The organism is Bacillus niameyensis (genome assembly GCF_001375535.1).
In the GTDB taxonomy this organism is placed as follows: domain Bacteria; phylum Bacillota; class Bacilli; order Bacillales; family Bacillaceae_C; genus Lederbergia; species Lederbergia niameyensis.
In genome coordinates this window covers 2,841,916-2,897,898 of the sequence record NZ_LN831197.1, presented here as the reverse complement: position 1 = coordinate 2,897,898, position 55,983 = coordinate 2,841,916, and the positions used below count along the sequence as shown (strand labels likewise).

The window sequence follows — 55,983 nt, the reverse complement described above, 5'->3', positions numbered from 1 at the left end:
TATTCGATACGGTTCGTCGCTATTTAGAATATAAAGGGTATGAAGTCCAATTTATTTCTAATTTTACAGATGTTGATGATAAGTTGATTAAAACAGCTAAAGAGTTAGAAACGGATGTTCCAACCGTAGCGGAAAGATTTATTGATGCTTATTTTGAAGATGTAGCTGCACTAGGTTGCAAGAAGGCCAATGTGCATCCGAGAGTAACCGAAAATATGAAGGAGATCATCGATTTTATCGCAATATTAATCGATAAAGGCTATGCATACGAATCTGAAGGCGATGTTTATTATAAGACTCGAAATTTCAATGGATACGGCAAACTATCCCATCAATCGATCGATGATTTAAAGGTAGGGGCACGTATTGAGATTGGGGAGAAAAAGGAGGATGCTCTAGATTTTGCTCTTTGGAAGTCAGCAAAAGAGGGAGAAATTTCATGGAAAAGTCCATGGGGAAAAGGAAGACCAGGATGGCACATTGAATGCTCGGCGATGGCCCGTAAATATTTAGGTGATACAATTGATATTCATGCGGGAGGACAGGATTTGGCTTTCCCTCATCATGAAAATGAAATTGCTCAATCAGAGGCGCTTACTGGTAAAACATTTGCCCGTTATTGGATGCATAATGGATATATCAATATTAATAATGAAAAGATGTCTAAGTCTCTTGGAAATTTTGTTTTAGTACATGATATTATTAAAAAAGTTGACCCAGATATATTGCGATTTTTCATGCTATCTGTTCATTATCGCAATCCTATTAATTTCAATGATGAATTGCTTACTAATGCCGGGGTTGGACTTGAAAGACTTAAGACATCTTATCAAAATTTAGAATATCGTCTTGGAGTTAGCGCAAATTTAGCTGAGAACGATGAAGAATGGTTACAAAAGATTGCTGGGTTAATCACAGAATTTGAGGAAGAAATGGATGATGATTTTAATACAGCAGACGGTATTACTGTTTTATTCGAATTGGCAAGGCAGGCTAATTATTATTTAATGGAAAAGAATACTTCTTCTAAAGTTATCGAAGCTTTCATGAAAGCTTTTGATGAACTTTTCACGGTACTTGGTTTGCCGTTGAAAGATAAGGAGTTATTAGACGAGGAAATAGAGAACTTAATTGAGCAACGATTAGAAGCAAGGAAAAACCGCGATTTCCAATTGGCGGATGAAATTCGGGATCAATTGAAAGAAAGGAATATCCTTTTGGAAGATACTCCCCAAGGAACTAGATGGAGGCGGGGCTAGTGATGACAGAACCCCAAAAAGGCACAGTAGACTTTCGCCAAATTAATAGCTTGGCCCTAGCTTATATGGGTGATGCCGTTTATGACGTACGCGTCAGGCATCATCTTCTGCAAAGCGGGAAAACAAAGCCCCATAAACTCCATGTGGAAGCTACGCGATATGTCTCCGCAAAGGCTCAATCCACTATTTTACGAAAAATGGTCGAAGAAGGTTTCTTAACAGACGAGGAAATGGCAGTCATGCGCCGTGGAAGAAATGCTAAATCAAAAACTGTTCCTAAAAATACAGATGTTCAAACATATCGTCACAGTACCGCCTTTGAAGCCGTTATTGGTTGGGTTTACTTGGCTAATGACTTAGAGCGTTTAAATGAAATTATTGATGAGGCCATACGCAAGGTCGAAGATGGAGGAGAGGTCAAAGTATGAGTCAGGAATGGATTGCAGGAAGAAACTCCATTATTGAAACATTAAAGTCAGAGCGTGATATTCATAAAATTTGGATTGCAGAAAGTTCACAACGAGGACCGATGCAAACGATCGTAAAGCTTGCTAAAGAACGTAATATTCTTATTCAATACGTTCCACGAAAAAAGATTGACCAAATTACAAATGAAAATCATCAGGGGGTCGTTGCTCAAGTAGCAGCATACCAATATGCAGAACTTGAGGACCTCTTTAAAAGAGCCGAAGAAAAAGGAGAAGATCCATTTTTCCTCATTTTAGATGAATTAGAGGATCCTCATAATCTAGGATCGATATTAAGAACGGCGGATGCGTGCGGAGTCCATGGGATTATTATCCCGAAAAGAAGATCTGTTGGATTAACAGCAACTGTTGCTAAACTATCAACAGGAGCTATCGAATATATACCTGTTGCGAGAGTGACTAATATCGCAATGACAATCGATGAATTAAAGGAGCGGGGGATCTGGGTATTCGGTACAGATGCAAGGGAAAGCCAAGACTATCGAAAAATGGACGCCTCTATGCCTCTAGCCCTTGTAATTGGAAGTGAAGGAAAAGGAATGGGAAGACTTGTCCGGGAAAAATGTGATTTTCTAATTCGTTTGCCTATGGTTGGACATGTAACTTCGCTTAATGCCTCTGTTGCAGCTGCCTTAATGATGTATGAGGTTCATCGAAAGCGATACTCAATAGAGGATTAAACGATGGATATCCTACTTGTAGACGGCTACAATGTCATCGGTGCATGGCCGGAATTAATAGAATTAAAAAGAACGGATCTTGCTGCGGCACGGGATCGGCTTATTGAAGTTATGGCGGATTATCAGGGATATACGGGCTATAAAGTAATAGTTGTGTTTGATGCTTACGAAGTGAAAGGGATTGAAAAGAAATATCGAAAGCATAAAGTAGATGTAATCTATACAAAGACAGAAGAAACAGCCGATGAAAGAATTGAAAAACTAGCCCGTGAGCTTGGAAACATTCGAACTCAAATTTATGTAGCAACCTCTGATTATACAGAACAATGGGCGATCTTTGGTCAAGGTGCTCTTAGAATTTCCGCGCGCGAACTATTAATAGAAGTACAGTCAATTGATCGAAAAATAAGCGGAAGATTAAAGACGGAAAGGGAAATGGTACCAACTTCCAAGATCCCTTTAAGCAATGAGGTTGCTGCAGTTTTTGAAAAATGGCGTCGCGGGAAAAAATGAAAGGGTTGACGTTTGAAAATTCTGGTATGTATAATAATTCTATCTATGTACTTCAAGGGTGGGGAACAGCGTGACCTCAAATATCAGACTAGACGGCATCAATTTTGATTTACTGGAAGATGAAGAATTAATTGAGCTCATTCAAGAAGGGGAAAGTGAAGCCCTCGATTATCTTATTAACAAGTATCGTAATTTTGTTAGAGCTAAGGCGCGTTCATATTTTCTTATTGGTGCGGATCGGGAGGATATTGTTCAGGAGGGCATGATTGGGCTTTATAAAGCCATCCGTGATTTTAAGGAAGACAAGCTTGCTTCCTTTAAGGCATTTGCAGAACTTTGTATTACACGACAAATGATCACTGCAATCAAAACGGCAACCCGCCAAAAACATATCCCTCTTAATTCCTATGTATCTTTGGACAAGCCTATTTACGACGAGGAATCTGATCGCACACTGATGGATGTTATCTCGGGGGCCAAAATGCTTGACCCTGAGGAACTATTAATTAATCGTGAAGAGATTAGTAATATTGAAGAGAAGGTCATGGAATTATTAAGTGATCTCGAGCGAAAGGTGTTAGCACTTTACCTAGACGGACGCTCGTATCAGGAGATTTCAGATGAATTGGATCGTCATGTAAAATCAATTGATAACGCTTTACAAAGAGTGAAAAGGAAGCTAGAACGATATCTGGAACTGCAGGGGTTTAGCATTTGAAAGTACGAGCCGTATTGACAGATACTGACTTACGTGATATTTTTTATAAGATATATTAAACTTTGAAAGCAGGTGATGCACGATGAAGAAAAAAGTCGCATTAGCCTGCACAATATGTGGAACACGTAACTATTCTACTAATAAAAATATGGTGACGGTTCCAGATCGCCTCGAATTAAAAAAATTCTGCAAAAATTGTAATACCCAAACTATTCATAGAGAGACAAAATAGTTTTATTCCCATATATGCTAATATTTGGAGGTACAATCATGTCAAGCGTAATGCAATTCTTTCGTAACGTCAGTTCGGAGATGAGAAAGGTCAGCTGGCCGAAACGAAAAGAACTAACTAATTATACAATTACGGTTATTGCTACTGTCGTTTTACTTGCGCTTTTTTTTGGTGGAGTTGATTATATCCTGTCATTTTTCATGCGTTTTATTATCGGAAAATAAATTTCCTTATATCCTTGAATAGTTGTATAACATGAACATTCTCATGCTATAATGAGAGATATATAAATTCACTTAAGCCCGGTCTCCGGGTTTTTTGATTTGTAAAAAGGAAATGGATATGTCTATAAACCAATCACTTAAGATTTTATAGGGAGGGAAGGACAAGCGTCCTAACAAATGGAAAAGAACTGGTATGTCGTCCATACTTATTCCGGTTACGAGAATAAAGTGAAGACGAATCTTGAAAAACGCGTAGAAACAATGGGCATGCAAGATAAAATTTTCCGGGTTATAGTCCCTGAAGATGAAGAAACAGATATTAAAAACGGGAAAAAGAAAGTAGTTAAGAAAAAGGTATTTCCTGGATATGTACTAGTCGAAATTATTATGACGGATGATTCTTGGTATGTCGTTCGTAATACTCCTGGAGTTACTGGATTTGTTGGTTCATCAGGTTCCGGATCAAAACCAACTCCATTGTTGCCAGAGGAAATCGGCTTCATACTTAAACGCATGGGAATGGATGAGAAGGTAATTGATGTTCATTTTGAGTCAGGTGAAACAGTTACTGTAAAAGAAGGTCCATTTGCGAACTTTACAGGGAAAATTGAAGATATTGATCAAGCTAAAGGGAAAGCGAGAGTTATGGTTAATATGTTCGGAAGAGAAACACCGGTTGAGTTAGATTTTACACAAATCGATAAATTAAGTTAAGAACAACTTGAAATCCTTTGCGAAAAGTGATAATATTCTTTAGGTCGATGTATGTCCTTTAATGAATGGATTGAATCGACGCATATTTAGATGAGTGGGAGGGTATTAAAGCCCTATTACCACATCACGGACTTTAAGGAGGTGCGTCTCGTGGCTAAAAAAGTAATCAAACTTGTAAAATTACAAATTCCTGCAGGTAAAGCAAACCCAGCTCCACCAGTTGGACCGGCACTCGGGCAAGCAGGTGTAAATATCATGGGATTTTGTAAGGAATTTAACGCTCGTACTCAAGATCAAGCAGGTCTTATAATTCCTGTTGAAATCACAGTGTTCGAGGATCGTTCCTTTACATTTATCACAAAAACTCCACCCGCTGCAGTATTACTTAAAAAAGCAGCTGGTATCGATTCTGGTTCAGGTGAACCGAATAAAAAGACAGTTGCAACTGTAAAACGTGATAAAGTACGTGAAATTGCTGAAACAAAAATGCCAGACTTGAATGCTGCTAGCGTTGAAGCGGCTATGTTAATGGTTGAAGGTACTGCACGTAGCATGGGTATTAAAATCGAAGACTAATTTTCGACTTTAAAAAGTTGTATTTGCAGGGAGGCTATACAATATAGCCTTCCTTTATTGCTGGATGTTAGGAACGGAAAAGGTGTTTACGCCTTTTCCGAAGGATAGAAGGGTAATTTCGACTAGATATTAGTGAGTTACAAAATTACAGGTTTTCTCTAGTAATTAGTTAACATCGGTTCGCCTTGTTAGGCTAATCATGTTTTCTTTATCTTGGAGGGATTCCTGAAGTTTGAATTCCCTAAATGATCGCTTGTGCCCTTCTTTTCGTGGGAGGTCATTCCGCTAAAACCACATGACAGGAGGAAATTGAATTGGCTAAAAAAGGCAAGAAATACGCAGAAGCTTTTAATCAAATTGATCGTTCAAAAGCATTCTCAATTGCAGAAGCTGTTGAACTTGTTAAAAAAATTGACTACACCAAATTCGACGGAACCGTTGATGTTGCATTCCGTTTAGGTATTGATGTTAAAAAGGCGGATCAACAAATTCGCGGTGCAGTTGTTCTACCTAATGGGACTGGTAAGACTCAACGTGTCCTAGTATTTGCAAAAGGTGAAAAGGCAAAAGAGGCAGAAGCTGCTGGTGCGGATTATGTCGGTGATACAGAATATATTAATAAAATTAACCAAGGATGGCTTGATTTCGATGTTGTCGTTGCAACACCTGATATGATGGGTGAAGTTGGTAAACTTGGTCGTACACTTGGACCTAAAGGTTTAATGCCAAATCCAAAAACAGGAACAGTTACATTCGATGTTGAAAAAGCTATCAATGAAATTAAAGCTGGTAAAGTAGAGTACCGTGCTGATAAAGCAGGTATTATCCACGTTCCTATCGGTAAAGTATCTTTTGCTGAAGATAAGTTAGTGGAAAACTATAACACGATTTTGGAAACTTTAGTTAAAGCAAAACCTGCTTCTTCAAAAGGTAAATATATGAAGAGTGTAACGGTTTCTTCAACTATGGGACCAGGTGTTAAAGTGGAAACAACTGGCATTCTATAAGAAACATTGACATGCAGATGGCAATAGAATATAATACTATCTGTTTGATAATAAAATAAACGTTTGTGCCGTAGACAGCAGGTGCTAATCAATAAGTATTAGCTTAATTTCCCGCCGAGGTCATTGCGATATAATCAATCCTAAATTACGATTGAACGCAAGAACCTCTATGTCTGAAATATAGAGGTTCTTTTGCTTTTTATAAGCGAAATACCCCGTACAGAAACCTGTCGATAAACAAATTGGTATAAATGTCAGCTTGAATCCGGGAGGTGTAAGGATGAGCACAGTAATTGAGAATAAGAAACAACTTGTTGATGAAATTACAGAGAAATTCACATCAAGCGTTTCTACAGTAGTAGTAGATTATCGCGGTCTTACTGTTGCGCAAGTGACAGAACTACGTAAACAACTACGCGAAGCTGGTATTGAATTTAAAGTATATAAAAATACAATGTCACGCCGTGCGGTTGAAGCAGCTGAACTAACAGGTCTTAATGATGCCTTAACTGGTCCAAATGCAATTGCGTTTAGTAAAGATGATGTAGTAGCTCCTGCTAAAATCCTCAACGATTTTGCGAAAAAGAATGAGGCGCTTGAAATTAAAGCTGGTGTGATTGAGGGAAATGTTGCAACTGTTGAAGAAATTAAAGCTCTTGCAGAACTTCCATCAAGAGAAGGCTTGCTTTCTATGTTGCTTAGCGTTCTTCAAGCTCCAATTCGTAACTTGGCTCTTGCAACTAAAGCAGTTGCTGAACAAAAAGAAGAACAAGGTGCGTAAAAAGCTGAATCGCTTTGGTCAATTGCGTACAAACTCAGTGGTTTTCAACTAAGATAAAGAAAACGCGAGGAGCCTTTTCGGCGAATCGTGTTGACTTAACACTTGAATTTAAAAAACAATAAATAAATATGATGGAGGAAATCATAATGACTAAAGAACAAATCATTGAAGCTGTCAAAGAAATGACAGTTCTTGAATTAAACGATCTTGTTAAAGCAATCGAAGAAGAATTTGGCGTAACTGCTGCTGCTCCTGTAGCAATGGTTGGCGGAGCTGCTGGTGGCGAAGCTGCTGCAGAACAAACAGAATTTGATGTTGTTCTTGCTAATGCAGGCGGACAAAAAATTAAAGTTATCAAAGTTGTTCGTGAAATCACAGGCCTTGGCTTGAAAGAAGCGAAAGAACTTGTTGACAATGCTCCAAAATCAGTTAAAGAAGGTGCTTCTAAAGAAGAAGCTGAAGAAATTAAAGCTAAACTTGAAGAAGTTGGAGCTGCTGTTGAAGTTAAGTAAGAAAAGTTTAAATAAAAAGCTCGCTAGCTAGACGGCGGGCTTTTTTGGCTACTTTTTTGGACTTAGTATTAGCGTCCAGCGATTAGTAAACTTTCAACTTCTTCTTACAGAAAAAGGCTCGCTCCTCGATTTTTATTCAACTTTTCTCTAAAAATGTAAGATATGCTAGGTGCTAGAAGGAGGTCAACGGAATTGACAGACCATTATTTTTCACGCCAGCCTGAAGTAGCTAGTGCTCCAAAGCACTGGAATACGGAATTGCGTGGTATTCAATTGCGATTTAAAACAGATCAAGGTGTCTTCTCAAAAAAAGAAGTTGACTTTGGTTCTCGTCTTTTAATTGAAACATTTGAAGCTATGACTATTAGTGGCCCGTTGCTTGATGTGGGGTGTGGATATGGACCGATTGGCCTTGTCTTGGCAAAGCTGTTCCCTGACCGTCTTATTCATATGATCGATATTAACGAGCGTGCAGTTGAACTTGCGAAAGTCAACGCTGAGAGTAATCATATAAGTAATGTTGATATCTACGAAAGTGATCGTTTTGAAAATGTCAAAGAATCGCATTTTGCAGCAATTTTAACTAACCCTCCCATTCGAGCGGGTAAGAAAGTTGTTCATCAAATTTTTGAAAATAGCTTTCGGTATTTGGGACATGGCGGGGAGTTATGGGTCGTTATTCAAAAAAAACAGGGAGCGCCTTCCGCTAAAGCGAAGTTGGAAGAACTTTTTGCTCAGGTTGATGTTGTAGCACATAAGAAAGGGTATTATATTTTGCGAGCAATAAAAGATTGACCCTAACTAGCTGTTGTGGTATAGTTATATAATGCAATTATAATGTTTTCTAATAATTTACCAAAAATCATTTAAATTGTATGGCGATTGGTAAAAATGGAAAAGATTATACAATATAGTTCGTTATTTAAAAAAATGTGGTTTTCAAAGAAAAACCCTTTTTCTTTTTTGTCTTATGATAGTCGTTGTTTTTAGAAACACGTGCAAGTATTTGATTAAAACGCATTATTTTGAGGGGTGAATCAGTTGACAGGTCAACTTGTTCAGTACGGGAGGCATCGCCATCGCAGAAGTTTTGCTCGTATTAGCGAAGTATTAGAATTGCCGAACCTTATTGAAATCCAAACTTCTTCCTACCAATGGTTTCTTGATGAGGGCTTAAAGGAAATGTTTCAAGACATCTCACCAATTGAGGATTTTGCCGGTAATCTATCATTAGAATTTATTGATTACAGTCTCGGTGAGCCTAAGTATTCTGTTGAAGAATCAAAAGAACGAGATGCTACTTATTCAGCTCCTCTACGTGTCAAACTTCGTCTAGTGAATAAAGAAACAGGCGAAGTGAAAGACCAAGATGTATTTATGGGTGATTTTCCGTTAATGACTGAAATGGGGACATTTATTATCAATGGTGCTGAACGTGTCATCGTTTCGCAGCTTGTACGTTCTCCAAGTGTGTACTATAACGGGAAAATTGATAAGAATGGGAAAAAGGGCTTTACCGCTACTGTTATTCCCAATCGTGGAGCATGGCTAGAGTATGAAACAGATGCAAAAGATGTAGTTTATGTGCGCATTGATCGCACAAGAAAATTACCAGTAACAGTATTACTTCGTGCACTCGGTTTTGGTTCTGATCAAGAAATCATCGAGTTGATTGGTGATAATGAATACCTTCGAAATACACTTGAAAAGGATAATACAGAAAGCATTGAAAAAGCACTGCTCGAAATTTATGAGCGCCTCCGTCCTGGTGAACCACCAACAGTGGAGAATGCTAAAAATTTGCTTATCTCAAGATTCTTTGATCCAAAACGCTACGATCTTGCGAATGTAGGTCGTTATAAATTAAATAAAAAACTCCATATTAAAAATCGCTTGTTCGGTCAACGTCTTGCGGAAACACTTGCTGATCCAGATACAGGTGAAATTATTGCGGAAAAGGGAACGGTTCTTGATCGTCGTACCTTGGACAAAATACTTCATCAGTTAGAAAACGGTGCAGGATTTAAGACGTTTAATCAGCATAGTGGTGTTATAGATGAAGATATCGTAGTTCAATCTATTAAAATTTTCGCACCGAATGATGATGAAGATAAGGAGATAAACGTCATTGGTAATGCGTATGTCGAAGAAGAAGTAAAACATATTACTCCTGCGGATATTATCGCATCGATTAGTTATTTCTTCGGCTTACTTTATGATGTTGGCGGTACGGATGACATTGACCACTTAGGTAATCGACGTCTCCGTTCTGTTGGGGAATTGCTCCAGAATCAGTTTAGGATTGGGTTATCTCGGATGGAACGTGTCGTGAAAGAAAGAATGTCCATTCAGGATATTAACACAATTACGCCTCAACAGCTTATTAATATTCGTCCTGTAATTGCATCTATTAAAGAGTTTTTTGGTAGTTCACAGTTGTCACAATTCATGGATCAGACAAACCCGCTTGCGGAGTTAACACATAAAAGACGTCTGTCTGCATTGGGACCAGGTGGACTAACACGTGAGCGTGCAGGAATGGAAGTTCGCGATGTTCACTATTCCCACTATGGACGCATGTGCCCAATTGAAACGCCAGAAGGACCAAACATTGGCTTGATTAACTCGTTATCAACCTTCGCTAAGGTGAATCGATTTGGATTTATTGAAACACCATACCGTCGAGTTGATCCGGAAACAGGGCTTGTAACTTCACGGATTGATTATTTAACAGCTGATGAAGAGGATAACTATGTTGTCGCACAGGCAAATGCTCCACTTACAGAAGAAGGCGGATTTGTAAATGATGAAGTTATCGCACGTTTCCGTGGTGAGAACACGGTCGTAAGAAAAGAACGTATTGATTACATGGATGTATCACCTAAACAAGTCGTTTCTGCTGCTACAGCCTGTATTCCGTTCCTTGAAAATGATGACTCCAACCGTGCTTTGATGGGGGCAAACATGCAACGACAAGCAGTGCCACTTATGAATCCTGAGGCTCCTTTTGTTGGGACTGGGATGGAATATGTCTCCGCAAAAGATTCAGGCGCTGCAGTTATTTGTAAGCATGATGGCATTGTTGAACATGTTGAAGCCCGTGAAGTATGGGTACGTAATATAGCTGAAGTAGATGGCCAAGAAGTAAAAGGTGATTTGCGAAAATATCGGATGCAGAAATTTATTCGATCCAATCAAGGAACTTGTTACAACCAGCGTCCAATTGTAAGTGTTGGAGATAGGGTAACTAAAGGCGAAATTCTAGGTGACGGTCCTTCTATGGAACTCGGAGAATTAGCTTTAGGTCGAAATGTTCTTGTTGGGTTTATGACCTGGGAAGGTTATAACTATGAAGATGCAATCATCATGAGCGAAAGACTAGTTAAAGACGACGTTTATACATCTATTCATATTGAGGAATATGAATCAGAGGCACGTGATACTAAGCTTGGACCTGAAGAAATGACGCGTGATATTCCAAATGTCGGGGAAGATGCCCTACGTAATTTGGATGATCGGGGAATTATTCGAATCGGTGCAGAAGTAAAAGATGGAGACCTGTTAGTTGGTAAAGTAACGCCAAAAGGTGTGACAGAACTTACTGCAGAAGAACGTTTGCTTCATGCTATTTTTGGAGAAAAAGCTCGTGAAGTTCGCGACACTTCGCTACGTGTACCACATGGCGGCGGTGGAATAGTACTAGATGTTAAAGTATTTACGCGTGAAGATGGAGACGAGTTACCTCCAGGTGTAAATCAGCTAGTACGTGTCTATATCGTGCAAAAACGTAAAATTTCCGAAGGGGACAAAATGGCCGGACGTCACGGAAATAAAGGAGTTATCTCTAAAATCCTTCCGGAAGAGGATATGCCATTTATGCCAGATGGAACACCAATTGATATAATGTTAAATCCATTAGGAGTACCATCACGTATGAATATCGGTCAGGTGCTCGAGCTCCATTTGGGAATGGCAGCTAGACAACTCGGTTTGCATATGGCTTCCCCTGTTTTTGATGGTGCTACCGAGGAAGATGTATGGTCAACCATTGAAGAAGCAGGTCTTGCTCGCGATGCAAAAACAATACTTTATGATGGCCGGACAGGACAGCCGTTTGATAACAGAGTTTCTGTTGGTGTCATGTATATGATTAAACTTGCGCATATGGTTGATGATAAATTGCATGCTCGTTCCACTGGTCCATATTCGCTCGTAACCCAACAACCACTTGGTGGTAAAGCTCAGTTTGGTGGACAGCGTTTTGGTGAAATGGAAGTATGGGCACTGGAAGCATATGGTGCAGCTTATACACTTCAAGAAATCCTAACTGTGAAATCTGATGATATTGTCGGTAGGGTAAAAACATATGAAGCAATTGTCAAAGGTGATAATGTTCCTGATCCAGGTGTTCCAGAATCATTTAAGGTTTTGATTAAGGAGCTTCAAAGTCTTGGCATGGATGTAAAAATCTTGTCAGGAGATGAAGAGGAAATCGAAATGCGTGACTTGGATGATGATGAAGATACCCATCAAGCCGACACACTTAACATTGCTCCAGAAACAAAAGTTGAGGAAACGGCTGCTTCGAAAGAATAATTCCTTAAGTTTTGGATATTAAGGGTAAAACCCGTAGACGAAAAGGGAGGTAGGCCCCTTGCTGGATGTTAATAATTTTGAGTATATGAAAATTGGCCTTGCTTCACCGGATAAAATCCGTTCATGGTCATACGGAGAAGTCAAGAAGCCTGAGACGATCAACTATCGTACGTTGAAACCAGAAAAAGACGGCTTGTTTTGTGAACGAATCTTTGGTCCAACAAAAGACTGGGAATGTCATTGTGGTAAATATAAAAGAGTTCGTTATAAAGGCGTAGTCTGTGACCGCTGTGGTGTTGAAGTTACGCGGATGAAAGTTCGCCGTGAACGTATGGGTCATATAGAATTGGCTGCCCCAGTTTCACATATCTGGTATTTTAAAGGAATTCCGAGCCGGATGGGACTTATTTTAGATATGTCCCCCCGCGCTCTTGAGGAAATTATTTATTTTGCCTCTTATGTAGTAACTGAAGTTGGAGATACGCCACTTGAGAAGAAACAGTTACTATCTGAAAAGGAATATCGTGTCTATCGTGAAAAGTATGGAACGAAATTCCAGGCCTCTATGGGGGCTGAGGCAATTAAAAAGCTGCTTCAGGATATTGAGTTGGAAAAGGAAGCAGAACAATTAAAAGAGGAATTAAAAACTGCACAAGGACAACGTCGTACTCGCGCAATTAAACGATTAGAAGTGATTGAGGCATTCCGTCATTCAGGCAATAAACCTGATTGGATGATTCTGGATGTCCTTCCTGTTATCCCGCCTGAATTACGTCCAATGGTACAACTTGAAGGTGGACGCTTTGCCACTTCTGACTTGAATGACTTGTACCGTCGTGTAATTAATCGGAACAATCGTCTTAAGAGATTATTGGATCTTGGAGCTCCTAGTATCATTGTTCAAAATGAGAAGCGGATGTTACAAGAAGCGGTTGATGCATTAATCGATAACGGTAGAAGAGGTAGACCTGTTACGGGTCCAGGAAATCGCCCGCTAAAATCCCTTTCCCATATGTTGAAAGGAAAGCAAGGCCGGTTCCGTCAAAACTTGCTTGGTAAGCGTGTTGACTATTCTGGTCGTTCTGTAATTATTGTTGGGCCTAACTTAAAGATGTACCAATGTGGTCTTCCAAAGGAAATGGCTTTAGAGCTCTTTAAACCTTTCGTTATGAAGGAACTCGTAGAGAAGAATCTTGCTCATAATATTAAAAGTGCAAAAAGGAAAATTGAACGTGTACAGCCTGAAGTTTGGGATGTACTGGAAGAAGTTATCCGTGAACATCCAGTCCTCTTAAACAGGGCGCCAACTTTGCACCGTCTTGGAATCCAAGCATTTGAACCTACTCTAGTAGAGGGAAGAGCCATTCGCCTTCACCCGCTTGTTTGTACGGCTTATAATGCTGACTTTGATGGTGACCAAATGGCGGTTCACGTACCTTTATCTGCAGAGGCTCAAGCTGAAGCTCGCTTGTTAATGTTAGCCGCACAGAATATTCTTAACCCGAGAGATGGTAAGCCGGTCGTTACTCCATCCCAAGACATGGTACTTGGAAACTATTATTTAACACTGGAACGAGAAGATACCGATGGTGAAGGAATGGTTTTCAAAGATATTGATGAAGCTTTAATTGCTTATCAAAATGGCTTTGTTCACCTTCATACTCGAATTGCCGTTCAGGTTAGTTCGTTAAAGAATGAAACTTTTACTGATGAGCAAAGGAAAAAGCTCTTGGTTACAACAGTAGGGAAGTTAATTTTCAACGAAATTCTCCCTGAATCGTTTCCGTTTATTAACGAACCAACAAATGAAAATTTGGAGACTAATACACCAGATAAATATTTTGTTGACTATACGACAAATGTCAAAGAGTTTATTAAAGAGCAACCACTCGTTGCTCCATTCAAGAAGAAAATTCTTGGTAATATAATCTCTGAAATCTTTAAACGATTCCACATTACAGAAACTTCCAAGATGCTCGATCGTATGAAGAATTTAGGATTTAAATATTCAACGATTGCTGGTATTACTGTTGGAGTTGCGGATATCGTTGTTTTGGCTGAAAAAGAAGATATCTTACATGAAGCGCAAAATAAGGTAGATAACGTCATGAAGCAGTTTAAACGTGGGTTAATAACGGAGGAAGAACGGTATGATCGCGTAATCTCCATTTGGAGTGCTGCAAAAGATACTATTCAAGATAAATTAATGGGTACTCTAGAGCGACTTAACCCAATTTATATGATGAGTGACTCTGGAGCCCGTGGTAACGCATCTAACTTTACTCAGCTTGCTGGGATGCGTGGACTAATGGCCAACCCGGCTGGCCGAATCATTGAATTACCGATTAAATCCAGTTTCCGTGAAGGTTTAACCGTATTAGAATACTTTATTTCTACACACGGTGCGCGGAAAGGGCTAGCAGATACAGCCTTGAAAACGGCCGACTCAGGTTACTTAACGAGAAGACTTGTTGATGTTGCTCAAGATGTCATCATTCGTGAAGACGATTGTGGAACAGATAGAGGCTTACTAGTTTCAGCTTTGAAAGATGGTACAGAGGTTATCGAAACGCTTGAAGAGCGCCTAATCGGGCGGTTTGCGAGGAAGAAAATCACTCACCCTGAAACTGGCGAAGTTCTCGTTCATGAAAATGAGCTTATCAATGAAGATATGGCTAAGAAAATTGAGGATCTTGGTATCGAAGAAGCTTGGATTCGCTCTGCATTTTCGTGTAATACTCGTCACGGTGTATGTAAGAAATGTTACGGTCGAAATCTTGCAACTGGCACAGTAGTAGATGTAGGTGAAGCGGTAGGGATTATCGCAGCCCAGTCTATTGGAGAACCAGGAACTCAGTTAACGATGAGAACATTCCACACTGGTGGGGTGGCAGGAGACGATATTACTCAAGGTCTTCCGCGTATTCAAGAGTTATTTGAAGCCCGTAATCCAAAAGGTCAGGCTGTCATTTCGGAAATTAGCGGGGTAGTTACTTCTATTTCTGAAGGCCGTGATCGCCAGCATGAGATAGTCGTGCAAGGAGACGTTGAGAGTCGTACGTATAATGCACCATATACAGCACGCTTGAAAGTTGCGGTAAATGACCGAATAGAACGCGGACAAGAACTTACAGAAGGTTCGATCGATCCGAAGGAATTACTTCGTATTCGTGATGTTGCTTCTGTACAAGAATACTTGTTGCTAGAAGTTCAAAAAGTTTATCGGATGCAAGGTGTTGAAATTGGCGATAAACACGTAGAAGTTATGGTAAGGCAAATGCTGAGAAAAGTAAAAGTGACAGATGCTGGCGAAACAGATGTCTTGCCAGGAACGCTTCTTGATATCCATCAGTTTACTGAGGCGAACCGTAATGCTCTGCTTGAAGGTAAACAGCCTGCCCTTGGTCGTCCAATGTTACTAGGAATTACGAAAGCATCACTTGAGACGGATTCCTTCTTATCCGCTGCATCCTTCCAAGAAACTACCCGTGTTCTGACAGATGCTGCTATTAAAGGTAAAACGGATGAGTTGTTAGGTTTGAAAGAAAACGTCATTATTGGAAAATTAGTACCTGCTGGTACTGGGATGCAACGTTACCGAAAAGCTACTGCAGTAATTGATGAAGAAGATGTAGTAACAACAGCAGAGTAAACACAATTACAATCTGCTAAATAGTTACAATATACGCCGGCGTTCGCCGCCAGCGTATATTGTACATAAAAAAAGCTGATTTTTTATCTTTTATTGTTGACATCAAAATTCTCAGATGATAATATATTCAAGGTGATCCTACATTAACCTGTTACTTTGGAGGATTAATAAATTGTCTTATGAAAAAGTGGCGCAGGCTAAAGATGTCGTTATAGGGACAAAGCAAACAGTAAAAGCACTAAAAGCGGGTCAAGTTCAAGAAGTATTTGTAGCTTTGGATGCAGATCCGAGAATTACAAATACCATTATTCACGCAGCCCAGGAGATGGGTACGCCTATTACTAATGTGGACTCAATGAAAAATTTGGGGAAAGCGTGTGGAATAGATGTAGGTGCAGCAACTGTTGCAATTCTTAATTAAAGGTGTTTTTGCAGTTATCACCTGCAAAAACTTGTTTTTTGCTTTAAAAAGAACCACCTGGATGTGTGGGCTTATAAAAAATGAAGGGAGGAAAAATCATGCCTACAATTAACCAATTAGTACGTAAACGCAGACAATCAAAAGTAACAACTTCTGACTCTCCTGCACTTAACAAAGGTTATAACAGCTTCAAAAAGGCTAACACTAATGTTTCATCACCACAAAAGCGCGGTGTATGTACTCGTGTTGGAACAATGACTCCGAAAAAGCCAAACTCAGCATTGCGTAAATATGCTCGTGTTCGTTTGACAAACGGAATTGAGGTAACAGCTTATATTCCTGGTATTGGTCATAATCTTCAAGAACACAGTGTTGTTTTGATTCGTGGAGGTCGTGTGAAAGACTTACCGGGTGTACGTTACCATATTGTTCGTGGAGCACTAGATACAGCAGGTGTTGAAAACCGTGCTCAAAGCCGTTCAAAATACGGTACTAAGCGTCCAAAAGCTAAAAAATAATAGTAGTATTGTTCGATAAAATGAAAGTTATAAATTGAAAGGAGGAACCAAAATGCCACGTAAAGGACCTGTAGCTAAAAGAGATGTTCTACCAGATCCGATTTACAATTCAAAGCTTGTTACACGCCTAGTTAACAAGATCATGATTGATGGTAAAAGAGGTAAGGCGCAGACTATTCTATATTCTGCATTTGATATTATTAAAGAACGTACAGGTAAAGATCCGATGGAAGTATTTGATCAAGCCTTGAAAAATATTATGCCAGTATTAGAAGTTAGAGCGCGCCGTGTTGGTGGTGCTAACTATCAAGTACCGGTTGAAGTACGTCCAGAACGTCGCTCCACTCTTGGATTGCGTTGGTTAGTAAACTATTCGCGTCTTCGCGGTGAAAAAACGATGGAAGAGCGTTTAGCGTATGAAATTATGGATGCAGCTAATAATACTGGAGCATCTGTTAAAAAGCGTGAAGACACTCATAAAATGGCAGAAGCTAACAAAGCATTTGCTCATTACCGCTGGTAGAATTCAAATCCATAAATATATTCGATTACTCATTCCGGAAAGGAGAGTTATAATATGCCTAGAGATTTCTCCTTAGAAAAAACACGTAATATCGGTATCATGGCACACATCGATGCCGGTAAAACAACAACAACTGAGCGTATTCTTTACTATACAGGGCGTATCCATAAAATTGGTGAAACTCATGAGGGTGCTTCACAAATGGACTGGATGGAGCAAGAACAAGAGCGTGGTATCACTATCACTTCTGCTGCTACAACTGCACAGTGGGATGGCCACCGTGTTAACATCATTGACACTCCTGGACACGTAGACTTCACAGTTGAAGTTGAACGTTCACTGCGTGTTCTTGATGGTGCTGTAACAGTTCTTGATGCTCAATCAGGTGTTGAACCACAAACTGAAACAGTTTGGCGCCAAGCAACAACATATGGAGTTCCACGTATTGTTTTTGTTAACAAAATGGATAAAATCGGAGCAGATTTTATATATTCTGTTGGCACACTACGTGAACGCCTACAAGCGAATGCTCATCCAATTCAACTTCCTATCGGGGCTGAAGATACATTTAAAGGGATGGTTGACCTTGTAGAGATGAAGGCGTGGTTCTATGAAAGTGATGATCCACAGGATCCTGTAGAAGGAAGCATTCCTGAAGACTTACAAGACCAAGCAGAAGAGCTTCGTACAAGTTTGATTGAAGCAGTTGCTGACCTCGATGAAAACTTGATGGAGAAATACCTTGAAGGTGAAGAAATCTCCGTTGAAGAATTGAAAGCTGCAATTCGTAAGGCTACATTAAGAGTAGAATTCTACCCAGTACTTTGCGGAACAGCCTTTAAAAACAAAGGGGTTCAAAAGGTTCTAGATGCAGTTGTTGCTTATTTGCCGGCACCAACTGATATCGAGTCAATTAAAGGAATTGTCCCTGATACAGAAGAAGAAATCGCTCGTCATGCAGATGACAGCGAGCCATTCTCTGCTCTTGCATTTAAAGTAATGACTGACCCTTATGTTGGTCGTCTAACGTTCTTCCGTGTATATTCTGGTACATTGAACTCAGGTTCGTATGTCCAAAACTCTACAAAGGGAAAACGCGAACGTGTAGGTCGTATCCTTCAAATGCATGCGAACCACAGAGAAGAAATTTCTACAGTTTATAGTGGTGACATTGCTGCAGCTGTAGGTTTGAAAGATACTAGCACAGGAGATACTCTATGTGATGAAAAGGAACTTGTTATCCTTGAGTCTATGGAATTCCCTGAGCCAGTTATTTCTGTTGCTGTTGAACCGAAATCAAAAGCTGACCAAGATAAAATGGGTATGGCGCTTGCGAAATTACAAGAAGAAGATCCTACTTTCCGTGCTGAAACAAACCCGGAAACAGGCCAAGTTGTTATCTCAGGTATGGGTGAACTTCACTTGGACGTTCTTGTTGACCGCATGAAGCGTGAATTTAAAGTTGAAGCTAATGTTGGTGCACCGCAAGTTTCATATCGTGAAACATTCCGTGAAACAGCAGAAGTTGAAGGTAAATTCGTTCGCCAATCCGGTGGTCGTGGTCAGTTCGGACATGTTTGGATCGAATTCTCTCCAAATGAAGAAGGTAAAGGTTTCGAATTTCAAAATGCTATTGTTGGTGGGGTTGTTCCACGAGAATATATCCCAGCAGTTCAAGCAGGTCTCGAAGATTCAATGCAAAATGGTATAATTGCTGGATATCCATTGATCGATGTGAAAGCAAAACTATTTGACGGATCTTATCATGATGTAGACTCTAGTGAAATGGCATTTAAAATTGCAGCTTCATTAGCATTGAAAAATGCAGCTAAAAAGTGTAATCCAGTTCTACTTGAACCGCTTATGAGAGTAGAAGTAGTTATTCCTGAAGAATATCTTGGCGATATTATGGGGGATATTACATCTCGTCGTGGTAGAGTAGAAGGAATGGAAGCTCGTGGTAATGCGCAAGTAGTTAAAGCGTTTGTACCGCTTGCTGAAATGTTTGGATACGCAACGTCACTTCGTTCCAACACTCAAGGACGTGGGGTTTATACTATGTTCTTTGATCATTATGAAGAAGTGCCTAAATCTATCGCTGAAGAAATTGTCAAAAAAAATAGCGGCGAATGATTGATTTTATAAACTGAATCAAGTATAACTACTAGTAGATATGCAAAGTATCGCTTTAAAACTACTATGTTTTAAAGCGATACTCATACTTATATTTTTTTATATTTAAAGGAGGATTCCCAAATGGGTAAGGCTAAATTTGATCGTTCTAAAGCACATGCTAATATCGGTACAATTGGTCACGTTGACCACGGTAAAACAACTCTTACTGCTGCTATTACAACTGTTATGGCTAAGCGTGGCGGTGCAGAAGCTAAAGGTTATGATATGATTGACAACGCTCCTGAAGAGCGTGAGCGTGGAATTACAATCTCTACTTCCCACGTAGAATACGAAACTGACACACGTCACTATGCACACGTTGACTGCCCAGGACACGCTGACTATGTTAAAAACATGATCACTGGTGCTGCGCAAATGGACGGAGCTATCCTTGTTGTATCTGCTGCTGATGGTCCAATGCCACAAACACGTGAGCATATCCTACTTTCTCGTAACGTAGGTGTTCCATACATCGTTGTTTTCATGAACAAATGTGACATGGTTGATGATGAAGAATTACTAGAACTAGTAGAAATGGAAATCCGTGATCTACTATCTGAATATGATTTCCCTGGTGACGATATTCCAGTTATCAAAGGTTCTGCTCTTAAAGCTCTTGAAGGCGTAGAAGAGTGGGAAGCTAAAATTGATGAGTTAATGGCTGCAGTTGACGAATATATTCCAACTCCAGAACGTGACACTGACAAACCATTCATGATGCCAGTTGAGGACGTGTTCTCTATCACTGGTCGTGGAACAGTTGCTACTGGACGTGTTGAGCGTGGACAAGTTAAAGTTGGTGATGTTGTAGAAATCATCGGACTTGCTGAAGAAGCTGCTCAAACAACTGTAACTGGTGTTGAAATGTTCCGTAAGCTTCTTGATTATGCTGAAGCTGGTGACAACATTGGTGCATTGCTACGTGGGGTTGCTCGTGAAGACATCCAACGTGGTCAAGTACTTGCTAAGCCTGGTACAATTACACCACACACAAACTTTAAAGCTGAAGTTTATGTTCTATCTAAAGAAGAAGGTGGACGTCATACTCCATTCTTCACTAACTATCGTCCACAATTCTATTTCCGTACAACTGATGTAACTGGAATCGTTCATCTTCCAGAAGGTACAGAAATGGTTATGCCTGGTGATAACATTGAAATGACAGTAGAACTTATTTCTCCAATCGCGATTGAAGAAGGTACTCGCTTCTCAATTCGTGAAGGTGGACGTACAGTTGGATCTGGTGTTGTTTCAACTATTCAAAAGTAATAACAACAATGAAAAGAGCAAATGAATATTATTCATTTGCTCTTTATTTTTTCTCCGAAAGCAAAACTAATATTTCCATAATTTTTCTTCTGTTAAGCTTCTTGAGATCACTTGATTCCCAAAGAAAAAATTAGTATACTTTGAAAGTCAGAAAAAATGATGGAAACACAAATATATTGTTGCATCTAGTACTATATTTCTGTATAATGAATAACGTTGGTCTTTGACTGCGATGATGCAGAAGGTTGCTGACACACCCGGCCGCATTGCCATGGCGAGTGTGAGCAGGAAATTTTTGCAGAGTATGTCTATTTTAAAAATAGGCGAAAAGGAGGGAAAATAATGGCAAAACAAAAAATCCGAATCAGATTGAAGGCTTATGATCATAGAATTCTAGATCAATCAGCTGAAAAAATTGTGGAAACTGCAAAACGTTCTGGTGCAAATGTCTCAGGGCCGATTCCATTGCCAACTGAGAAATCTGTTTATACAATCCTTCGTGCGGTGCACAAATATAAGGATTCCCGTGAACAATTCGAAATGCGTACTCATAAACGTCTGATCGACATTATCAATCCTACACCACAAACTGTAGATTCACTTATGAGATTGGATCTTCCATCTGGTGTTGACATTGAAATCAAATTATAATAAATAATTACACATATAATCAGGAGGTGTGACTTATGACCAAAGGAATCTTGGGTAGAAAAATTGGTATGACGCAGGTTTTTGCTGAAAATGGTGAATTGATCCCTGTAACTGTCATTGAAGCTGCCCCTAATATCGTTCTTCAAAAGAAGACAATTGAAACAGACGGATACGAAGCAGTGCAATTGGGATTTGAAGACAAGCGTGAAAAGCTTGCAAACAAGCCGGAAAAAGGCCATGTAGCTAAAGCAAATGCTGCACCTAAGCGCTTCATACGTGAATTCACTGGTGTAAACATTGGTGAATACGAAGTTGGTCAAGAAGTCAAAGTTGATATTTTTGGAGAAGGCGATTTGGTAGATGTATCTGGTATTTCCAAAGGGAAAGGATTCCAGGGTGTTATCAAACGTCACGGACAATCTCGCGGACCTATGTCTCACGGTTCTCGTTATCATCGTAGACCGGGATCAATGGGAGCAGTTGACCCTGCACGCGTATTTAAACAAAAAGCATTACCAGGACGTACAGGTGGAGAAAGAATCACTGTCCAAAACTTGTCTATCGTTAAGGTAGATGCAGAACGTAATCTTATTTTGGTAAAAGGAAATGTTCCTGGACCGAAAAAAGCATTACTTGAAATTAAAACTGGAATTAAAGTGAAATAAAGATAATAGAAGAAAGGAGGAAATAGAATGCCGAAAGTAGCATTGTATAATCAGGCAGGTTCTCAAGTTGGTGATATCGAACTTAATGAATCTGTATTTGGTATTGAACCAAATAAGCATGTATTATTTGAAGCAGTAGTTATGCAAAGAGCTTCTTTAAGACAAGGAACCTCAAAAGTTAAAACTCGTTCGGAAGTTCGCGGTGGTGGTCGTAAACCATGGCGTCAAAAAGGAACTGGTCGTGCTCGTCAAGGCTCTATTCGTTCCCCACAATGGCGTGGCGGTGGTACGGTGTTTGGACCGGTACCAAGAAGCTACAGCTATAAACTTCCTAAGAAAGTACGTCGTCTAGCCCTTTTGTCGGCTTTATCCACGAAAGTACTTGAAGAAAACATTCTAGTATTAGACAAACTTTCTTTTGAAGCACCAAAAACAAAAGAATTTGTTAATGTACTATCTAATCTTCCAGTAGGAAAGAAAGCTCTAATTGTTACAGATGTACTAGATACTAATATTGCATTATCTGGTAGAAACATCCCTGGAGTAACAGTTATCGAGGCTTCTAATCTGAATGTGTTAGATCTTGTTGGTCATGACACACTAGTTTTAACGAAAGCCGCAGTTGAAAAAGTAGAGGAGGTGCTTGGTTAATGGATGCACGTGACGTTATTAAGCGCCCCGTTATCACAGAACGTTCCATGGAACAGACGGCTGAAAAGAAATATACTTTTGAAGTTGATGTCAGAGCGAATAAAACACAAATTAAAGATGCTATTGAAGTTATCTTTGGTGTGAAAGTAGCGAAAGTAAATGTCATGAACTACAAAGGTAAATTCAAACGCATGGGCCGTTTTGGTGGATACACAAACAAGCGCCGAAAAGCTGTTATCACTCTAACCCAAGATAGTAATGAAATTGAATTCTTTGAAGTGTAAAGCAAGTAAAAAATAAGCTATAGAGGAGGGAAAAACATGGCGATCAAAAAATATAAACCTACCTCAAACGGACGTCGTAATATGACTGCATTGGATTTCTCGGAAATCACTACGGATAAACCGGAAAAAACATTGCTAGAGCCACTTAATAGAAAAGGCGGCCGTAATAATCAAGGTAGAACTACTGTTCGTCATCGCGGCGGTGGTCATAAGCGTCAATACCGTATTATTGACTTCAAACGCAATAAAGATGGTATACCAGGACGCGTTGCTACAATTGAATATGATCCAAACCGTTCCGCAAACATTGCTTTAATCCATTATCATGACGGTGAGAAGCGCTACATCTTGGCGCCTAAAAACCTAAAAGTTGGTATGGAAATTATGTCTGGACCAGAAGCGGATATTAAAGTCGGAAATGCTCTTCCACTTGCTAATATTCCTGTTGGTACTGTAGTACACAACATCGAATTGAAACCTGGTAAAGGTGGACAATTGGTACGTTCTGCAGGGACTTCTGCACAAGTATTAGGTAAAGAAGGAACTAAATACGTATTAGTTCGTCTAAATTCTGGTGAAGTTCGTATGATTCTTGCTACATGCCGTGCTTCAATTGGTCAAGTCGGAAACGAACAACATGAATTAGTTAACATAGGTAAAGCAGGTCGTTCACGCTGGTTGGGCAAACGTCCACATGTTCGTGGATCTGTTATGAACCCGAATGATCACCCACACGGTGGTGGTGAAGGCCGTACTCCAATTGGACGTAAGTCTCCAGTTACACCATGGGGTAAACCGACACTTGGTTACAAAACGCGTAAGAAAAACCATAACACGGACAAATTCATTGTACGTCGTCGTAAAAAATAACGAGATTGACCTACGGTTCAACGTTAGGGCCGTAGCGCAATCACGAAGGGAGGTTCAAACATGGGTCGCAGCCTGAAAAAAGGGCCTTTTGCCGATGAACATTTATTGAAAAAGGTTGAAAACATGAACGAAAGTGAAAAGAAACAAGTCATTAAGACATGGTCACGCCGTTCCACAATTTTCCCAAGCTTTATTGGAAATACCATTGCAGTCTACGATGGACGTAAACATGTACCTGTTTATATTAGCGAAGACATGGTAGGCCATAAACTAGGTGAATTCGCGCCGTCACGGACTTACAAAGGCCATGCCGGAGACGATAAAAAAACTAAACGCTAATGAGAGGAGGGCATCCTGATGCAAGCAAAAGCTGTTGCTAGAACAGTCCGAATTGCTCCTCGTAAAGTACGTCTTGTCGTTGATCTTATTCGAGGAAAGCAAGTAGGAGAAGCAGTCTCTATTCTTAAATTAACACCAAAAGCTGCCTCTCCAGTCGTGGAAAAATTGTTGAAATCTGCTATTGCCAACGCAGAACATAATTATGATATGGATATCAACAATTTACTTGTATCGCAAGCATTTGTTGACGAAGGTCCAACAATGAAGCGATTCCGTCCACGTGCACAAGGCCGTGCGACTCAAATCAACAAACGCACAAGTCATATTACGATTGTGCTATCTGAAAAGAAGGAGGGATAATACGTGGGTCAAAAAGTAAATCCAATCGGTATGCGTATCGGTGTTATTCGTGACTGGGAGTCAAAATGGTACGCTGAAAAAGATTATGCAACATTGTTGCATGAGGATATTAAAGTTCGTGAATATATTACAAAACATTTGTCCGACGCTTCTGTATCACGTGTAGAAATCGAACGTGCTGCTAATCGCGTTAACATCACGATCCACACTGCCAAGCCTGGCATGGTTATCGGTAAAGGTGGTAGTGAAGTTGAAGCATTAAGAAAAGCATTGAACGAATTAACTAATAAACGAGTTCACATCAATATTATTGAAATTAAAAAAGCAGATATGGATGCGAAGCTTGTTGCTGAAAATATTGCACGTCAATTGGAAAACCGTGTATCTTTCCGTCGTGCACAAAAACAAGCAATCCAACGCACAATGAGAGCTGGAGCTCAAGGTATTAGAACGATGGTATCTGGTCGTCTAGGCGGAGCTGATATTGCTCGTTCAGAACATTATAGCGAAGGAACTGTTCCACTTCATACACTTCGTGCTGATATAGATTATGCTCACGCTGAAGCTGATACAACGTACGGAAAACTCGGTGTTAAAGTATGGATTTATCGTGGAGAAATCCTTCCAGAAAAGAAAAAGTCTGCGGAAGGAGGAAAATAATTATGTTAATGCCTAAACGTGTTAAATATCGTCGTGAACATCGTGGTAAAATGCGTGGTCGTGCAAAAGGCGGTACAACAGTATCTTTCGGTGATTACGGCTTACAAGCTGTAGAAGCATCTTGGATTACAAGCCGTCAAATCGAGGCTGCTCGTATTGCTATGACTCGTTACATGAAACGTGGCGGTAAAGTTTGGATCAAAATTTTCCCTCATAAGCCTTATACTGCAAAACCTCTAGAAGTTCGGATGGGTTCCGGTAAAGGGGCTCCTGAAGGATGGGTAGCTGTAGTGAAGCCTGGTAAGATTATGTTTGAAATTGCGGGAGTATCTGAGGAAGTTGCACGAGAAGCTCTTCGTCTTGCAGCACACAAACTCCCAATTAAATGTAAATTTGTAAAACGAGAAGAAATTGGTGGTGAACGAAATGAAGGCTAAAGATATCCGTGATCTAACCACTGCCGAAATTGAACAAAACGTAAAATCGCTGAAGGAAGAATTATTTAACCTTCGCTTCCAATTAGCTACAGGGCAACTTGAAAATACAGCCCGCCTTCGCGAAGTTCGCAAATCCATCGCTCGCATGAAAACTGTGATTCGTGAAAGAGAACTTGAAGTTAATAACGGATAATCGGAAAAGGAGGTTAGCGTAAATGAGTGAACGCAATCAGCGTAAAGTTTATACAGGCCGTGTGGTTTCTGACAAAATGGATAAAACCATTACTGTCATGGTTGAGACATACAAGAAGCATTCATTGTATGGCAAACGTGTGAAATACTCTAAAAAATTCAAAGCACATGACGAACTTAACGAAGCCAAAATCGGTGACGTTGTTCGTATTATGGAAACACGACCATTATCATCCACTAAACGCTTCCGTTTAGTAGAAGTCGTTGAAAAGGCAGTAATCATTTAACGATAAGATTCGGATACAGGTTTTCCGAAGGGAGGTAAATTAGATGATCCAACAAGAATCAAGATTGAAAGTTGCTGACAACTCTGGTGCCCGTGAAGTACTAGCGATTAAAGTATTGGGTGGCTCAGGACGTAAAACTGCTAATATCGGTGATGTAATTGTCTGTGCAGTCAAAAACGCAACACCAGGTGGCGTTGTCAAAAAAGGCGAGGTTGTAAAAGCTGTTATCGTACGCACAAAAAGCGGCGCACGTCGTCCAGATGGTTCTTACATTAAATTTGACGAAAATGCTTGTGTCATTATTCGTGATGACAAAGCTCCTCGTGGTACACGTATTTTCGGACCTGTTGCCCGCGAGCTTCGTGACAAAAATTTCATGAAAATCGTCTCTCTGGCCCCAGAGGTTCTATAATTTATTCGTGATTTGCTCACTCAAGGAGGTGCGATTCAATGCATGTAAAAACAGGTGATAAAGTAATGGTTATCACAGGGAAAGATAAAGGAAAAACTGGTACCGTATTGGCTGCCTTCCCTAAAAAAGGCCGTGTACTTGTTGAGGGAGTCAATATTGTAAAAAAACATTCCAAACCTTCCCAAGATAATCCACAAGGTGGAATTATTAATAGAGAAGCTGCCATTCACGCTTCTAATGTAATGGTTATTGATCCTAAAACAAATGAACCAACTAGAATTGGTTATAAAAAAGTTCTTGTTAAGACAAAAGATGGCGCAGAAAAAATGAAAAGTGTGCGCGTGTCTAAAAAATCCGGTGAAATCCTAGATAAAGTAAAAACTGTTTAGATGAAGGGAGGTACACGAAATGAACCGCCTACAGGAAAAATTTAAAAATGAAGTTACACCTGCTCTTATGAGTAAGTTCAACTATAAATCTGTGATGGAAGTACCAAAAATTGAAAAAATCGTTGTCAACATGGGTGTTGGTGACGCTGTTCAAAACGCAAAGGTTCTTGATAATGCAGTTGAAGAATTAAGCTTAATTACTGGACAAAAGCCAGTTGTTACAAAAGCAAAAAATTCGATTGCTGGATTCCGCTTACGTGAAGGTATGCCAATCGGTGCAAAAGTAACTCTCCGTGGTGAACGTATGTATGAATTCTTCGATAAATTAGTATCCGTATCACTTCCACGTGTACGTGACTTCCGAGGAATTTCTAAAAAGGCGTTTGATGGCCGAGGAAACTATACTCTTGGTATTAAAGAACAGCTTATCTTCCCTGAAATTGATTATGATAAAGTGAACAAAGTTCGCGGCATGGACATTGTTATTGTTACGACTGCAAACACAGATGAAGAAGCACGTGAATTATTGACTGCATTTGGAATGCCGTTCCAAAAGTAATCGCTAAATAAGGGAGGCGAAAACGTGGCTAAGAAATCAATGATCGTTAAGCAGAAACGTACTCCAAAGTTTAAAGTGCAAGAGTATACTCGTTGCGAAAGATGTGGTCGTCCACATTCCGTTATTCGCAAATTTAAACTTTGCCGTATTTGTTTCCGCGAACTCGCATACAAGGGTCAAATTCCTGGCGTGAAAAAAGCCAGCTGGTAAGACCGAATCTGGGAAGGAGGTAAATTTAAATGGTTATGACTGATCCAATTGCAGACTTGCTTACTCGTATCCGTAACGCGAATATGGTACGACATGATAAATTAGAAGTTCCTGCTTCAAACATTAAAAAGGCAGTTGCTGAAATCCTTAAGCGTGAAGGTTTCGTTCGTGATGTTGAATATATCGAAGATAACAAACAAGGTATTATTCGTATTTTCTTGAAATACGGATCTAACAACGAACGGGTCATCACAGGGCTTAAGCGTATTAGTAAGCCTGGACTACGTGTATATGCAAATGCAAATGATGTTCCAAAAGTACTTAATGGCCTTGGTATTGCGATTGTTTCTACTTCTCAAGGCGTATTAACGGATAAAGAAGCAAGAGCCAAGCAAATTGGCGGAGAAGTACTAGCATACGTTTGGTAATATTCTTCTAAGAACGGAGGTGCGACATTTATGTCTCGTATTGGGAAAAAACCAATTGAAATCCCTGCGGGTGTTACAGTAGCAATGGACGGACACACTGTTACTGTAAAAGGCCCTAAAGGCGAATTAACAAATACATTCAATTCAGATATGGCCATTAACATTGAAGAAAATGTAATTCTTGTTACTCGTCCATCTGATTCTAAAGAACATCGTTCTCTTCATGGAACGACTCGTTCATTAATTGCAAATATGGTTGAAGGTGTATCTAAAGGATTTGAAAAGTCTCTAGAGCTAGTTGGGGTTGGATACCGTGCTCAAAAACAAGGTAATAAACTTGTATTGAACGTAGGTTACTCTCACCCTGTTGAGTTCGAACCTGAAGATGGCACAGAAATTGAAGTCCCTAGCAATACAAAGATCATTGTTAAAGGATTTAATAAAGAGAATGTTGGTGCGTTAGCATCTAATATTCGTGCGGTTCGTCCACCTGAACCTTATAAAGGCAAAGGAATTCGTTATGAAGGTGAAATGGTTCGCCGTAAAGAGGGTAAAACAGGTAAATAATGCCGCTTAGGCTACTCGAAAGGAGTGAATCGTGTTGATCACAAAACAGGATAAAAACAAAGTGCGCAAAAAGAGACACGCTCGTGTTAGATCAAAATTAAGCGGAACTACAATTCGTCCACGTTTAAATGTGTATCGTTCCAACAAAAACATCTATGCTCAATTAATTGATGACGAAAAGGGTGTAACAATCGTTAGTGCATCAACTATTGATAAAGAGCTAGGAATTTCATCTGCTGGCAACGTAGAAGCAGCTAAGAAAGTTGGAGAATTAGTTGCAAAGCGTGCAATTGAAAAAGGCTATAAGTCTGTTGTATTTGACCGCGGCGGATATTTATATCACGGACGTATCAAAGCACTTGCAGATTCAGCACGTGAAAGTGGACTTGAATTTTAATCGATAAAGGAGGGACAAAATAGATGCGTCAATTCGATGCGAATAAACTCGAACTAGAAGAACGTGTTGTTACCGTTAATCGTGTAGCAAAAGTTGTAAAAGGTGGTCGTCGTTTTCGCTTTACTGCGCTAGTCGTAGTCGGAGATAAGAACGGTCATGTTGGTTTCGGAACTGGAAAGGCTCAGGAAGTACCTGATGCAATTCGTAAAGCAGTTGAAGATGCTAAGAAAAATATGATTGAGGTACCAATTGTTGGAACAACTATTCCACATGAAATCATTGGGCGTTTTGGCGGAGGACAAATCTTGTTGAAACCTGCCAGTGAAGGTGCTGGAGTTATTGCAGGCGGTTCTGTACGTGCGATCCTCGAACTTGCAGGAATTGCTGACATTACATCCAAATCACTAGGTTCAAGCACACCAATTAACATGGTTCGTGCTACAATGGAAGGCATTAAAAATTTAAAGCGTGCTGAGGACGTAGCGAAATTACGTAATAAAACAGTAGAAGAACTGTTAGGTTAAGGAGGGGATCAATGATGGCAAATAAATTGGCAATTACCCTCACTCGTAGCTTAATTGGCCGTACAGAAGGCCAACGTGAAACTGTCAAAGCACTGGGACTGCGTAAATTGCATCAAACTGTTGAACATGACGACAATGAGTCCATTCGCGGAATGATCAATAAAGTATCCCATCTAGTTACTGTTAAAGAACAGTAATCCAAATCGAAGATTAAGGAGGTGCCAACTATGAAACTTCATGAGTTAAAACCTGCTGAGGGTTCCCGTAAAACACGCAACCGCGTTGGCCGTGGAATTGGCTCAGGGAATGGTAAGACTTCCGGAAGAGGCCAAAAAGGGCAAAATTCGCGTTCAGGTGGCGGAGTACGCCTTGGATTTGAGGGAGGCCAAACTCCTTTGTTCCAACGTTTACCTAAACGTGGGTTTACTAACATACATCGTAAAGAGTTTGCAGTTGTGAATCTTGATGCGCTAAATCGTTTTGAAGATGGTACGGAAGTTACTCCGGAACTCTTGATCGAAACAGGCGTAGTTCGCAATGCAAAGTCAGGTATTAAAATTCTTGCTAAAGGCAACATCGAGAAAAAGCTCACTGTGAAGGCGAATAAATTTTCCTCTGCTGCCAAAGAGGCAATTGAAGCTTGTGGCGGTAAAACCGAGGTGATTTAATGTTCCGGACAATCTCCAACCTATTGCGTGTCGGTGATATTAGAAGAAAGATATTATTCACCCTATTAATGTTAGTGGTTTTTCGATTGGGTGCTTTTATACCTGTTCCCGGAGTCGACCCAGAAGTCTTGAAATTTCAGGATCAGGCAAGCTTGTTTGGATTTATGAATATATTTGGTGGTGGGGCTCTTCAAAACTTCTCCATATTTGCTATGGGAATTATGCCGTATATTACGGCCTCCATCATTGTCCAACTATTACAGATGGACGTTGTACCAAAATTTACTGAATGGTCCAAGCAAGGTGAAGTAGGTCGTCGAAAGCTTGCTCAATTTACACGTTACTTTACTATTGTACTTGCTTTAATCCAAGCCTTTGGAATGTCCTTTGGTTTTAACAGAATGACTGGTTTACAGCTCATCAAAAACCCAAGTTTCGGTACTTATGTTACGATTGCGGTTGTACTAACTGCCGGAACGGCATTTTTAATGTGGCTTGGTGAAGAAATTACATCTAAAGGTGTAGGTAATGGAATATCCATCATCATTTTCGCTGGGATCGTAGCTGCAATTCCTACAGGAGTTAATCAGCTTTATGCTCAACAATTTGAGAATGCTGGAGAGCAATTATTCTTGCGAATCATTGTTTTATTACTCATTGCGCTTGTAATTGTTGCTATTATTGTTGGTGTTGTATTTGTACAACAAGCTTTACGCAAAATTCCAGTTCAATATGCTAAAAGGGTGGACGGACGTAGTCCGGTTGGGGGCCAGAATACTCACTTGCCGCTGAAGGTAAATGCTGCCGGTGTTATTCCGGTCATTTTCGCCAGCGCATTTATGGTGACGCCACAAACGATTGCTTCCTTCTTCTCATCTGGCAAAACAGCCAGTACCATTCAATACTTTTTTGATCATACAAAGCCAATTGGTATGACTATTTTCGTGGCACTTATCATTGCATTTACGTATTTCTATGCATTTGTTCAGGTTAACCCTGAGCAAGTAGCTGAGAATTTAAAAAAGCAAGGCGGTTATATCCCGGGAATTCGTCCAGGAAAAAACACTCAAGATTATTTAATGAGAGTGTTATATCGATTAACTTTTGTTGGCTCGATATTCCTCGCATTAGTTTCCGTATTACCTGTCTTCTTTATTAAATTTGCAGGATTGCCACAGTCCGTTCAAATTGGCGGTACTAGTCTTTTAATTGTAGTGGGAGTTGCGCTAGAAACAATGAAACAATTGGAAGCCCAGCTGGTGAAGCGACACTATAAAGGCTTCATTAAATAATCAAAATGGTTTTAGGAACAAGCTATTATTGTTCCTGATCCCATTTAGATGCTCGGGAGCGATGAAAGGTGAACTTAGTTTTAATGGGCCTACCCGGTGCTGGAAAAGGCACTCAGGCTGAAAAGATTGTGGAAGAGTATAAAATACCTCATATTTCGACAGGGGATATGTTTCGTGCAGCTATGAGTGATGGAACAGAACTTGGGTTGAAAGCTAAATCCTTTATGGATAAAGGTGAACTTGTTCCTGATGAAGTAACAATCGGTATTGTCCGTGAACGTCTTGCCAAGCAAGATTGTGAAAAGGGATTTTTATTAGATGGTTTTCCGAGAACAGTAGCCCAAGCAGAAGCTCTTGAAAATATACTCGCCGAAATTGAAAAAAAGATTGATTATGTGATCAATATTGATGTTGATCAAAGTGTATTGATGGAACGTCTAACTGGTCGACGTATCTGTAAAAAGTGCGGTTCCACATATCATCTTGTTTTTAATCCACCATCTGAAGAAGGTATTTGTGATCGGTGTGGAGGCGAATTGTACCAACGCCCAGATGACAATAAAGAAACAGTTAAAAACCGTCTTGACGTTAACATAAAGCAAACAAAACCACTTCTTGATTTTTATGAATCAAAAGGGTACTTGAAAAATATCAATGGTCAGCAGGCGATTGAACAAGTATTTTTAGATATTGATTCATTACTAAAAGGTTTGGTATAATGATTATTTGCAAAACACCCCGTGAAATAGAAATTATGCGGGATGCTGGAAAAATCGTGGCTTTGACCCATCAAGAACTTAAGAAACATATACAACCAGGAATTACGACAAAAGAATTGGATTCCATAGCTGAAAAGTTTATTCGACAACATGATGCATATCCTTCTTTTAAAGGCTATAACGGGTTCGCTGGAAGTATTTGCGCTTCTGTAAATGAAGAGCTTGTACATGGCATACCTGGGAAACGGGTTTTGAAAGCAGGAGACATTATTAGTCTCGACATTGGTGCTCAGTATAATGGTTATCATGGCGATTCAGCATGGACTTATGCGGTCGGAGAAATTGATGATGAGACTCAAACACTTCTCGATGTCACGGAAAAGTCCCTTTATCTTGGTCTCGATCAGGCTAAACCAGATATGCGTCTTTCAAACATTTCCCATGCGATTCAACAATATGTCGAATCAAAAGGTTTTTCCATTGTTCGTGAATATGTTGGCCATGGTATTGGCCAAGATTTACATGAAGACCCACAAGTTCCACATTACGGACCACCGAATAAAGGACCTCGTTTAAAGCCTGGTATGGTTATTTGTGTGGAGCCGATGGTTAATGCGGGAAGCCGTTATGTAAAAACCTTACAAGATAATTGGACGGTTGTTACGCTCGATGGTAAAATGTGTGCACATTTCGAACATACCATTGCAATAACAGAAACTGGGTACGAGATTTTAACTAAACTTTAAGCGTAGGTGATCTTGTTGAATGATTCTGATTCGACTCCCCGAATAGGTCAAATCGTGCTTATTAACAAGGGACGAGACACAGGACAATTCGCGATTATCATTAAGCATGTTGATGATAGGTTTGTTCTTATTGCGGATGGCGATAAACGAAAATTCGACAGTCCCAAAAAGAAGAATATCCAACATCTTACACTTTATAACTTCGTTTCTACAGAAGTTCGAAACAGTTTAACAGAAATAGGTAGAGTCACTAATGGGAAATTAAGATGGGCACTAGCCAAATTTGTTGAAGAATGTCTGGATGTTTTAGAGAAGGGAGCCGGATTTGATGGCAAAAGAAGATGTAATTGAAGTCGAAGGTACAGTTGTTGATACATTACCAAATGCAATGTTTAAAGTAGAATTGGAAAATGGTCATACAGTGCTAGCTCATGTCTCAGGGAAAATTCGCATGAATTATATTCGTATTCTTCCTGGTGATAAAGTAACTGTGGAGCTTTCCCCTTATGATTTAACTCGCGGAAGAATCACATATCGCTTTAAATAAATTATGCACTCCGGACTATTAAGGAGGTTATACAAAATGAAAGTACGGCCATCAGTAAAGCCAATCTGCGAAAAGTGCAAAGTTATTCGTAGAAAAGGCAAAGTTATGGTAATTTGTGAAAACCCAAAACATAAACAAAAACAAGGATAATAAGGAGGTGCACGTATAAAATGGCACGTATTGCTGGTGTAGACATTCCACGTGAAAAACGTGTAGTTATATCATTAACATACATTTACGGAATCGGTAAAAGCACAGCTTCCAAAGTTCTTGCAGAAGCAGGCGTTTCTGAAGACACACGAGTTCGTGATCTAACTGATGATGAGCTTGGGAAAATTCGTGATATTATCGATAAGTTGAAAGTAGAAGGAGATCTTCGTCGTGAAGTTTCTTTAAACGTAAAACGTTTAATGGAAATTGGTTCTTATCGCGGACTCCGTCATCGCCGTGGTCTTCCTGTTCGTGGGCAAAATACGAAAAACAACTCTCGTACACGTAAAGGTCCTCGTAAAACAGTAGCAGGTAAGAAAAAATAGTAGGTAAAGGAGGTAGTAGGTAAAATGGCTCGTAAAACAAAAACGAATACTCGTAAACGTCGTGTGAAAAAGAATATTGAATCCGGTATTGCTCATATCCGTTCTACATTTAACAATACAATTGTTACGATTACGGATGCACAAGGAAATGCGGTATCTTGGTCTTCAGCAGGTGCACTTGGTTTTAAAGGATCACGTAAATCCACTCCATTTGCTGCACAAATGGCTGCAGAAACAGCTGCAAAAACATCGATGGAACATGGTATGAGAACTCTTGAAGTTACAGTAAAAGGTCCTGGTGCTGGACGTGAAGCTGCTATTCGCGCTTTGCAAGCTGCAGGTCTTGAAGTAACAGCAATTAGAGACGTAACTCCAGTTCCACATAACGGATGCCGTCCACCAAAACGTCGTCGTGTTTGATTCTGAATAAATTTTGTATTCCCTGTCTATAATGGGGTAGTATATGAATTTATGTTCGTCATGAATCAATTCTTCATCCAGTTGTTGCACAAGTGGGATTGTAACATGGGGGATTTCGTAAGTAGATTCGAAATTTCGACGTTTTGAAGGAGGGTATATTTGAATGATCGAAATGGAAAAGCCGAAAATTGAAACAATTGAGATCAGTGATGATGCCAAATATGGAAAATTTGTTGTAGAACCACTTGAGCGTGGATATGGTACAACTTTGGGTAACTCCTTGCGTCGTATCTTGCTATCTTCTCTCCCTGGTGCTGCTGTTACATCAATCCAAGTTGAAGGAGTACAACACGAATTTTCAACTATTGAAGGTGTTGTAGAAGATGTTACATCTATCATCCTTAATATTAAAAAACTTGCTATAAAGGTATATTCCGATGAGGAAAAAACTTTAGAGATTGATGCACAAGGAGAAGGGGTAATAAAAGCCTCTGATATTTTGCATGATAGTGATGTAGAAATACTTAACCCAGACTTGCACATTGCGACACTTGGGAAAAATGCAAATTTCCGTTTGCGCATGTCAGCCAAACGCGGTCGTGGTTACACTCCGGCTGATCAAAATAAACGTGATGATCTGCCAATCGGTGTTATTCCAATAGATTCAATCTATACTCCGGTTTCACGTGTAAACTATCAAGTTGAAAATACACGTGTTGGACAGATGACTAACTATGATAAACTAACGCTGGATGTATGGACAGATGGAAGCATCGGTCCGAAGGAAGCTATTTCTTTAGGTGCAAAAATCTTAACAGAGCATTTAAATATTTTTGTAAACCTAACAGATGAAGCTCAAAATGCTGAAATTATGGTTGAAAAAGAAGAAGATCAGAAGGAAAAGGTTCTTGAAATGACTATTGAGGAGCTTGATCTTTCCGTTCGCTCTTATAACTGTTTAAAACGTGCTGGAATCAATACTGTTCAAGAGCTTGCTAATAAGTCTGAAGAAGATATGATGAAAGTCCGAAATCTTGGTAGAAAATCTCTTGAAGAGGTTAAAGCTAAGCTAGATGATCTTGGCCTAGGCCTTCGCAAGGATGACTAACAATAACAGTTGACCAATAATGTGTAAGCTGGTAAATGATTATCAACAAGGGAGGGAAACTGGATGTCATACAGAAAATTAGGACGTACGAGTTCTCAACGTAAAGCACTACTTCGTGATTTAACAACGGATCTAATTATCAGTGAGCGAGTTGAAACAACTGAGGCACGTGCCAAAGAACTTCGTTCGACTGTTGAAAAGATGATCACTCTTGGAAAACGCGGTGATTTACACGCTCGCCGTCAAGCAGCTTCTTATATTCGCAATGAAGTCGCAAATGCTGAAACAAACCAAGATGCTGTACAAAAATTGTTTGCAGAAATTGCGCCTCGTTATGCAGAACGTCAAGGTGGTTATACTCGTATTATGAAACTTGGACCACGTCGTGGCGATGGTGCTCCAATGGTTGTTATTGAATTAGTATAATAGACTTTTGAAAGAAAGGGCGAGGTCGTTAGATCATATCCTAACTTCTTCTCCCTTTTTTGCAAATTTCGCAGTGTATAGCGCAGCTAGCCTAGCAGTCTTTTGGGTTCGCCTATTCTGTCTATGTGACGCTTACAGCGCTTGCACTTTTCGTTGATAGATCAAAGCTAAAAAGAGCGTTACGATAGGCATCGTCTCTTATTATAAGATAAAGTGACCTTCTTTTGTGGGAGCTGCCTTACTATAAGTCTAGCTCTTCCACTTTTGGACACGGTGACCCTGTCTAGCTCGTGCACCTCCTCCTATGAAATCCTAAAAAGGATTGGGAATCTTTTAAAAGATTCCTGGAGAGAGGTGCAGGCTTTTTTTCTATTTTTGGACTTTTTAAATATATATGTTCTAGTCTGTTTCGCCAAAGGGGGAGAAAGGAATGGAAAATGGGAACAAACCCATTATTTCAATTCAGGATGTTTCCTTTAAATACGAAGGGCAAGAAACTTTTGCTTTAGAAAATGTCTCTTTCTCAATATCAAAAGGGGAATGGGTAGCGATAGTTGGCCACAATGGGTCAGGAAAGTCTACTCTTGCCAAAATTTTAAACGGACTACAATTTCCTACTAGTGGAATCGTTACAGTAGGAGATATCCAATTGAGCAAAGAAACGATTTGGGATATCCGCAAAACAGTCGGTATGGTTTTTCAGAACCCTGATAATCAATTTGTCGGAGCAACTGTGCAAGATGATGTGGCTTTTGGTTTGGAGAACCACGGGGTTTTAAATGAAGAAATGAAAGAACGTGTACTTCATGCACTTGAACGTGTGCATATGGCTAATTTTCTTGACCAAGAGCCACATCATCTATCCGGCGGGCAAAAGCAGCGAGTTGCTATTGCTGGGATTATTGCTTTAAGGCCGAAAGTTATTATTTTAGATGAGGCCACCTCTATGCTTGATCCACTGGGACGTGAAGAGGTATTAAACACAGTTCGCGAATTAAACAGTGAACAAGGCTTAACTGTTATTTCGATCACACATGATTTAGAAGAGGCGGCTAAGGCAGATCGAATTATCGTCATGAATAAGGGACATGTTTTTAAAGATGGAACTCCAGATGATATTTTTGAACTAGAAGAAGAGCTAATTAGCCTTGGACTTGATACTCCTTTCCCTATCAAAATGGCGAGTAGTTTACGGAAAAATGGTTTTACGTTACCTAAGAAATCTTTGACCGATGCGGAGTTGTTAGATGAATTATGGACATTACACTTCGGGAAGTAGAATATAGATACCAAGTGAACACCCCATTTGAACACCTTGCCCTTGAAAATGTGAATTTGTCCATTCCTAAGGGGATTTATATGGCATTGATTGGCCATACAGGGTCGGGGAAATCTACCATTCTTCAACATTTGAATGCACTTCTGCAGCCGACCAAGGGGCAAGTAATCATTGGGGATCGCGTAATAGATGCAGAAAAACGGGAAAAAAACTTACGATCTATTCGCCAAAAAGTAGGGATAGTTTTTCAGTTTCCTGAGCATCAATTGTTTGAAGAAACGGTTGAAAAGGATATCTGTTTTGGACCGATGAATTTTGGTGTTTCTGAAGAAGAAGCAAAACAAAGAGCAAAGATTCTCATTACAGAAGTTGGTCTTTCTGAGGATATTCTACAAAAGTCTCCTTTTGATTTATCAGGAGGGCAAATGAGAAGAGTCGCCATTGCAGGTGTACTTGCAATGGAACCGGAAATTCTTGTATTAGATGAGCCGACTGCAGGACTTGATCCTAGAGGCCGTACGGAGATTATGGAGATGTTTTACCGGCTACATAAGGAGAAGGACTTATCAACAATTCTCGTTACTCATAGTATGGAAGATGCTTCAAAGTATGCGGATGAAATTGCCATTATGCATTCGGGTCAAGTGAAGAAAATTGCTGATCCAAGAACGACCTTTTCAAACCCTGAGGAATTGCTTGAATTGGGATTAGATGTGCCAGAAGTTGTTAAGTTTCAGTATCTTTTTGAAAAAAAATTAGGTAGAAAATTGGATAAAACGTGCCTGACGATTACGGAGTTGTCTCAAACCCTAAAAGAATTACAGGATCGGGGTGACTACTCATGATGGAGAAAATGATTTTTGGAAGATATATTCCAGGAGATTCTATACTCCATCGACTTGATCCGCGGTCTAAGGTCTTGTTTGTATTTGCCTTTATTTTTATTATCTTTTTAGCGAATAATGTCTATACTTATGGAATACTGCTTTTATTTGTAGCTTTCATTGTGCTTTTGGCCAAGATTAATATCCGCTTTTTAGCAAATGGGTTAAAGCCTGTCTTGTTTCTAGTTATCTTCACTTTCGTTTTACAAGTTTTTTTCAATAAAGCCGGCGATGTCATCTTTTCTTTAGGGTTTATTAAAATATATGATGAAGGACTGCGGCAAGGGATCTTTATATCATTGCGATTCTTCTTACTTGTACTAGTAACTTCATTGTTAACATTAACAACTACCCCTATTACACTAACAGATGGACTGGAAAGTATACTGAACCCTTTAAAGAAATTAAAGTTCCCTGTTCATGAGTTAGCATTAATGATGTCTATCTCTCTCCGGTTTATCCCAACGTTGATGGATGAGACTGATAAAATTATGAAGGCTCAGATGGCACGCGGTGTTGATTTTTCAGGTGGTCCTGTGAAAGATAGGGTGAAAGCCATTATTCCATTGCTAATACCGTTATTTGTCAGCAGCTTTAAGCGTGCGGAAGAATTAGCGATTGCAATGGAAGCGAGAGGTTACCGTGGTGGAGAAGGAAGGACTAAGTATCGGGTTTTACAATGGAAGTTAGCAGATACACTAGCGACATTATCATTGTTTTTACTCGCAGGATTGTTATTTGTTCTAAGGTCGTGATACACAATGAATGACACAACTCGTTATAAAGCAATCATTGCATATGATGGTACAGCATTCTCAGGATTTCAGATTCAAATGAATGGAAGAACGGTTCAGGAAGAATTGGAGAAGGCTTTAAAAAAGATACACAAGGGCATACAAATCAAAGTAACAGGTTCTGGTAGAACAGATGCTGGTGTTCATTCCCGGGGACAAGTTATTCACTATGATTCCTGGTTACGAATCCCTCCTATGAACTGGATAAAGGCTCTTAATACTGTACTTCCAAGTGATGTCGCAGTATTAAAGGTAGAAAAGGCAGCAGAGGATTTTCATGCTCGCTATGATGTTAAGGGAAAGACCTATAAGTATGTTATTTATACTAGTCCTGTTAGAGACCCGATTAAGCGCCATTATGCTGCTCATTATCCTTATAAAATTAATATTAGTGACATGAAGGCAGCTGCTAAATATTTAGTTGGCACACATGATTATACGAGTTTCTGTTCTACTAAAACAAAAATAACTAATAAGGTTAGAACGATCTCTAAGATTCATATAGAGCAAGATGAAGAGCAAGTCACCTTCTCGTTTACAGGGAATGGATTTCTCTATAATATGGTTCGGATTTTAGTGGGGACTTTACTTAAAGTTGGAACAGGGAAAATTACTCCGGAATCAATGACGGATATTATACAAAAAAGGGATCGAGAGTGGGCTGGAAAGACGGCGCCATCAGAAGGATTGTACCTTTGGGAAGTTTATTATTAAGGTCATAAAAATATGTGAAACAACTTAACCAGGTGTACAAATTTTTCTTGACATTATATAATGAAATAAGGTAAGATATCCTATGGTATTGTTTCAATTCCACGATAAGCCCCGAATCTTATTGTGTTGAAAATAAGTACAATTGTGATTGTTAAATTTGAACTTTGGAATTTTTATATTGGGAGGGTAACAAATGCGTACTACGTATATGGCTAAGGCTAGCGAGATCGAACGTAAATGGTACGTGATTGATGCTGAAGGCAAAACGCTTGGTCGTCTTGCATCTGAAGTAGCGTCCATCTTGCGTGGTAAACATAAACCAACTTTTACACCGCATGTTGATACAGGTGATCACGTTATTCTAATTAATGCTGGAAAAATTGAATTAACTGGTAATAAAATGGCTGATAAAGTTTACTACCGCCACTCTGGTTATGCTGGTGGTTTGAAAACAAGAACAGCACAAGAAATGCGTGCGAAATTTCCAGAAAGAATGCTTGAACTAGCAATCAAAGGCATGCTTCCAAAAGGAACACTTGGACGTCAAATGTTCAAGAAATTGCATGTATACGTTGGAGCAGAGCATCCGCATCAAGCACAACAACCGGAAACTTACGAGCTTCGCGGTTAATAAAGGGAGGGAAATCAATTGGCACAAGTTCAATACTATGGTACAGGTCGCCGTAAGAGCTCCGTAGCTCGTGTACGTTTAGTACCAGGCGATGGTCGTATCGTGATTAATAATCGTGATGTTGAAGATTACATTCCATTTGCATCTTTGCGTGAAGTAATTAAACAACCTCTAACTGCAACTGAAACTGTAGGCAGCTACAATGTTTTAGTATCTGTTAACGGTGGCGGCTACACAGGACAAGCAGGAGCTATCCGTCATGGAATCGCTCGCGCACTTCTTGAAGTAGATCCTGAGTTCCGTGGAACACTTAAGCGTGCTGGTCTCTTAACTCGTGACCCACGTATGAAAGAACGTAAAAAATACGGTCTTAAAGGCGCACGTCGTGCACCACAGTTCTCAAAACGTTAATCTTTATAAAAACATTGGTATATCAACGTTTACAGGCTATCCCACTTTTGGTGAGATAGCCTGTTTTTGTTTGTGGAAAAGTTAGTGAATGTAAATTGAATGTAATTATTTTACTGATAAATTATTGCAGTGAAAAATGCCCCTTGTTGATTGGCAAATTTCTTAGTAAATTATATTTTTTATTTTGTAGTAAACAGATTTAGACAAAAGTGATGGTTTGGGAAGTGCTACTGTAAGAAACAATACAACTAACACGAGGCTTTATTTTCTTGCTCTATTCTAGTAAATGTTTAAAGAACTTATTTGCTGATATAGAAAGAGGGCTCTCTTTTTTTGTTATTATTCCAATTTGTCGTTTTTCTATATTTTCACCTGTATGTACCTCAAATAATTCACCCTTGGATAATTCCCTCAAAACCAGTTCTCTGGTTACAAAGGCAATTCCCATTCCAATTTTGGCACACTCAATTAATAATTCAACACTGCCAACTTCAACGTCAGGTTTTACACATAACCCTTTTCTTTGGAATATCTGATTAAGAAATTTCCTAGAACTACTTGTTTTAGAGAAAGAGATTATTGGATAGTTCAACATCTCATCTAATGCTAACGTTTTATTAGCCAACTCTTTATATTTCTCTCCTACAATAAAGGTACTACTAATGGTTAAGTAATCAGTCATATGGATTTCATTATTATTAATAGGTAAATGAATAATTCCGATATCAATAAGTCCATTTTCTAGTTTTTCAATTATATGTGGTGTAGAACCGTGTTGGAGTTTTATTTTTATTTCAGGATAGATCTTTTGAAATGTATGTATTTGTGGAAAAAGCGATTTTTCCAAAGTCCGTGCTTAGGATCCAACAAATTAAATGAGTATTTGAACAGTGGAGGGTTTCGGAATAACTTACTCTCTTGTTCCTAAATTTCAAAATGGCAAATGTTTTATTTTTTTATACTGTTAAATTTGAAATATGGAGATTATAGTTGTACCAATATCATAGTTATTGAATCAATGCTGAAAGTGAAAAGGTTAAATCGTAATAGTAATTTATAACAACCTTAAAGGGGTATCTCCTTTTCGTTACTCTTGAAACTTCAAAATCCTACTGTCGAAACCTTACAAAAAGATAGGATATCTTTTTCTACATAAATTAAGTTGTCACATTTTTTTATATTTTTTATTAAAATGTGTTACAATAGAGATATGGAGGTGTTAAGAATGGATTTATACCAATCCTTGGTCAATAAATATGGTTATGATGAACCCATTTTTATGGAAGATTTAAAAAAGGAAATCGATTTTTTAAAGCCAGATGCATTAAGGCAGTCTCTAAAAAGAATGGTTGATAATGAAAAGATATGCAGGTATAAGGATGGTATCTATTTCATTCCAAACCCGAAATCGATATTGAAATCAAGAACATTAAGCGTTAATAAAATCATTAATAAGAAATATTTATATAACAAAAATCAAAGAATTGGGTATACTACTGGTTTATCTTTTGCAAATTTATTAAAATTAACCACACAAAATCCTGGGATGATTGAGATTGTTACAGCAGCTGAAAAGTCTGCAATTAGAATAGTTCATTTTAATAAGCGTAAGGTTGCGTTACGAAAATCGCGCGTTGAGATAAATAACGATAATTACAAATTGTTACAGGTTCTCGACCTTCTTACTAATTTTGATAGGTTAAGCACCAAGCCAATTTCAATAGCATCTAAGAACATCTTGGAATATTTAAGTGATGTGAAAATCACAAAAGAGCAATTGAATAAATACCTGAAGAACTATCCAACCAAAACGTCCAAAAACCTAATAGAAAGTGAGTTGTACGATGTACTTACACAAAGATAGTGATGCTTTTGCAGAAATTGTACAAGCAACTGCTGATGATATGGGGATTCCAGAAGAATATATGGATAAAGACTATTTTGTGTCTTTATTGCTAAAAAATATTGCCCGGGAATCCCCGAATGTAATTTTTAAAGGAGGTACCTCACTTTCTAAGTGTTATGGAGTAATTAATCGGTTTTCGGAAGATATTGATATAACATTAAATCTTAATTCAAATGCAACAAATCGTGAAAAGGAACATGAGAAAAGAGAGCTTATAACCGCCATCAATCGTGCTATTAAAAGATTGGACATGCATTTAATAAATCCGGAAAAAATTCTTTCAAGACGCGATTTTAATAGATACGAGGTAGAATATTCTGCAATATTTGGGACTGGAGAAATTTTAAGATCCCATTTACTAATAGAATCATATTTAACTCTCAAGTCTTTCCCTTTTGAGCGAAGACAGGTTAATAATTACATCTTGGAATATTTGAAGAAAGAAGGTCAATTTGATTTAATAAAACAATATGAACTAGACCCATTTGAAATAAACGTGCAGTCAATAGAACGAACCTTTATTGATAAGATATTTGCGATTTGTGATTATCACGAACTTGGGTTGTATACTCAGAACTCAAGGCACTTCTATGATTTACATAGGATTTGGGAAAACAGTACATTTGTTGATGAAGAATTAGTTATACTCTTTTATGAAGTAGCGCATGAGCGTAGAAAAGTAGAGAAGCGTAACATATCCTCTAGAAGTGGGTATCTATTAAAAAGTGTTTTAAGTGATATCCTTGAGAAGGATTATTTTAAAGAAGATTATAATTCGAACACTCTTTATTTGTTGTTCGAGCAAGTAGATTATAAAACAGTAAAGAAAAGTTTATTGGAAATTTTAGATCGTGGTATTTTTCCAGATGTTGTGGAGTGATAAACTAATATTATTCAACGGGGTAATCACTTAAAAAGTCAGAAAAATCCATATATATCTAGGGTTAAAAAGGGAATGTAATTCGACCTTAGTGAATGTAATTTGAATATAATTTTTCGTGGGGAAATTTCAGACCTTTCACTTTCGGTTGTTTTTAAAGATTCGAACATGCGCGTGTCACACCTTTTTTTACACCTCGTTATCTTCGTTCTTAGAGATGGTTTTCTTTATTCAAGTAGCTCGCCAAAAGTTCACTTAAATTTCCGTCTGTATCTTCTGTGATGTGTGTAAATATCCATTGTGGTACTGATACGTGCATGTCCTAATCTTCGCTGGATCAAACGGGCCATTTTGTTGAACAAGAAAATGGAGATTGTGAAGAACTGTACTTAACTAACGGGGAAGGTTAGTGGAAGAAATAGCAAGTGGGTTTAACTATGAGAAGTGTCGATGACATTAAGGAGCTGTCCAAAAGGTGGAAGATCACTTCCCTTTTTGGCTGCCCCTTTTAGTTGTTTTAAACGAGGGTGTTGATTTCCGCAGAAGGCGCTCGCTTTCCGCGGGCATGGCTTGAGCCTCCTCAGTCGCTGTGCGACTGAGGAGGCTCAAGGCTCATGTTATTCCCGCAGGAGTCTCGCACCTTCTGCTCCAATCAACGTGCTTAAAATGAAACGGTTATTTTTAACATATCTAAAAAGGTGCATAAAAAAATCGTCCTACCTAGTAAAATGAAGTTACCACACAACATTCATAGGGAGGACGATTTTTATGTGCAATCCGAAGATTACTACTGATCATCATAACACATAACTTACGCTATCAACAGATGAAACAAAAGAAAATGACATTCCTAAACGCCAATTAGCCCCCACATTCAAACTCTACAATATCCATCAAAGCTTTGCCATCTTCGATGTTCAGGAGTTCATTTCGGAAAAACATATTGCGCGTGTGATGGATGAAATGGTGGAGACGCTTCCCGGTGCACAACTCTTTGCGTATTATACGGGTGGCGGCGATGCAGACACCCGATTTCCGTACAATCAACGAATTCCGTGGAAACCGCATGAAAGCGATGATGGATGAATTATTCGAAACGATGATTCTAAAATTGATTGAAGATAAATATATCACAATGGAGAACTACTTCTTGGATGGGACAGAACTAGAAGCTGATGCCAACAAGTATTCTTTTGTATGGAAAAAAACAACCTTTCATTTCGAGGAGAATTTGAAGAAAAAGATTCAGGAAACCCTTCGGAATATACATGAAATTGCACAAGCCGAAGCCTTGGAACTTGATCCGATGCCAATAGATGAAGTGGCCCCTGAACAATTGGAAGTATTGGCTGCCGAACTTGAAAAGCAAGCAGATTCTCTAACAGAAGAAATCGAAATACGAAGGAAGTGCCACTTCGCAAGGCACTCCGCGCACGTCGTGTGCTTTGAAAAAGCCAGCGAAACAGATCCGCCAAGACTTCTTACCACGCATATAAAAATACAGACAGCACCATGAAATATTCGGGACCGAAACAGTTTTTCGAAGACCGATCATGATGCCACATTCATGCGGATGAAAGACGACCATATGAAAAACGGACACTCCTGAAAATAGCCAGCATTCGCCAGCTATTTTCAGGTAATATGCAAAAAGATACAAAAACAGGAGGAGAAAACAGTGTCATTTTTCTCTTCCTGTTTTATTCGAGGGACTTATAGGACAGCCCAGTTTCTTTAAACTAAGAATATTGATAAATTAGGATTTATTTACTTAACATTATACTTATTTTCGGACTGAGGAATCTGATCGGTGAGTATATACAAACCAAGTAATGCTTGCTGTTAATAATGTTGACGAAATTAAAGCTGTAAGAACACTATATGTCTGCCAAATAAGTATCGTTGACCAATCGAAGGCAAAAAACATTATACACTGGGCAATCGTAGCAATTAGGAAAATAATTGTTACGATTGTTCTCTTTTTTGTCATTGGCTGCTGCTCATTTGTTTTCCTTTTTCTTAATCCTAAGAAAAATAACAGAACGGTCAATAGGCATAGAATGATTGTGGTAGACGACAAAATGATGTCCAAAAGCTGTGTGCCGCTTATCTCATATGACTGAGTTAGATTGCCGTTTAATATATTTTTAACCTTCAGTACCAGGTTTATATTGGTATTTGCGCCGTTGCTCAGTAAGGAGATGGCTGTTCGTTCATTTGGCATTATGGCTACTTCGGTTCTAAAATTTGGATTACCCCCAGTGTGTTCTATAAACGTTTGTTCGGCGTTTACCGACCAACCTGCCGCATAATACATATCATTGACAGCCGAAACAGACATATCCCCCCTATGTGATTTTTCGATAACCCTGTGAAATATTTCGGGTATGTCCTGCACGATACCCATCTGTATGCCCATCCAACGCGCCATATCTTTTGAATTAGAAATGATATAGCCGGCAGGTTTATTCCCTGCATAATCCGGAGCGTTAAATGGAGTTGTTATAAAAAAGGAAGAACGGTAGCCCTGTGCTAACTGTCCAGTGGCTTGAGCATCTTCTTTATAAACATACGTCTGGTGAAGACCTAAGGGTAGAAATACCTGTTCCTTCATATAGTCTTCATAGCTTTGCCGTGATACAATCTCAATAACCAAACCCAATACGTCATAATTAACGGTTCCATAGTTATATTGTTCACCGGGAGAGAACGCCAATTCTGCATCTACCAGCGTTTCCACAGTCTTTTGCAACATATCAGGCGTATTACCTTGTGGAATATTTTGAGTATGTTTTATATTTGTTAGGCCGCTGGTATGGTGAAGAAAGTTATTTAGTGTAAGGCTTTGCATATCAACAGGTTTACCTTGATACTTTAACGTAAACCAAGGTAAATATTTTTGGATAGGGTCAGTCATTGATAGCAGCCCTTGCTCTTCCAATAGCAAAATCGCCATACCAGTAAAAGCTTTACTCACCGAGGCCAACTCATAGAGTGTATTTTCACTTGCAGACAACCCCTTTTCAAGATCTGCATACCCAGAAGAAAAGTAGAACACTTCACCATCAGCAAGTATTGAGATTGATATTCCAGGCACACCTGATATACGACAGGCATCATCTAGCAATGACTGTATTGCCGCAGATTTCGAATCAGACAACGCATAACTATGTGTTCCGAATCCTGAGAATAATATAAGTATCGTTAATACAAAAACAATAGTCTTTTTCATACACTCCTCCTTTTTGTAGAATTATAAGGGTATAAATAACTTATTTTTATAACTATAAACTAAACTCTAAATTTATCTTTCTATATAATATCAAATAATTGTGAGAGCTACTCTTAAACTAACGAGGTAGTTAAGTTGAAGAAGGATTTTACAAAAGGTTATAGAAATTAATAAATAAACCATTTTTATAAGGAGACAGTTAATGAAGAACTTATTATTGTTATCTCACTGTATATTTCCAACGCAGGATATAATACAAACAGCTAATTTTTATGAAAAGAAAATGGGATTTAAAGCTGTTCATTATTTAAATTCCAATGAACCACATATTTGTTTATACCGTGACACAACAGAGATTATCTTAACAAAATCTAATGGACAAAAAGTAATTCCAAATAGAAAATTATATGGTTATGGGTACGATGCATATTTTATTACCAAAAACCAAAAAGAACTACAAGAAGAGTTTGTCAATTCTAATGTAAAGATAGTCCGTTCATTAGATCATACTGATTACAACAATAAAGAATTTGTAGTCGAAGATATTGATGGAAGATGGATAGCTTTTGGGATTAAACTAGACTGAAGGTAATAGTAATTTTTGTGAACAAGTGTACTTAAACGGGGGCGTTCGTTTTGTTGAACAAGAAGAAAGTTATACATCAAAAGCTAGTTTCCTAGATAGGGATACGATTCCTGTTTGGACAAAAAGGGATAAATCGAACTACACATTCAAATTATCAAAAACAGCTCCGTCGGAAGGGGCTGTTTTTATCTTTAAAAGGCTATTGACTCCAATTTTGCCCCAATAATTTCCATCTCATTTTTCATTCCTTTCACTTGGACTTTCTGTACTCAAATAATCGACTAACATATTAATGATATTTTCTTCACTTTCTTTTGTGACATGGGTGTATATATTTATTGTTGTACAATCCTAGAATGACCTAAACGCATTTGTACATCTTTCATTCAAGCACCGGATGAAAAACAGCATATGCTGATGATCGGCTCACTGGGTACAGCAAAATTGGCATTGTCTGCTGATTTAACAAGAAACGAATTACTTCCAATGGCTTCTAACACGTTTTAGTACGCCGGAAGCACACATAATTTTCCTGGACGAAGTTTTTAAATCAAATAGTGCTATACTGAACACTCTCGAATGAAGCAATGGAAACCCCTCCACACTATTCCATTAAGGGCCATTTTGTAGAATAGTGTTAAAACGTGGAAAAGGCTTTTGGGAAGTTTACTTAAATTAAAGTGCAGTTTTGTTGAGAAAAGTTAAGGCAAGAATGAATCATTCAAAATATTTGTTCACAAAATGTTCACTTACGAGGAGGTTCTTACTATTCCTATACTACAAAGGTAGGAAAAAGAAAGGATGATGAAATTTGCCAACAACTAAGAAAGAAAGTTTACAATTTGGTTTAATAATGTGTTTTGGGATGGTATTAGTTATGACTATATATAATTTTTACCTTAATGGAAGTATCGGGAAAATGACTTTTATAGAAGGAATATCTGATTTTTTTATTGGGTTTGTGATTGCTTTTATACTTGACATGTTTATAGTAGGGCCGAATGCTAAAAAGATAGCATTGAAATTAACTATAAATACAACTAAGAAACTCTATACAGTCCTGGCCATATCAATATGCATGGTTTTAGGAATGGCGTTTTTTATGTCTATTTACGGATTAGTTTCAACTTATATTCATAATGGCTTTACTTCTAACTCAGTGGTTGTAGATTATTTTACAGTTTTTGGTAGGAACTTGATTATAGCATTACCTTTACAGGTTATTATTATGGGACCGCTAGTTCGTTATATATTTACTAAGTATATTAAATCCAATAGAATGAATATGGAAAATAAGAAATGTAACATTTTATCAAAAAATTAAAGTTCATAAATTGTGGAGATTTAATATCCCATTAGAAGAAAGAAGTTGTTTGCAATTGCAATCGGCTATGTTTGTATTGGAGGATTGGAACCATACTAGCCTCACTTATTCTATTGAATTAGGCAATAATAGAATAGAATTATTTACAAGTCGGTTCCTTTGGAAAATCTTCTAAAATAAAAATTGATGGCTATTACTTTGTTCGACTAACGATCAAAATAATGGCTTTTTCTATTTGTGTAATTGCAGTTGAATTAGCAAAATGACTGATAATGCTGAAATTAACGTTTTGAGAACTGTGGTGCACGAGGTGCGCTTTTAAGATCGTATTTCTTACGTTCCCTTGTTTACCTTTGTTTACAATAAAAATATGGATATATCAACGTTTACAGGCTATCTCATCATAAGTGAGATAGCCTGTTTCTGTTTAATGAAAACGAAGTGATTCATTGCATTGCCTACGAATATTTAGATAAAGGATAGCTATAAACGATTTTTCAAAAAGGTCGTTAAAATCGAAAGCCTCCTTGTATAGTTGAAATGAAAAAACGTGCGTTTAATCATCATAAGTTATTGAAGCTTTCTAATATAGGAGAAATGATTTCTTTTAAAAGATAAATGATTCAGTTTATTAATTTAAAAGAAGGAGTAAGTATAGTGTGTTTAAAACTAGTGTGTTGCATTTTTATTATCCATACTACTTATCGGTTGTTTGGAATCGCAAACAGGTAACGAAGAGGAAAATAATAAGAGTGATCCAGTGATCGCGCCAAATAATTGAATACTGGATCCAACACTCTCTATTGATCAAATGTGCAGAACCACCTAGTTAAAACTCTAATGCTTTTTCATTATTTTGGTCATGGTCTGGAAAACAGATTCTTGGGCTTATTTCCACAGGATTATTCCAATCCCTTTAGGCTGTTTATCAGGAGAAGTATGTGGAAACGATAAATGTATATATGTGAAAGTTACACGAAGGAGAAGAAAATGGGTATTAAAAATGGAAGTCGAAACAATTATTCGAGTACTTTAAATAAAAACAAGTACAAAAGTCGTAATCTATGGTCAGGCATTCTGTTTGGAATGGGCTTAGCTGCCTTTTTTGATGAGACGGTCTTTCATCAACTATTGCGTTGGCATCATTTCTATGATAAGTCCACAACCGAAATAGGGCTAATTTCTGATGGGCTGTTTCATGCTTTTAGTTGGTTTGCCACAATTGGGGGTTTGTTTATGTTTGCAGATCTTCGAAGACGAAACGCATTGTGGCTAAAGAGGTGGTGGGGAGGAGTGTTACTTGGTACAGGCGGTTTCCAGTTATACGATGGTACAGTTCAACACAAAGTGATGAAAATCCACCAGATTCGTTATGTTGAAAACGTATTTGTTTATGATCTGATATGGAATATCGTAGCTGTTTTCATGATTATTATCGGTCTCAGTCTTGTATTTTCTACACGAAGTAGCAAACAATATGGAAAGGTTGTCTCACATGAATAATCATATTCAACATGTTGGGATCATCCCTCAGCTACTTTTGGCACTACCATTTGTGTTGGCTTTCGTTATGTATATCCTTGCTGTTATCTTTTCCAGTAGACGTTATAAACCATGGCCGATGTACCGTACTGTTTGCTGGACCTTGGGAATTCTCCTCGCGATTATTGCCGTTGCAGGTCCCTTAGCAAACCGTGCCCATGTATCTTTTACAGCTCACATGTTTGGCCATTTGTTGTTGGGGATGTTGGCGCCGTTGCTTCTCGCATTAGCGGCCCCGATAACTCTTGTGCTGCGAATGTTGAGTATACCTTTGGCGAGAAAGCTTTCGAAGGTTCTTAAAAGCTGGCCATCGCGAGTGTTTACAAATCCTATTGTCACATCCTTCCTTAATATAGGCGGATTATGGTTGTTGTATACTACTAATCTATATTCACTTATGCATGAGAGTACCCTTTTGCATTTAATCGTGCATCTCCACGTGTTCTTGGCTGGATATCTGTTTACAGTCTCAATGATCTATATCGATCCGACCCCCCATCGAGTTTCTTTTTTGTACCGTGCTCTCGTATTTGTGATAGCTCTAGCTGGCCATGGAATTCTATCAAAGTATATCTACGCTCAGCCGCCTAAAGGAGTACCATTAGAAGAGGCCGAATTTGGAGGCATGCTCATGTATTATGGCGGGGATATCATCGATATTATTCTTATTTTCATCCTTTGCTTCCATTGGTTTAGAGCAACTAGGCCTCGTATTGAAGGGGTGCATTCAAAAGTAACTCATGATTAGGACACACTATGTTAAAAGGAAATATTCTAAAGGCGGAGATACACTGTGTGAATTAAATAGATATTAAAAATAAGTAGTTTGATCGAATATGAAAGCTTTTGTTATTGCGGATAAAATTCTTGAGCAAAAGCGAGTTAATATATACGATTATTCGCTCTAGCGGATTGTTGAAAAAGGTATTGGGGAAATTACAGCTGCAGAGGATTTAGAATGAGGTTTGATCTCACATGGGGTTGTAGCGCAAACGATCGGTCTAACCTCAGCGCCCAGCGATGTACAAACTTCTTGGCCTTCTCCTACGATAAGTGAAAATCCCTGAAGTTTGTACGTTGCTAACAGGTTCTTACGCTTGTATTAACTTAGCGGTATGTAATATTCATATACATACGGATTCTCTGGCTCGTTTATTTTTTCTTCGTTCGTGACTTGCAGAAGAGGTAATTCCCAATCATTCATTATTGTTGTTGAAAGTTTTCCGGTTACCCGAATCCACTGATCCTCTTCATATTGAATACTTCCTATCTCATCCATTGTTGAGATGATTCCATATACTGACGCATCAGCAACACAACAAGATACTCCGAACCGTGCAATAACGAACTGATCGTCTTCAAAGTCTGGTTCTTTATAGGCAAACCCAACAATCTCGATCTCTTTACCAACAAATAAACTAGGATATTCATGAAGAATGTTCAGGATTGCGAGATAGCGGTTATCATCCACCACAATCCTTTCGCTGTTTAACAGCTCATTTTTTAACTTCTCTTGATCTTCGGATGTCATGATTAAAATATCACTTCCATCGGGATTTGTTCCAAGACTGTTTTCGTCTGCAAGTATTCCACTTTCATTGCTTTCGTCTACGCTATCACTATATCCAGCTTCGACTCTTTCATCTAACTTTGCCATATAACCTTCAGGATCATTCAAATATTCTTCAGCATTCGAAGTGTCTAAGGAACTGTCAGCATTAATTTCAGGAGGTTGAGTATATAAACCTGAGCCATACTTAATCCCCCGTAATCACCATTTTATGTTTGCGTCCTAGCAAATTATCACATTTGATTATTCATTCGATGATGAAAAAAAGCTTGCCAATTAGATTTTTTTATTATATCATACAAATCGTAATCGTTACGATTTAACTATAAAATTTTTTTAAAATTATCGTTTCTGTATTTTGAGGACTATTTAGAAGTTAAAGTGACAATTTATTTTACATAAAAGGGGTGAATATGTGTTGCAAGCTGGGATGGAACATACGCAGATCGAATGACAGAACCGTATGTCTAGGTATGAAATGGCAATAAACCTAATATAATAGAAAACCAACTTATAAAATGTTTATTCATTCAAAATACGTGTAGATTGAGCCTTACATATGACGCTCTCCTTATTGGACATTTTATAGAATAGTATGCTCTCTAAATCGTAATGGTTACGTTTTGTGAACCTAAAGTGGTCTGATTAATGCTAAGTTGATAGGACCAATTTTAAAAAGAAAGGAAAGTTTTAATGAAAGTAAAATCAACCTTTTTCATATTATTTTTGCTCACCGCGGCGTTTTTAGGGGGATGCACTCCGGATTCGTCAGCTAAATCGAGTCAAGCAGTTACGGAAAATGGTGAGGAAAAGTTAACTGTGTTTACAACGATATTTCCAATTGAAGATTTTGCGAAGAAAATCGGTGGGAAATATGTTGAAGTGAAAAGTGTGTATCCGGCTGGAGCAGATGCCCATACATTTGAACCAACGATGAGGACGATGATGGACATTGCTGATGCAGACTTATTCATTTTTAATGGAGCTGGTCTCGAACCTTTTGTAAATAAAACGAGAAGTACACTAGCGAATGAAAAGGTAACAATGGTTGAAGCTTCAAAGGGAATCGAATTATTAAGTGGGGATGATGATCATGACCACGGACATGGGCATGATCATGACGGAGATCACGATGAACATGCTGATGAGAGCCACGGGGATGAAGAGGATCACGATGAAAGTCATGCAGATGGCGAACACGATCTCCATCATCATCATGACAAAGATCCACATATTTGGCTAGATCCTGTACGTGCGATAGCAATGGCCGAAAATATTAAAATTTCTCTTACTGAAGCTATGCCTTCTGCTAAAGATGAATTTGAAAGGAATTTTCAAGAGGTTAAACAAACCCTAGAACAAATGAACAAAGAACTACAAGTGACGATTGAGGCTGCTGACCATAAAGAAATTTTGGTTTCACACGCTTCCTACGGATACTGGGAACATCGATATGGAGTCAAGCAAATTAGTATTTCTGGTTTGAGCCCCGATAATGAACCATCGCAAAAACAGTTACAAACCATTATTGAGACTGCTAAAGAATATGGTATATCCTACATTATTTATGATCAAAATCCAATAACAAAAGTAGCTGATGTCGTTAAAAAGGAAACAGAGGCAATACCTGTTACTTTACACAACTTGGAATATATTACAGAGGATGATCTCAAAAATAATGAAGATTACTTTAGTATAATGAATAAGAATATCGAAACCTTAAAAAAGGTTTTATCTGAAAAATCCAAAGCTAACTAAAGCTTTGGATTTTTTGAGTCTCGATTGACTATAATCCAATTTAAAAAATGCTTGTAAGCTGTCTAATAAAATAGTTAGCAATATCTACAGTAAAAGATCTTATGGTATACTATTCTAGGAAAGGGGCTGGAATAAAATGGTAATAATGAGAAACCTAAACCCCAAATCAGTTCCGTAAAAATGATATTAATTATGATTCTATTTCAGAGGTTGTACACACAGGCATGGAGCGGGATGGTTCTAATACGGGCATATTATTTGTCGATCAGCTCATATGGGAACCAGGCAAGAAGAGGTGGTTCAGCAAATCTCCAGCTGTTGTTCAATTAGGGGCAAAGCAGGCAGAGATTATTGGAAAGCTGCTACGGGGGAAGAATTTTAAAAGGGAAAAAGCTGACACTTGCAGGACCAGATGTTCAAGTCATTTTTGAACGAGCAGAGCAGGCGAGTTTTATATGGACAACGCATGAGGTACGCTTTGCTTTGGATAATATAGCAGTTGCCGAGTTAAGCGATAGATTACATCCAAAGGAAAGTGAATTTGTAATACCCTCATTAAAAGATGTATCATTTCAAATTGTTAAAACGAATATTACCGATCAAGATGGAAATATTGTTAAGGTCATCGGCTAACAAGTCGAAAGATAGATATGGAGGATCGCTCCATTTTTCAGCTATTTCTAGTGGAGATTATGCTGATTGTATACTGGAGTTCTACATATCTATGGCTCGCAACCGGTTTGGTTGGAGCTCTTTTTATTCGTTAGGGGAGGTTTTCCGCAGTTTCTGTGAAATCCCAATTGTTGACATTGTGATTGTTATTTACAGTATTCCTCCAAATGGCCTATACTATATAAGACTAGTATAATTTGCAAGATTTAAAATCATGACCTTTGCAGGAGGAAATGTTTTATCATCTTATCAATGTAAATAGCGATCATATCTCCTATTTATAGTTATTACCTAGTTGGTTAAATATAAGTGAGGTAAAAACATGCAGAAAAAATCACTCCGTATGTCCTTATTACAGGAGGAAAAGCGGTCTACTATATTATTTTTGTGGCTATTTTATATTGTTTTCTTCTTTTATGATTTGTTTTATTATTATCTTTTGCCAATCACTCCGTGGTCAGGTGATTTTACAAATTCGGCTGGACTCGATATAAATTATATAAAATATATCGTTATATTTGGTCTAATTCCTATAACAGTTTATTTAATAAAGAAAAATAAGCCTGAATCTATAAAATATATTTTATTTTTAACTTATATTTCTGTTAACTTGTTAACCGATATTTGGTACTATTGGGGTAGTGATATTTCCTATAGTAGTGGGAACTTAGTCGAGTTAGTTATTATTTTGTTTTCACCAATATTTATTAATAAACGTTTTTTCTATTTAGTTTCAATTGGATCTATCTTTAAATATATATTATTGGGATTAATCCTTCATGACCATGTTGTTTTAATTCCGATATTATTCAATTTCATTTTGTCTATTATTGCTTACATTCTTCTTCATCGCTTTTTAAATTATGTAGAGGCGCTCAAGCAATCTTATGACCTGCAAATTGAGGGCATAGTTAAAGGAGTTATTGCTACCCTTGAACTTAAGGATCCATACACTCGCGGTCACAGTGAGCGTGTAGCTGAGTATGCAATGAGTCTTGCAAAAGCTACGGGAAAGTTTAAAGACTATGAACTTAAACATTTCTATTATGCTTGTCTATTACATGACATAGGTAAAGTAAATATTCCCGATTCCATTTTAACGAAGCCTAGTAAATTAACGGACGAAGAGTATGAATTAATTAAGACTCATCCTGCCGTAGGAGCAAAAGCCGTTCAAGGCGTTGAAGGAATAGATGGAAACATTGATGTTATATATCATCACCATGAGCGATGGGATGGTAAAGGTTACCCAGATGGGTTAGAGCGAGATGAAATCCCTCTACTTGCAAGAATTACGGCTATTGCAGATGCCTTTGATGCTATGACATCTTCAAGATCGTATCGATCAGCACTTTCTTTTGAAGAAGCGTATAAACGTATTCTTGATGGAAAAGGGACTCAGTTTGACCCGCAATTGGTAAATACTTTTCAGCAAGTATATCCTAGTTGGGTCGACTTCCATAAAGACTATCATTCTAAATGATAGTCACAATATATACTAAGGGGGGAGAATATCCATGAAAATCCGTAAATTAAAGAAAATTAAAGTTACTTGCTGGTGGTGCTGGCTTGTTCCACAACATTAATTAGAACAGGGT

71 protein-coding genes, 1 pseudogene and 1 other annotated feature (1 of these 73 only partly in view) are annotated in these 55,983 nt (G+C 38.5%); of the genes and pseudogenes, 69 read left to right on the top strand and 3 right to left on the bottom strand.

All coding sequences use genetic code 11. From position 1 onward, the window contains the following. From cysS to rpsI, 57 genes are all read left to right on the top strand, one after another. Window positions 1-1,259, top strand: partial view of a cysteine--tRNA ligase gene (gene cysS / locus BN1243_RS13715; RefSeq protein ID WP_062107708.1) — the 3' portion only. It extends 139 nt beyond the left edge of the window; the window shows 1,259 of its 1,398 coding nt (coding positions 140-1,398); its start codon lies off the left edge, out of view; its stop codon occupies window positions 1,257-1,259. Window positions 1,260-1,261: 2 nt separating this feature from the next. Beyond that, entirely contained in the window at window positions 1,262-1,687 is a 426-nt protein-coding gene (locus tag BN1243_RS13710) for a Mini-ribonuclease 3 (RefSeq protein ID WP_062107706.1), read from the top strand. Beyond that, entirely contained in the window at window positions 1,684-2,427 is a 744-nt protein-coding gene (gene rlmB / locus BN1243_RS13705) for a 23S rRNA (guanosine(2251)-2'-O)-methyltransferase RlmB (protein ID WP_062107704.1), read from the top strand. Before BN1243_RS13710 ends, rlmB begins: the two co-directional genes overlap by 4 nt. A gap of 3 nt (window positions 2,428-2,430) precedes the next feature. After that, window positions 2,431-2,940, top strand: coding sequence for an NYN domain-containing protein (locus tag BN1243_RS13700; RefSeq protein ID WP_062107703.1), 510 nt, complete (start codon window positions 2,431-2,433; stop codon window positions 2,938-2,940). A gap of 70 nt (window positions 2,941-3,010) precedes the next feature. Beyond that, a complete protein-coding gene (sigH, locus tag BN1243_RS13695) occupies window positions 3,011-3,658 on the top strand; it encodes an RNA polymerase sporulation sigma factor SigH (protein ID WP_062107702.1) in 648 nt (215 codons plus the stop codon). 82 nt (window positions 3,659-3,740) lie between these two features. Then, a complete protein-coding gene (rpmG, locus tag BN1243_RS21835; protein ID WP_084781927.1) occupies window positions 3,741-3,890 on the top strand; it encodes a 50S ribosomal protein L33 in 150 nt (49 codons plus the stop codon). Between the two features lie 38 nt (window positions 3,891-3,928). Further along, entirely contained in the window at window positions 3,929-4,114 is a 186-nt protein-coding gene (secE, locus tag BN1243_RS13690; RefSeq protein WP_062107701.1) for a preprotein translocase subunit SecE, read from the top strand. Window positions 4,115-4,291: 177 nt separating this feature from the next. Beyond that, the gene (nusG, locus tag BN1243_RS13685; RefSeq protein ID WP_062107700.1) at window positions 4,292-4,828 is read left to right on the top strand and encodes a transcription termination/antitermination protein NusG; all 537 of its coding nucleotides are present in this window, start codon (window positions 4,292-4,294) and stop codon (window positions 4,826-4,828) included. 150 nt (window positions 4,829-4,978) lie between these two features. Beyond that, window positions 4,979-5,404 carry a 50S ribosomal protein L11 gene (rplK, locus tag BN1243_RS13680; RefSeq protein ID WP_062107698.1) on the top strand — a complete coding sequence of 142 codons (426 nt, stop codon included), beginning with the start codon at window positions 4,979-4,981 and terminating at the stop codon, window positions 5,402-5,404. A gap of 314 nt (window positions 5,405-5,718) precedes the next feature. After that, a complete protein-coding gene (gene rplA, locus BN1243_RS13675; protein WP_062107696.1) occupies window positions 5,719-6,411 on the top strand; it encodes a 50S ribosomal protein L1 in 693 nt (230 codons plus the stop codon). 50 nt (window positions 6,412-6,461) lie between these two features. Then, window positions 6,462-6,614: a sequence feature (ribosomal protein L10 leader region), on the top strand. Window positions 6,615-6,691: 77 nt separating this feature from the next. Further along, on the top strand, window positions 6,692-7,192 hold the full coding sequence (rplJ, locus tag BN1243_RS13670) for a 50S ribosomal protein L10 (RefSeq protein WP_062107688.1): 501 nt from the start codon (window positions 6,692-6,694) through the stop codon (window positions 7,190-7,192). Window positions 7,193-7,338: 146 nt separating this feature from the next. Beyond that, entirely contained in the window at window positions 7,339-7,704 is a 366-nt protein-coding gene (gene rplL, locus BN1243_RS13665) for a 50S ribosomal protein L7/L12 (protein ID WP_062107686.1), read from the top strand. 192 nt (window positions 7,705-7,896) lie between these two features. After that, on the top strand, window positions 7,897-8,499 hold the full coding sequence (locus BN1243_RS13660; protein WP_062107684.1) for a class I SAM-dependent methyltransferase: 603 nt from the start codon (window positions 7,897-7,899) through the stop codon (window positions 8,497-8,499). A 246-nt stretch (window positions 8,500-8,745) separates the two neighbouring features. After that, window positions 8,746-12,300: a DNA-directed RNA polymerase subunit beta gene (rpoB, locus tag BN1243_RS13655; protein WP_062107682.1), complete on the top strand. Its 3,555-nt coding sequence runs from the start codon at window positions 8,746-8,748 to the stop codon at window positions 12,298-12,300. A gap of 58 nt (window positions 12,301-12,358) precedes the next feature. Next, window positions 12,359-15,952 carry a DNA-directed RNA polymerase subunit beta' gene (gene rpoC / locus BN1243_RS13650; protein WP_062107680.1) on the top strand — a complete coding sequence of 1,198 codons (3,594 nt, stop codon included), beginning with the start codon at window positions 12,359-12,361 and terminating at the stop codon, window positions 15,950-15,952. Between the two features lie 172 nt (window positions 15,953-16,124). Continuing rightward, window positions 16,125-16,373 carry a 50S ribosomal protein L7ae-like protein gene (locus BN1243_RS13645; RefSeq protein ID WP_062107679.1) on the top strand — a complete coding sequence of 83 codons (249 nt, stop codon included), beginning with the start codon at window positions 16,125-16,127 and terminating at the stop codon, window positions 16,371-16,373. Window positions 16,374-16,471: 98 nt separating this feature from the next. Then, the gene (gene rpsL, locus BN1243_RS13640; RefSeq protein ID WP_062107677.1) at window positions 16,472-16,891 is read left to right on the top strand and encodes a 30S ribosomal protein S12; all 420 of its coding nucleotides are present in this window, start codon (window positions 16,472-16,474) and stop codon (window positions 16,889-16,891) included. Window positions 16,892-16,943: 52 nt separating this feature from the next. Then, window positions 16,944-17,414, top strand: a complete 471-nt coding sequence (gene rpsG, locus BN1243_RS13635; protein WP_062107674.1) for a 30S ribosomal protein S7 — start codon at window positions 16,944-16,946, stop codon at window positions 17,412-17,414. A 54-nt stretch (window positions 17,415-17,468) separates the two neighbouring features. Continuing rightward, a complete protein-coding gene (gene fusA / locus BN1243_RS13630) occupies window positions 17,469-19,547 on the top strand; it encodes an elongation factor G (protein WP_062107672.1) in 2,079 nt (692 codons plus the stop codon). A gap of 123 nt (window positions 19,548-19,670) precedes the next feature. Further along, window positions 19,671-20,858, top strand: a complete 1,188-nt coding sequence (gene tuf, locus BN1243_RS13625; protein ID WP_062107670.1) for an elongation factor Tu — start codon at window positions 19,671-19,673, stop codon at window positions 20,856-20,858. A gap of 342 nt (window positions 20,859-21,200) precedes the next feature. Next, the gene (gene rpsJ, locus BN1243_RS13620; RefSeq protein WP_044747018.1) at window positions 21,201-21,509 is read left to right on the top strand and encodes a 30S ribosomal protein S10; all 309 of its coding nucleotides are present in this window, start codon (window positions 21,201-21,203) and stop codon (window positions 21,507-21,509) included. 35 nt (window positions 21,510-21,544) lie between these two features. Then, window positions 21,545-22,174, top strand: a complete 630-nt coding sequence (gene rplC / locus BN1243_RS13615; RefSeq protein WP_062107668.1) for a 50S ribosomal protein L3 — start codon at window positions 21,545-21,547, stop codon at window positions 22,172-22,174. 27 nt (window positions 22,175-22,201) lie between these two features. Beyond that, a complete protein-coding gene (rplD, locus tag BN1243_RS13610; protein ID WP_062107666.1) occupies window positions 22,202-22,825 on the top strand; it encodes a 50S ribosomal protein L4 in 624 nt (207 codons plus the stop codon). After that, complete coding sequence (gene rplW, locus BN1243_RS13605; protein WP_062107664.1) at window positions 22,825-23,109, top strand: 50S ribosomal protein L23; 285 nt, start codon at window positions 22,825-22,827, stop codon at window positions 23,107-23,109. Before rplD ends, rplW begins: the two co-directional genes overlap by 1 nt. A 36-nt stretch (window positions 23,110-23,145) precedes the next feature. Beyond that, the gene (rplB, locus tag BN1243_RS13600; protein WP_062107661.1) at window positions 23,146-23,979 is read left to right on the top strand and encodes a 50S ribosomal protein L2; all 834 of its coding nucleotides are present in this window, start codon (window positions 23,146-23,148) and stop codon (window positions 23,977-23,979) included. A gap of 60 nt (window positions 23,980-24,039) precedes the next feature. Continuing rightward, window positions 24,040-24,318, top strand: a complete 279-nt coding sequence (gene rpsS / locus BN1243_RS13595) for a 30S ribosomal protein S19 (RefSeq protein ID WP_062107659.1) — start codon at window positions 24,040-24,042, stop codon at window positions 24,316-24,318. 18 nt (window positions 24,319-24,336) lie between these two features. After that, window positions 24,337-24,678, top strand: coding sequence for a 50S ribosomal protein L22 (gene rplV, locus BN1243_RS13590; RefSeq protein ID WP_062107657.1), 342 nt, complete (start codon window positions 24,337-24,339; stop codon window positions 24,676-24,678). Window positions 24,679-24,681: 3 nt separating this feature from the next. Continuing rightward, window positions 24,682-25,338, top strand: a complete 657-nt coding sequence (rpsC, locus tag BN1243_RS13585) for a 30S ribosomal protein S3 (RefSeq protein ID WP_062107655.1) — start codon at window positions 24,682-24,684, stop codon at window positions 25,336-25,338. 2 nt (window positions 25,339-25,340) lie between these two features. Beyond that, window positions 25,341-25,775, top strand: a complete 435-nt coding sequence (gene rplP, locus BN1243_RS13580; protein WP_062107652.1) for a 50S ribosomal protein L16 — start codon at window positions 25,341-25,343, stop codon at window positions 25,773-25,775. Next, window positions 25,765-25,968: a 50S ribosomal protein L29 gene (gene rpmC / locus BN1243_RS13575; RefSeq protein WP_062107650.1), complete on the top strand. Its 204-nt coding sequence runs from the start codon at window positions 25,765-25,767 to the stop codon at window positions 25,966-25,968. Before rplP ends, rpmC begins: the two co-directional genes overlap by 11 nt. Window positions 25,969-25,990: 22 nt before the next feature. Next, window positions 25,991-26,254, top strand: coding sequence for a 30S ribosomal protein S17 (rpsQ, locus tag BN1243_RS13570; protein WP_062107648.1), 264 nt, complete (start codon window positions 25,991-25,993; stop codon window positions 26,252-26,254). Window positions 26,255-26,297: 43 nt separating this feature from the next. After that, entirely contained in the window at window positions 26,298-26,666 is a 369-nt protein-coding gene (rplN, locus tag BN1243_RS13565; protein WP_062107646.1) for a 50S ribosomal protein L14, read from the top strand. A 38-nt stretch (window positions 26,667-26,704) separates the two neighbouring features. Continuing rightward, window positions 26,705-27,055: a 50S ribosomal protein L24 gene (gene rplX / locus BN1243_RS13560; protein WP_062107644.1), complete on the top strand. Its 351-nt coding sequence runs from the start codon at window positions 26,705-26,707 to the stop codon at window positions 27,053-27,055. A gap of 19 nt (window positions 27,056-27,074) precedes the next feature. Then, complete coding sequence (rplE, locus tag BN1243_RS13555) at window positions 27,075-27,614, top strand: 50S ribosomal protein L5 (protein WP_062107642.1); 540 nt, start codon at window positions 27,075-27,077, stop codon at window positions 27,612-27,614. A gap of 24 nt (window positions 27,615-27,638) precedes the next feature. Next, window positions 27,639-27,824 (top strand): 30S ribosomal protein S14, encoded by a 186-nt coding sequence (gene rpsN / locus BN1243_RS13550; RefSeq protein ID WP_057985563.1) that lies wholly within the window; start codon window positions 27,639-27,641, stop codon window positions 27,822-27,824. A 29-nt stretch (window positions 27,825-27,853) separates the two neighbouring features. Continuing rightward, a complete protein-coding gene (rpsH, locus tag BN1243_RS13545; protein WP_062107640.1) occupies window positions 27,854-28,252 on the top strand; it encodes a 30S ribosomal protein S8 in 399 nt (132 codons plus the stop codon). Window positions 28,253-28,282: 30 nt separating this feature from the next. Beyond that, complete coding sequence (gene rplF / locus BN1243_RS13540; RefSeq protein WP_062107637.1) at window positions 28,283-28,819, top strand: 50S ribosomal protein L6; 537 nt, start codon at window positions 28,283-28,285, stop codon at window positions 28,817-28,819. A gap of 34 nt (window positions 28,820-28,853) precedes the next feature. Continuing rightward, window positions 28,854-29,216, top strand: a complete 363-nt coding sequence (gene rplR / locus BN1243_RS13535; RefSeq protein ID WP_062107635.1) for a 50S ribosomal protein L18 — start codon at window positions 28,854-28,856, stop codon at window positions 29,214-29,216. Between the two features lie 23 nt (window positions 29,217-29,239). Further along, window positions 29,240-29,740: a 30S ribosomal protein S5 gene (gene rpsE / locus BN1243_RS13530; protein ID WP_062107633.1), complete on the top strand. Its 501-nt coding sequence runs from the start codon at window positions 29,240-29,242 to the stop codon at window positions 29,738-29,740. A gap of 14 nt (window positions 29,741-29,754) precedes the next feature. Further along, window positions 29,755-29,937, top strand: a complete 183-nt coding sequence (gene rpmD, locus BN1243_RS13525; RefSeq protein WP_062110626.1) for a 50S ribosomal protein L30 — start codon at window positions 29,755-29,757, stop codon at window positions 29,935-29,937. Between the two features lie 30 nt (window positions 29,938-29,967). Then, window positions 29,968-30,408, top strand: coding sequence for a 50S ribosomal protein L15 (gene rplO / locus BN1243_RS13520; RefSeq protein WP_062107631.1), 441 nt, complete (start codon window positions 29,968-29,970; stop codon window positions 30,406-30,408). Further along, the gene (gene secY / locus BN1243_RS13515) at window positions 30,408-31,700 is read left to right on the top strand and encodes a preprotein translocase subunit SecY (protein ID WP_062107629.1); all 1,293 of its coding nucleotides are present in this window, start codon (window positions 30,408-30,410) and stop codon (window positions 31,698-31,700) included. Before rplO ends, secY begins: the two co-directional genes overlap by 1 nt. A 68-nt stretch (window positions 31,701-31,768) precedes the next feature. Then, a complete protein-coding gene (locus BN1243_RS13510; protein WP_062107628.1) occupies window positions 31,769-32,419 on the top strand; it encodes an adenylate kinase in 651 nt (216 codons plus the stop codon). After that, window positions 32,419-33,165, top strand: a complete 747-nt coding sequence (map, locus tag BN1243_RS13505) for a type I methionyl aminopeptidase (protein ID WP_062107626.1) — start codon at window positions 32,419-32,421, stop codon at window positions 33,163-33,165. The genes BN1243_RS13510 and map overlap by 1 nt, the downstream gene beginning before the upstream one ends. 15 nt (window positions 33,166-33,180) lie before the next feature. Next, window positions 33,181-33,516 (top strand): KOW domain-containing RNA-binding protein, encoded by a 336-nt coding sequence (locus BN1243_RS13500; RefSeq protein WP_062107624.1) that lies wholly within the window; start codon window positions 33,181-33,183, stop codon window positions 33,514-33,516. Continuing rightward, entirely contained in the window at window positions 33,494-33,712 is a 219-nt protein-coding gene (gene infA, locus BN1243_RS13495) for a translation initiation factor IF-1 (RefSeq protein WP_057985584.1), read from the top strand. Before BN1243_RS13500 ends, infA begins: the two co-directional genes overlap by 23 nt. Before the next feature lie 36 nt (window positions 33,713-33,748). Beyond that, window positions 33,749-33,862 carry a 50S ribosomal protein L36 gene (gene rpmJ / locus BN1243_RS13490; RefSeq protein WP_003156543.1) on the top strand — a complete coding sequence of 38 codons (114 nt, stop codon included), beginning with the start codon at window positions 33,749-33,751 and terminating at the stop codon, window positions 33,860-33,862. A 20-nt stretch (window positions 33,863-33,882) separates the two neighbouring features. Continuing rightward, entirely contained in the window at window positions 33,883-34,248 is a 366-nt protein-coding gene (gene rpsM / locus BN1243_RS13485) for a 30S ribosomal protein S13 (RefSeq protein WP_062107623.1), read from the top strand. A gap of 24 nt (window positions 34,249-34,272) precedes the next feature. Next, a complete protein-coding gene (rpsK, locus tag BN1243_RS13480; RefSeq protein WP_062107621.1) occupies window positions 34,273-34,668 on the top strand; it encodes a 30S ribosomal protein S11 in 396 nt (131 codons plus the stop codon). Window positions 34,669-34,831: 163 nt separating this feature from the next. Then, entirely contained in the window at window positions 34,832-35,776 is a 945-nt protein-coding gene (locus BN1243_RS13475) for a DNA-directed RNA polymerase subunit alpha (RefSeq protein WP_062107619.1), read from the top strand. Window positions 35,777-35,839: 63 nt separating this feature from the next. Beyond that, complete coding sequence (rplQ, locus tag BN1243_RS13470) at window positions 35,840-36,202, top strand: 50S ribosomal protein L17 (RefSeq protein WP_062107617.1); 363 nt, start codon at window positions 35,840-35,842, stop codon at window positions 36,200-36,202. Between the two features lie 430 nt (window positions 36,203-36,632). Continuing rightward, window positions 36,633-37,481: an energy-coupling factor ABC transporter ATP-binding protein gene (locus BN1243_RS13465; protein WP_062107615.1), complete on the top strand. Its 849-nt coding sequence runs from the start codon at window positions 36,633-36,635 to the stop codon at window positions 37,479-37,481. Then, entirely contained in the window at window positions 37,457-38,326 is an 870-nt protein-coding gene (locus BN1243_RS13460) for an energy-coupling factor ABC transporter ATP-binding protein (protein ID WP_062107613.1), read from the top strand. The genes BN1243_RS13465 and BN1243_RS13460 overlap by 25 nt, the downstream gene beginning before the upstream one ends. Next, entirely contained in the window at window positions 38,323-39,120 is a 798-nt protein-coding gene (locus BN1243_RS13455) for an energy-coupling factor transporter transmembrane component T family protein (protein ID WP_062107610.1), read from the top strand. Before BN1243_RS13460 ends, BN1243_RS13455 begins: the two co-directional genes overlap by 4 nt. Before the next feature lie 6 nt (window positions 39,121-39,126). Beyond that, entirely contained in the window at window positions 39,127-39,873 is a 747-nt protein-coding gene (truA, locus tag BN1243_RS13450) for a tRNA pseudouridine(38-40) synthase TruA (RefSeq protein ID WP_062107608.1), read from the top strand. A gap of 193 nt (window positions 39,874-40,066) precedes the next feature. Next, a complete protein-coding gene (gene rplM / locus BN1243_RS13445) occupies window positions 40,067-40,504 on the top strand; it encodes a 50S ribosomal protein L13 (RefSeq protein WP_062107606.1) in 438 nt (145 codons plus the stop codon). An 18-nt stretch (window positions 40,505-40,522) separates the two neighbouring features. Then, on the top strand, window positions 40,523-40,915 hold the full coding sequence (gene rpsI, locus BN1243_RS13440; RefSeq protein WP_062107604.1) for a 30S ribosomal protein S9: 393 nt from the start codon (window positions 40,523-40,525) through the stop codon (window positions 40,913-40,915). 274 nt (window positions 40,916-41,189) lie between these two features. Here rpsI and BN1243_RS13435 read toward each other — a convergent pair whose 3' ends face one another. Then, a complete protein-coding gene (locus BN1243_RS13435) occupies window positions 41,190-41,762 on the bottom strand; it encodes a LysR family transcriptional regulator substrate-binding protein (RefSeq protein WP_062107602.1) in 573 nt (190 codons plus the stop codon). A gap of 378 nt (window positions 41,763-42,140) precedes the next feature. Here BN1243_RS13435 and BN1243_RS13430 point away from each other — a divergent pair, with 378 nt between their 5' ends. The 3 genes from BN1243_RS13430 to BN1243_RS13420 all read left to right on the top strand — a co-directional run bounded on the left by BN1243_RS13430 (window position 42,141) and on the right by BN1243_RS13420 (window position 45,217). Continuing rightward, complete coding sequence (locus BN1243_RS13430; protein ID WP_062107600.1) at window positions 42,141-42,779, top strand: DUF6088 family protein; 639 nt, start codon at window positions 42,141-42,143, stop codon at window positions 42,777-42,779. Then, on the top strand, window positions 42,760-43,701 hold the full coding sequence (locus tag BN1243_RS13425; protein ID WP_062107598.1) for a nucleotidyl transferase AbiEii/AbiGii toxin family protein: 942 nt from the start codon (window positions 42,760-42,762) through the stop codon (window positions 43,699-43,701). Before BN1243_RS13430 ends, BN1243_RS13425 begins: the two co-directional genes overlap by 20 nt. 958 nt (window positions 43,702-44,659) lie before the next feature. Then, window positions 44,660-45,217 carry a hypothetical protein gene (locus BN1243_RS13420; protein ID WP_154669859.1) on the top strand — a complete coding sequence of 186 codons (558 nt, stop codon included), beginning with the start codon at window positions 44,660-44,662 and terminating at the stop codon, window positions 45,215-45,217. A 267-nt stretch (window positions 45,218-45,484) separates the two neighbouring features. Here BN1243_RS13420 and BN1243_RS13415 read toward each other — a convergent pair whose 3' ends face one another. Next, on the bottom strand, window positions 45,485-46,933 hold the full coding sequence (locus tag BN1243_RS13415; protein WP_062107595.1) for a serine hydrolase domain-containing protein: 1,449 nt from the start codon (window positions 46,931-46,933) through the stop codon (window positions 45,485-45,487). A gap of 202 nt (window positions 46,934-47,135) precedes the next feature. Here BN1243_RS13415 and BN1243_RS13410 point away from each other — a divergent pair, with 202 nt between their 5' ends. The 6 genes and pseudogenes from BN1243_RS13410 to BN1243_RS13390 all read left to right on the top strand — a co-directional run bounded on the left by BN1243_RS13410 (window position 47,136) and on the right by BN1243_RS13390 (window position 51,133). Continuing rightward, a complete protein-coding gene (locus BN1243_RS13410; RefSeq protein ID WP_062107593.1) occupies window positions 47,136-47,519 on the top strand; it encodes a VOC family protein in 384 nt (127 codons plus the stop codon). Beyond that, window positions 47,519-47,667 (top strand): annotated as a pseudogene (locus BN1243_RS22945) (RNA-guided endonuclease TnpB family protein); the annotation flags it as partial. The gene BN1243_RS13410 and the pseudogene BN1243_RS22945, both read left to right, overlap by 1 nt. Window positions 47,668-48,042: 375 nt before the next feature. Beyond that, a complete protein-coding gene (locus BN1243_RS22685) occupies window positions 48,043-48,102 on the top strand; it encodes a hypothetical protein (protein ID WP_326569865.1) in 60 nt (19 codons plus the stop codon). A gap of 228 nt (window positions 48,103-48,330) precedes the next feature. Further along, window positions 48,331-48,843: a DUF2798 domain-containing protein gene (locus BN1243_RS13400; RefSeq protein WP_062107590.1), complete on the top strand. Its 513-nt coding sequence runs from the start codon at window positions 48,331-48,333 to the stop codon at window positions 48,841-48,843. A 990-nt stretch (window positions 48,844-49,833) separates the two neighbouring features. Further along, window positions 49,834-50,346 (top strand): DUF2243 domain-containing protein, encoded by a 513-nt coding sequence (locus tag BN1243_RS13395; RefSeq protein WP_062107589.1) that lies wholly within the window; start codon window positions 49,834-49,836, stop codon window positions 50,344-50,346. Then, window positions 50,339-51,133 (top strand): cytochrome c oxidase assembly protein, encoded by a 795-nt coding sequence (locus BN1243_RS13390; protein WP_062107587.1) that lies wholly within the window; start codon window positions 50,339-50,341, stop codon window positions 51,131-51,133. Before BN1243_RS13395 ends, BN1243_RS13390 begins: the two co-directional genes overlap by 8 nt. Before the next feature lie 354 nt (window positions 51,134-51,487). Here BN1243_RS13390 and BN1243_RS13385 read toward each other — a convergent pair whose 3' ends face one another. After that, on the bottom strand, window positions 51,488-52,063 hold the full coding sequence (locus BN1243_RS13385; protein ID WP_062107586.1) for a TIGR03943 family putative permease subunit: 576 nt from the start codon (window positions 52,061-52,063) through the stop codon (window positions 51,488-51,490). A 585-nt stretch (window positions 52,064-52,648) separates the two neighbouring features. Here BN1243_RS13385 and BN1243_RS13380 point away from each other — a divergent pair. From BN1243_RS13380 to BN1243_RS13370, 3 genes are all read left to right on the top strand, one after another. Next, the gene (locus BN1243_RS13380; protein WP_062107583.1) at window positions 52,649-53,713 is read left to right on the top strand and encodes a metal ABC transporter solute-binding protein, Zn/Mn family; all 1,065 of its coding nucleotides are present in this window, start codon (window positions 52,649-52,651) and stop codon (window positions 53,711-53,713) included. Window positions 53,714-54,064: 351 nt separating this feature from the next. Then, a complete protein-coding gene (locus BN1243_RS13375) occupies window positions 54,065-54,346 on the top strand; it encodes a hypothetical protein (protein WP_062107582.1) in 282 nt (93 codons plus the stop codon). 361 nt (window positions 54,347-54,707) lie between these two features. Further along, complete coding sequence (locus BN1243_RS13370) at window positions 54,708-55,868, top strand: HD-GYP domain-containing protein (RefSeq protein ID WP_062107579.1); 1,161 nt, start codon at window positions 54,708-54,710, stop codon at window positions 55,866-55,868. Window positions 55,869-55,983: the final 115 nt, after the last annotated feature.

Excerpts from the sequence above, each read along its gene's own strand:
- BN1243_RS13710 (WP_062107706.1), top strand. The coding sequence starts at position 1,262 with ATGACAGAACCCCAAAAAGGCACAGTAGACTTTCGCCAAATTAATAGC.
- rlmB (WP_062107704.1), top strand. The coding sequence starts at position 1,684 with ATGAGTCAGGAATGGATTGCAGGAAGAAACTCCATTATTGAAACATTA.
- BN1243_RS13700 (WP_062107703.1), top strand. The coding sequence starts at position 2,431 with ATGGATATCCTACTTGTAGACGGCTACAATGTCATCGGTGCATGGCCG.
- rpmG (WP_084781927.1), top strand. The coding sequence starts at position 3,741 with ATGAAGAAAAAAGTCGCATTAGCCTGCACAATATGTGGAACACGTAAC.
- secE (WP_062107701.1), top strand. The coding sequence starts at position 3,929 with ATGTCAAGCGTAATGCAATTCTTTCGTAACGTCAGTTCGGAGATGAGA.
- nusG (WP_062107700.1), top strand. The coding sequence starts at position 4,292 with ATGGAAAAGAACTGGTATGTCGTCCATACTTATTCCGGTTACGAGAAT.
- rplJ (WP_062107688.1), top strand. The coding sequence starts at position 6,692 with ATGAGCACAGTAATTGAGAATAAGAAACAACTTGTTGATGAAATTACA.
- rplL (WP_062107686.1), top strand. The coding sequence starts at position 7,339 with ATGACTAAAGAACAAATCATTGAAGCTGTCAAAGAAATGACAGTTCTT.
- rpsL (WP_062107677.1), top strand. The coding sequence starts at position 16,472 with ATGCCTACAATTAACCAATTAGTACGTAAACGCAGACAATCAAAAGTA.
- rpsG (WP_062107674.1), top strand. The coding sequence starts at position 16,944 with ATGCCACGTAAAGGACCTGTAGCTAAAAGAGATGTTCTACCAGATCCG.
- fusA (WP_062107672.1), top strand. The coding sequence starts at position 17,469 with ATGCCTAGAGATTTCTCCTTAGAAAAAACACGTAATATCGGTATCATG.
- tuf (WP_062107670.1), top strand. The coding sequence starts at position 19,671 with ATGGGTAAGGCTAAATTTGATCGTTCTAAAGCACATGCTAATATCGGT.
- rpsJ (WP_044747018.1), top strand. The coding sequence starts at position 21,201 with ATGGCAAAACAAAAAATCCGAATCAGATTGAAGGCTTATGATCATAGA.
- rplC (WP_062107668.1), top strand. The coding sequence starts at position 21,545 with ATGACCAAAGGAATCTTGGGTAGAAAAATTGGTATGACGCAGGTTTTT.
- rplD (WP_062107666.1), top strand. The coding sequence starts at position 22,202 with ATGCCGAAAGTAGCATTGTATAATCAGGCAGGTTCTCAAGTTGGTGAT.
- rplW (WP_062107664.1), top strand. The coding sequence starts at position 22,825 with ATGGATGCACGTGACGTTATTAAGCGCCCCGTTATCACAGAACGTTCC.
- rplB (WP_062107661.1), top strand. The coding sequence starts at position 23,146 with ATGGCGATCAAAAAATATAAACCTACCTCAAACGGACGTCGTAATATG.
- rpsS (WP_062107659.1), top strand. The coding sequence starts at position 24,040 with ATGGGTCGCAGCCTGAAAAAAGGGCCTTTTGCCGATGAACATTTATTG.
- rplV (WP_062107657.1), top strand. The coding sequence starts at position 24,337 with ATGCAAGCAAAAGCTGTTGCTAGAACAGTCCGAATTGCTCCTCGTAAA.
- rplP (WP_062107652.1), top strand. The coding sequence starts at position 25,341 with ATGTTAATGCCTAAACGTGTTAAATATCGTCGTGAACATCGTGGTAAA.
- rpmC (WP_062107650.1), top strand. The coding sequence starts at position 25,765 with ATGAAGGCTAAAGATATCCGTGATCTAACCACTGCCGAAATTGAACAA.
- rpsQ (WP_062107648.1), top strand. The coding sequence starts at position 25,991 with ATGAGTGAACGCAATCAGCGTAAAGTTTATACAGGCCGTGTGGTTTCT.
- rplN (WP_062107646.1), top strand. The coding sequence starts at position 26,298 with ATGATCCAACAAGAATCAAGATTGAAAGTTGCTGACAACTCTGGTGCC.
- rplX (WP_062107644.1), top strand. The coding sequence starts at position 26,705 with ATGCATGTAAAAACAGGTGATAAAGTAATGGTTATCACAGGGAAAGAT.
- rplE (WP_062107642.1), top strand. The coding sequence starts at position 27,075 with ATGAACCGCCTACAGGAAAAATTTAAAAATGAAGTTACACCTGCTCTT.
- rpsH (WP_062107640.1), top strand. The coding sequence starts at position 27,854 with ATGGTTATGACTGATCCAATTGCAGACTTGCTTACTCGTATCCGTAAC.
- rplF (WP_062107637.1), top strand. The coding sequence starts at position 28,283 with ATGTCTCGTATTGGGAAAAAACCAATTGAAATCCCTGCGGGTGTTACA.
- rpsE (WP_062107633.1), top strand. The coding sequence starts at position 29,240 with ATGCGTCAATTCGATGCGAATAAACTCGAACTAGAAGAACGTGTTGTT.
- rpmD (WP_062110626.1), top strand. The coding sequence starts at position 29,755 with ATGGCAAATAAATTGGCAATTACCCTCACTCGTAGCTTAATTGGCCGT.
- rplO (WP_062107631.1), top strand. The coding sequence starts at position 29,968 with ATGAAACTTCATGAGTTAAAACCTGCTGAGGGTTCCCGTAAAACACGC.
- secY (WP_062107629.1), top strand. The coding sequence starts at position 30,408 with ATGTTCCGGACAATCTCCAACCTATTGCGTGTCGGTGATATTAGAAGA.
- map (WP_062107626.1), top strand. The coding sequence starts at position 32,419 with ATGATTATTTGCAAAACACCCCGTGAAATAGAAATTATGCGGGATGCT.
- infA (WP_057985584.1), top strand. The coding sequence starts at position 33,494 with ATGGCAAAAGAAGATGTAATTGAAGTCGAAGGTACAGTTGTTGATACA.
- rpmJ (WP_003156543.1), top strand. The coding sequence starts at position 33,749 with ATGAAAGTACGGCCATCAGTAAAGCCAATCTGCGAAAAGTGCAAAGTT.
- rpsM (WP_062107623.1), top strand. The coding sequence starts at position 33,883 with ATGGCACGTATTGCTGGTGTAGACATTCCACGTGAAAAACGTGTAGTT.
- rpsK (WP_062107621.1), top strand. The coding sequence starts at position 34,273 with ATGGCTCGTAAAACAAAAACGAATACTCGTAAACGTCGTGTGAAAAAG.
- BN1243_RS13475 (WP_062107619.1), top strand. The coding sequence starts at position 34,832 with ATGATCGAAATGGAAAAGCCGAAAATTGAAACAATTGAGATCAGTGAT.
- rplQ (WP_062107617.1), top strand. The coding sequence starts at position 35,840 with ATGTCATACAGAAAATTAGGACGTACGAGTTCTCAACGTAAAGCACTA.
- BN1243_RS13465 (WP_062107615.1), top strand. The coding sequence starts at position 36,633 with ATGGAAAATGGGAACAAACCCATTATTTCAATTCAGGATGTTTCCTTT.
- BN1243_RS13460 (WP_062107613.1), top strand. The coding sequence starts at position 37,457 with ATGGACATTACACTTCGGGAAGTAGAATATAGATACCAAGTGAACACC.
- BN1243_RS13455 (WP_062107610.1), top strand. The coding sequence starts at position 38,323 with ATGATGGAGAAAATGATTTTTGGAAGATATATTCCAGGAGATTCTATA.
- truA (WP_062107608.1), top strand. The coding sequence starts at position 39,127 with ATGAATGACACAACTCGTTATAAAGCAATCATTGCATATGATGGTACA.
- rplM (WP_062107606.1), top strand. The coding sequence starts at position 40,067 with ATGCGTACTACGTATATGGCTAAGGCTAGCGAGATCGAACGTAAATGG.
- BN1243_RS13430 (WP_062107600.1), top strand. The coding sequence starts at position 42,141 with ATGGATTTATACCAATCCTTGGTCAATAAATATGGTTATGATGAACCC.
- BN1243_RS13425 (WP_062107598.1), top strand. The coding sequence starts at position 42,760 with ATGTACTTACACAAAGATAGTGATGCTTTTGCAGAAATTGTACAAGCA.
- BN1243_RS13420 (WP_154669859.1), top strand. The coding sequence starts at position 44,660 with ATGAAATGGTGGAGACGCTTCCCGGTGCACAACTCTTTGCGTATTATA.
- BN1243_RS13415 (WP_062107595.1), bottom strand. The coding sequence starts at position 46,933 with ATGAAAAAGACTATTGTTTTTGTATTAACGATACTTATATTATTCTCA.
- BN1243_RS13410 (WP_062107593.1), top strand. The coding sequence starts at position 47,136 with ATGAAGAACTTATTATTGTTATCTCACTGTATATTTCCAACGCAGGAT.
- BN1243_RS13395 (WP_062107589.1), top strand. The coding sequence starts at position 49,834 with ATGGGTATTAAAAATGGAAGTCGAAACAATTATTCGAGTACTTTAAAT.
- BN1243_RS13390 (WP_062107587.1), top strand. The coding sequence starts at position 50,339 with ATGAATAATCATATTCAACATGTTGGGATCATCCCTCAGCTACTTTTG.
- BN1243_RS13380 (WP_062107583.1), top strand. The coding sequence starts at position 52,649 with ATGAAAGTAAAATCAACCTTTTTCATATTATTTTTGCTCACCGCGGCG.
- BN1243_RS13370 (WP_062107579.1), top strand. The coding sequence starts at position 54,708 with ATGCAGAAAAAATCACTCCGTATGTCCTTATTACAGGAGGAAAAGCGG.